General features: G+C 68.6%; 51 protein-coding genes and 1 tRNA gene (1 of these 52 running past the window's edge). 26 read left to right on the plus strand and 26 right to left on the minus strand.

Features of this window, described 5'->3' with window-relative positions:
* Positions 1–421 (plus strand): malate:quinone oxidoreductase (locus ACWELJ_RS09970; RefSeq protein ID WP_452365809.1); only part of this gene is annotated, 421 nt, incomplete at its 5' end.
* A gap of 84 nt (positions 422–505) precedes the next feature.
* On the plus strand, positions 506–1,465 hold the full coding sequence (locus tag ACWELJ_RS09975) for an AraC-like ligand-binding domain-containing protein (protein WP_452365810.1): 960 nt from the start codon (positions 506–508) through the stop codon (positions 1,463–1,465).
* Between the two features lie 262 nt (positions 1,466–1,727).
* On the opposite strand, the gene ACWELJ_RS09980 is transcribed toward ACWELJ_RS09975, so the two are convergent.
* The 7 genes from ACWELJ_RS09980 to ACWELJ_RS10010 all read right to left on the minus strand — a co-directional run bounded on the left by ACWELJ_RS09980 (position 1,728) and on the right by ACWELJ_RS10010 (position 7,939).
* Positions 1,728–1,994, minus strand: coding sequence for a GlsB/YeaQ/YmgE family stress response membrane protein (locus tag ACWELJ_RS09980; protein ID WP_452365811.1), 267 nt, complete (start codon positions 1,992–1,994; stop codon positions 1,728–1,730).
* A 113-nt stretch (positions 1,995–2,107) separates the two neighbouring features.
* Complete coding sequence (locus ACWELJ_RS09985) at positions 2,108–3,295, minus strand: cytochrome P450 family protein (protein ID WP_452365812.1); 1,188 nt, start codon at positions 3,293–3,295, stop codon at positions 2,108–2,110.
* A gap of 35 nt (positions 3,296–3,330) precedes the next feature.
* On the minus strand, positions 3,331–4,593 hold the full coding sequence (locus ACWELJ_RS09990) for a cytochrome P450 (protein ID WP_452365813.1): 1,263 nt from the start codon (positions 4,591–4,593) through the stop codon (positions 3,331–3,333).
* Positions 4,590–5,192 carry a GTP-binding protein gene (locus ACWELJ_RS09995; protein WP_452365814.1) on the minus strand — a complete coding sequence of 201 codons (603 nt, stop codon included), beginning with the start codon at positions 5,190–5,192 and terminating at the stop codon, positions 4,590–4,592. Before ACWELJ_RS09995 ends, ACWELJ_RS09990 begins: the two co-directional genes overlap by 4 nt.
* Entirely contained in the window at positions 5,173–5,526 is a 354-nt protein-coding gene (locus ACWELJ_RS10000; RefSeq protein ID WP_357086153.1) for a DUF742 domain-containing protein, read from the minus strand. The genes ACWELJ_RS09995 and ACWELJ_RS10000 overlap by 20 nt, the downstream gene beginning before the upstream one ends.
* On the minus strand, positions 5,523–5,936 hold the full coding sequence (locus tag ACWELJ_RS10005; RefSeq protein ID WP_452365815.1) for a roadblock/LC7 domain-containing protein: 414 nt from the start codon (positions 5,934–5,936) through the stop codon (positions 5,523–5,525). Before ACWELJ_RS10005 ends, ACWELJ_RS10000 begins: the two co-directional genes overlap by 4 nt.
* Positions 5,933–7,939 carry an ATP-binding protein gene (locus ACWELJ_RS10010; protein WP_452365816.1) on the minus strand — a complete coding sequence of 669 codons (2,007 nt, stop codon included), beginning with the start codon at positions 7,937–7,939 and terminating at the stop codon, positions 5,933–5,935. Before ACWELJ_RS10010 ends, ACWELJ_RS10005 begins: the two co-directional genes overlap by 4 nt.
* A gap of 417 nt (positions 7,940–8,356) precedes the next feature.
* Between ACWELJ_RS10010 and ACWELJ_RS10015 the strand changes: the two genes are divergently transcribed.
* On the plus strand, positions 8,357–9,346 hold the full coding sequence (locus tag ACWELJ_RS10015; protein WP_452365817.1) for a zinc-binding dehydrogenase: 990 nt from the start codon (positions 8,357–8,359) through the stop codon (positions 9,344–9,346).
* An 81-nt stretch (positions 9,347–9,427) separates the two neighbouring features.
* Positions 9,428–10,171, plus strand: a complete 744-nt coding sequence (locus tag ACWELJ_RS10020) for a hypothetical protein (protein WP_452365818.1) — start codon at positions 9,428–9,430, stop codon at positions 10,169–10,171.
* 78 nt (positions 10,172–10,249) lie between these two features.
* Here the strand turns inward: ACWELJ_RS10020 and ACWELJ_RS10025 are convergent, their stop codons facing one another.
* Positions 10,250–10,873, minus strand: a complete 624-nt coding sequence (locus tag ACWELJ_RS10025; protein WP_452365819.1) for a helix-turn-helix domain-containing protein — start codon at positions 10,871–10,873, stop codon at positions 10,250–10,252.
* A 141-nt stretch (positions 10,874–11,014) separates the two neighbouring features.
* Between ACWELJ_RS10025 and ACWELJ_RS10030 the strand changes: the two genes are divergently transcribed.
* Both ACWELJ_RS10030 and ACWELJ_RS10035 read left to right on the plus strand, forming a co-directional pair.
* Positions 11,015–12,121, plus strand: coding sequence for an arylsulfotransferase family protein (locus ACWELJ_RS10030; RefSeq protein ID WP_452365820.1), 1,107 nt, complete (start codon positions 11,015–11,017; stop codon positions 12,119–12,121).
* Complete coding sequence (locus tag ACWELJ_RS10035; RefSeq protein ID WP_452365821.1) at positions 12,118–13,437, plus strand: uracil-xanthine permease family protein; 1,320 nt, start codon at positions 12,118–12,120, stop codon at positions 13,435–13,437. Before ACWELJ_RS10030 ends, ACWELJ_RS10035 begins: the two co-directional genes overlap by 4 nt.
* On the opposite strand, the gene ACWELJ_RS10040 is transcribed toward ACWELJ_RS10035, so the two are convergent.
* Positions 13,403–14,494 (minus strand): family 20 glycosylhydrolase, encoded by a 1,092-nt coding sequence (locus ACWELJ_RS10040; protein WP_452365822.1) that lies wholly within the window; start codon positions 14,492–14,494, stop codon positions 13,403–13,405. The two genes, ACWELJ_RS10035 and ACWELJ_RS10040, sit on opposite strands and share 35 nt — an antisense overlap.
* 98 nt (positions 14,495–14,592) lie before the next feature.
* Here ACWELJ_RS10040 and ACWELJ_RS10045 point away from each other — a divergent pair, with 98 nt between their 5' ends.
* The 8 genes from ACWELJ_RS10045 to ACWELJ_RS10080 all read left to right on the plus strand — a co-directional run bounded on the left by ACWELJ_RS10045 (position 14,593) and on the right by ACWELJ_RS10080 (position 23,597).
* Positions 14,593–15,969, plus strand: a complete 1,377-nt coding sequence (locus tag ACWELJ_RS10045; protein WP_452365823.1) for an MFS transporter — start codon at positions 14,593–14,595, stop codon at positions 15,967–15,969.
* Entirely contained in the window at positions 15,959–16,378 is a 420-nt protein-coding gene (locus ACWELJ_RS10050; RefSeq protein WP_452365824.1) for a MarR family winged helix-turn-helix transcriptional regulator, read from the plus strand. The genes ACWELJ_RS10045 and ACWELJ_RS10050 overlap by 11 nt, the downstream gene beginning before the upstream one ends.
* 36 nt (positions 16,379–16,414) lie before the next feature.
* Complete coding sequence (locus ACWELJ_RS10055) at positions 16,415–17,215, plus strand: N-acetylmuramoyl-L-alanine amidase (RefSeq protein ID WP_452365825.1); 801 nt, start codon at positions 16,415–16,417, stop codon at positions 17,213–17,215.
* Between the two features lie 213 nt (positions 17,216–17,428).
* Positions 17,429–19,294 (plus strand): amino acid transporter, encoded by a 1,866-nt coding sequence (locus tag ACWELJ_RS10060; protein ID WP_452365861.1) that lies wholly within the window; start codon positions 17,429–17,431, stop codon positions 19,292–19,294.
* A gap of 96 nt (positions 19,295–19,390) precedes the next feature.
* Positions 19,391–20,296 (plus strand): metal-dependent hydrolase, encoded by a 906-nt coding sequence (locus ACWELJ_RS10065; protein ID WP_452365826.1) that lies wholly within the window; start codon positions 19,391–19,393, stop codon positions 20,294–20,296.
* Complete coding sequence (locus tag ACWELJ_RS10070) at positions 20,293–21,405, plus strand: PDR/VanB family oxidoreductase (protein ID WP_452365827.1); 1,113 nt, start codon at positions 20,293–20,295, stop codon at positions 21,403–21,405. Before ACWELJ_RS10065 ends, ACWELJ_RS10070 begins: the two co-directional genes overlap by 4 nt.
* A 24-nt stretch (positions 21,406–21,429) precedes the next feature.
* Positions 21,430–23,193: an SDR family oxidoreductase gene (locus ACWELJ_RS10075; RefSeq protein WP_452365828.1), complete on the plus strand. Its 1,764-nt coding sequence runs from the start codon at positions 21,430–21,432 to the stop codon at positions 23,191–23,193.
* Positions 23,194–23,330: 137 nt separating this feature from the next.
* Positions 23,331–23,597: a hypothetical protein gene (locus ACWELJ_RS10080; protein ID WP_452365829.1), complete on the plus strand. Its 267-nt coding sequence runs from the start codon at positions 23,331–23,333 to the stop codon at positions 23,595–23,597.
* On the opposite strand, the gene ACWELJ_RS10085 is transcribed toward ACWELJ_RS10080, so the two are convergent.
* The gene (locus ACWELJ_RS10085) at positions 23,594–24,079 is read right to left on the minus strand and encodes a hypothetical protein (RefSeq protein WP_452365830.1); all 486 of its coding nucleotides are present in this window, start codon (positions 24,077–24,079) and stop codon (positions 23,594–23,596) included. The genes ACWELJ_RS10080 and ACWELJ_RS10085 overlap by 4 nt on opposite strands.
* A gap of 131 nt (positions 24,080–24,210) precedes the next feature.
* Here ACWELJ_RS10085 and ACWELJ_RS10090 point away from each other — a divergent pair, with 131 nt between their 5' ends.
* Positions 24,211–24,513, plus strand: coding sequence for a hypothetical protein (locus ACWELJ_RS10090; RefSeq protein ID WP_452365831.1), 303 nt, complete (start codon positions 24,211–24,213; stop codon positions 24,511–24,513).
* An 85-nt stretch (positions 24,514–24,598) separates the two neighbouring features.
* On the opposite strand, the gene ACWELJ_RS10095 is transcribed toward ACWELJ_RS10090, so the two are convergent.
* Positions 24,599–25,639, minus strand: a complete 1,041-nt coding sequence (locus ACWELJ_RS10095) for a TerC/Alx family metal homeostasis membrane protein (protein ID WP_452365832.1) — start codon at positions 25,637–25,639, stop codon at positions 24,599–24,601.
* Positions 25,640–25,816: 177 nt separating this feature from the next.
* On the minus strand, positions 25,817–26,245 hold the full coding sequence (locus tag ACWELJ_RS10100) for a nitroreductase/quinone reductase family protein (RefSeq protein ID WP_452365833.1): 429 nt from the start codon (positions 26,243–26,245) through the stop codon (positions 25,817–25,819).
* Between the two features lie 295 nt (positions 26,246–26,540).
* Between ACWELJ_RS10100 and tnpB the strand changes: the two genes are divergently transcribed.
* Positions 26,541–28,001: an IS607 family element RNA-guided endonuclease TnpB gene (gene tnpB / locus ACWELJ_RS10105; RefSeq protein ID WP_452365834.1), complete on the plus strand. Its 1,461-nt coding sequence runs from the start codon at positions 26,541–26,543 to the stop codon at positions 27,999–28,001.
* A gap of 494 nt (positions 28,002–28,495) precedes the next feature.
* On the opposite strand, the gene ACWELJ_RS10110 is transcribed toward tnpB, so the two are convergent.
* Positions 28,496–28,726 carry a hypothetical protein gene (locus ACWELJ_RS10110; protein ID WP_452365835.1) on the minus strand — a complete coding sequence of 77 codons (231 nt, stop codon included), beginning with the start codon at positions 28,724–28,726 and terminating at the stop codon, positions 28,496–28,498.
* A gap of 301 nt (positions 28,727–29,027) precedes the next feature.
* On the opposite strand from ACWELJ_RS10110, the gene ACWELJ_RS10115 reads away from it, so the two are divergent.
* The gene (locus tag ACWELJ_RS10115; RefSeq protein ID WP_452365836.1) at positions 29,028–29,873 is read left to right on the plus strand and encodes an abortive infection family protein; all 846 of its coding nucleotides are present in this window, start codon (positions 29,028–29,030) and stop codon (positions 29,871–29,873) included.
* Positions 29,874–30,033: 160 nt separating this feature from the next.
* On the opposite strand, the gene ACWELJ_RS10120 is transcribed toward ACWELJ_RS10115, so the two are convergent.
* Positions 30,034–30,435 carry a hypothetical protein gene (locus ACWELJ_RS10120; RefSeq protein ID WP_452365837.1) on the minus strand — a complete coding sequence of 134 codons (402 nt, stop codon included), beginning with the start codon at positions 30,433–30,435 and terminating at the stop codon, positions 30,034–30,036.
* 143 nt (positions 30,436–30,578) lie between these two features.
* Positions 30,579–31,592, minus strand: coding sequence for a hypothetical protein (locus ACWELJ_RS10125; protein WP_452365838.1), 1,014 nt, complete (start codon positions 31,590–31,592; stop codon positions 30,579–30,581).
* Positions 31,593–32,494: 902 nt separating this feature from the next.
* On the opposite strand from ACWELJ_RS10125, the gene ACWELJ_RS10130 reads away from it, so the two are divergent.
* A tRNA-Ile gene (locus tag ACWELJ_RS10130) sits at positions 32,495–32,568 on the plus strand.
* 271 nt (positions 32,569–32,839) lie between these two features.
* Here the strand turns inward: ACWELJ_RS10130 and ACWELJ_RS10135 are convergent.
* A complete protein-coding gene (locus ACWELJ_RS10135) occupies positions 32,840–35,497 on the minus strand; it encodes a Z1 domain-containing protein (RefSeq protein ID WP_452365839.1) in 2,658 nt (885 codons plus the stop codon).
* 265 nt (positions 35,498–35,762) lie between these two features.
* Between ACWELJ_RS10135 and ACWELJ_RS10140 the strand changes: the two genes are divergently transcribed.
* A complete protein-coding gene (locus tag ACWELJ_RS10140; RefSeq protein WP_452365840.1) occupies positions 35,763–35,981 on the plus strand; it encodes a hypothetical protein in 219 nt (72 codons plus the stop codon).
* A 526-nt stretch (positions 35,982–36,507) separates the two neighbouring features.
* Here the strand turns inward: ACWELJ_RS10140 and ACWELJ_RS10145 are convergent.
* A complete protein-coding gene (locus ACWELJ_RS10145) occupies positions 36,508–37,899 on the minus strand; it encodes an FAD-binding oxidoreductase (protein WP_452365841.1) in 1,392 nt (463 codons plus the stop codon).
* A 174-nt stretch (positions 37,900–38,073) separates the two neighbouring features.
* Here ACWELJ_RS10145 and ACWELJ_RS10150 point away from each other — a divergent pair, with 174 nt between their 5' ends.
* Positions 38,074–39,057 (plus strand): alpha/beta fold hydrolase, encoded by a 984-nt coding sequence (locus tag ACWELJ_RS10150; RefSeq protein ID WP_452365842.1) that lies wholly within the window; start codon positions 38,074–38,076, stop codon positions 39,055–39,057.
* 37 nt (positions 39,058–39,094) lie between these two features.
* Entirely contained in the window at positions 39,095–39,730 is a 636-nt protein-coding gene (locus tag ACWELJ_RS10155; RefSeq protein WP_452365843.1) for a TetR/AcrR family transcriptional regulator, read from the plus strand.
* 61 nt (positions 39,731–39,791) lie between these two features.
* Here the strand turns inward: ACWELJ_RS10155 and ACWELJ_RS10160 are convergent, their stop codons facing one another.
* Positions 39,792–40,571, minus strand: a complete 780-nt coding sequence (locus tag ACWELJ_RS10160; protein ID WP_452365844.1) for an alpha/beta fold hydrolase — start codon at positions 40,569–40,571, stop codon at positions 39,792–39,794.
* 60 nt (positions 40,572–40,631) lie between these two features.
* Here ACWELJ_RS10160 and ACWELJ_RS10165 point away from each other — a divergent pair, with 60 nt between their 5' ends.
* Both ACWELJ_RS10165 and ACWELJ_RS10170 read left to right on the plus strand, forming a co-directional pair.
* Entirely contained in the window at positions 40,632–42,398 is a 1,767-nt protein-coding gene (locus ACWELJ_RS10165; protein ID WP_452365845.1) for a GNAT family N-acetyltransferase, read from the plus strand.
* A gap of 144 nt (positions 42,399–42,542) precedes the next feature.
* On the plus strand, positions 42,543–43,589 hold the full coding sequence (locus tag ACWELJ_RS10170; protein WP_452365846.1) for an MFS transporter: 1,047 nt from the start codon (positions 42,543–42,545) through the stop codon (positions 43,587–43,589).
* On the opposite strand, the gene ACWELJ_RS10175 is transcribed toward ACWELJ_RS10170, so the two are convergent.
* The 5 genes from ACWELJ_RS10175 to ACWELJ_RS10195 all read right to left on the minus strand — a co-directional run bounded on the left by ACWELJ_RS10175 (position 43,538) and on the right by ACWELJ_RS10195 (position 48,474).
* Complete coding sequence (locus ACWELJ_RS10175; RefSeq protein ID WP_452365847.1) at positions 43,538–44,758, minus strand: vWA domain-containing protein; 1,221 nt, start codon at positions 44,756–44,758, stop codon at positions 43,538–43,540. The genes ACWELJ_RS10170 and ACWELJ_RS10175 overlap by 52 nt on opposite strands.
* On the minus strand, positions 44,755–45,978 hold the full coding sequence (locus ACWELJ_RS10180; RefSeq protein ID WP_452365848.1) for an AAA family ATPase: 1,224 nt from the start codon (positions 45,976–45,978) through the stop codon (positions 44,755–44,757). Before ACWELJ_RS10180 ends, ACWELJ_RS10175 begins: the two co-directional genes overlap by 4 nt.
* A 52-nt stretch (positions 45,979–46,030) precedes the next feature.
* Complete coding sequence (locus ACWELJ_RS10185) at positions 46,031–47,254, minus strand: hypothetical protein (protein ID WP_452365849.1); 1,224 nt, start codon at positions 47,252–47,254, stop codon at positions 46,031–46,033.
* 313 nt (positions 47,255–47,567) lie between these two features.
* Complete coding sequence (locus ACWELJ_RS10190) at positions 47,568–48,014, minus strand: hypothetical protein (protein WP_452365850.1); 447 nt, start codon at positions 48,012–48,014, stop codon at positions 47,568–47,570.
* Positions 48,015–48,063: 49 nt separating this feature from the next.
* Complete coding sequence (locus tag ACWELJ_RS10195; RefSeq protein WP_452365851.1) at positions 48,064–48,474, minus strand: PaaI family thioesterase; 411 nt, start codon at positions 48,472–48,474, stop codon at positions 48,064–48,066.
* A 183-nt stretch (positions 48,475–48,657) separates the two neighbouring features.
* On the opposite strand from ACWELJ_RS10195, the gene ACWELJ_RS10200 reads away from it, so the two are divergent.
* Positions 48,658–51,726, plus strand: a complete 3,069-nt coding sequence (locus ACWELJ_RS10200) for a BTAD domain-containing putative transcriptional regulator (RefSeq protein ID WP_452365852.1) — start codon at positions 48,658–48,660, stop codon at positions 51,724–51,726.
* Between the two features lie 200 nt (positions 51,727–51,926).
* On the opposite strand, the gene ACWELJ_RS10205 is transcribed toward ACWELJ_RS10200, so the two are convergent.
* Positions 51,927–53,315, minus strand: coding sequence for a serine hydrolase domain-containing protein (locus ACWELJ_RS10205; RefSeq protein WP_452365853.1), 1,389 nt, complete (start codon positions 53,313–53,315; stop codon positions 51,927–51,929).
* 277 nt (positions 53,316–53,592) lie between these two features.
* On the opposite strand from ACWELJ_RS10205, the gene ACWELJ_RS10210 reads away from it, so the two are divergent.
* Positions 53,593–54,612 (plus strand): alpha/beta hydrolase, encoded by a 1,020-nt coding sequence (locus ACWELJ_RS10210; RefSeq protein ID WP_452365862.1) that lies wholly within the window; start codon positions 53,593–53,595, stop codon positions 54,610–54,612.
* A 167-nt stretch (positions 54,613–54,779) separates the two neighbouring features.
* Positions 54,780–55,751, plus strand: a complete 972-nt coding sequence (locus tag ACWELJ_RS10215; RefSeq protein ID WP_452365854.1) for an alpha/beta hydrolase — start codon at positions 54,780–54,782, stop codon at positions 55,749–55,751.
* 69 nt (positions 55,752–55,820) lie between these two features.
* On the opposite strand, the gene ACWELJ_RS10220 is transcribed toward ACWELJ_RS10215, so the two are convergent.
* A complete protein-coding gene (locus ACWELJ_RS10220) occupies positions 55,821–57,428 on the minus strand; it encodes a flavin-containing monooxygenase (RefSeq protein WP_452365855.1) in 1,608 nt (535 codons plus the stop codon).
* 117 nt (positions 57,429–57,545) lie between these two features.
* Positions 57,546–57,671, minus strand: partial view of an ArsR/SmtB family transcription factor gene (locus ACWELJ_RS10225; RefSeq protein WP_452365856.1) — the 3' end only. The gene runs 237 nt beyond the window's last position; the window shows 126 of its 363 coding nt (coding positions 238–363); the start codon falls outside the window, past its right edge; its stop codon occupies positions 57,546–57,548.

Here is a 57,671-nt window from a genome sequence, read left to right on the forward strand (position 1 = left end):
GTTCGTGGGAGCCGGCGGATACGCGCTGAAGCTGCTGCAGCGGGCCCGCGTCCCCGAGGTGCGCGGCTACGGCGTCTTCCCGGTCGCCGCGCCGGGCGAGATCCATCGCCGCCCGGAACGCGTCCCGCACGCCGATCCCCGTCCGATCCAACGCTGTCCGGACCGGGCCGCGCCACCGCCCGCCCTGCGTACCCTGGGCTCCGACCCCGCGCTGCACCGCACCGAATCCGGCAGGCGGTTGCTGGACCTGCTGGCCGTCGTCCCCGCCGATCCGGCGACCTGGGCCGAGCTGATCTGTGATCTCCCGCCCTATCAGGCCGCCTTCCTCGCCGAATTGGCCGCCGAGCAGGCCGAGAACTGGTCGGCCCTGGCCCGTGCCGCGACCCGGCAAGCGGTGACGGAGGAGACCACCGCGGCATAAGGGTGTGGCGCGCGTCGGGGCCCGAGTCCGGGCCCATGACAAAATGTTGAAGAGCGTGGTGGTGTATCGATCGGAGTAGGTGCGTTGCAGGGGGTCCGGCGAGTCGAGGTCCGCGGCGGCGAGGGGGCCGATTCGGGCCGGCTGTTCGAACAGTGGGAGGCCGGGCTCAGCGAAGCCTATGTGCCGCTGGCGGTATCGCCCGGCGAGCAGGAGAGCTTCCGGGGCTGGATCGTGCACGGCCGCTACAACGAGGTCGAGTTGTCCACCTTGGGCGCGAGCAAGCAGCGGGTCCATCGCACCCGCACCCTGATCGCCCGCACCGATGACGAGTTCCTGCACACCAGCATTCAGATCGCGGGCCACGGCCGGCTGCATCAGGACGGCCGGGTCGCGGAGGTGGGTCCCGGGGAGCTGGTGTTCTACGACAGCACCCGCCCGTATCACTGGGAATTCGAGGGCGAATGGGAGATGTCCGCGGTGCAGGTGCCGCTGAGCCGGTTGCGGCAGCGCGCCGGTATCGCCCCCTCGGAGATCCCGACCGCGACCACGGTGGTGGAGAACAGTCCCGCCGGTCTGGTCACCGGCTTCCTGCGCGAGCTGACCGAATTGCAGAACACCGACCCGGCGCAGGCCGCGGTACTGGCGGGTTCGGCGGTGGATCTGCTGTCCTCCGCGATCGCCCTGACCGCCGGTCGTCCGATCCCGGGCGCGGCGTCGGAGACCCTCACCCGCCGTCAGGTCCTGGATTTCCTCCGCAAGCACTGCCTCGACGCGAGGCTCACCGTGGAGGGGATCGCGGCGGGCTGCGGCGTGTCCCGGCGGACGCTGTACCGGGTGCTGGAGGAGTTCGAGGAGGGCCCGGCGACGCTGCTGCGGCGGATGCGGGTCGAGTACGCGTGCGGATTGCTCACCGCGCGAAGGGATCTCCCGGTGGCCGCGGTCGCGCACAGTTCCGGCTTCACCAACGAACGGCAGTTCTATCGTGCTTTCCGGGTCGAGATGGGCACCACCCCGTCGGCCTATCGCGAGACCGGCGCCCACTGATCGGATCGCGCTTCCGGGCGTGAACCTCGCCGTTGATCGGACCGCGCCCGTCTGCTAGCTTCTACGTATCTACTTAGTAGGTACGTAGAAATGCTTGGGTCGTAGACCACCTGCGACCCGGGGACGCCGTGGGGACGGCGTCGTGGCGGCGGCGGCCTTGTGCGGACCCCCTCATCGCGCACAACGCCGCCGAAACCACAAGGGGCGGGGCCGCGTTCCAGCGGCCCCGCCCCGAGCGGTGGTCTTCGGTCCTACGCCGCGCTCAGACGCGGGCGCGGATCCACTTGTAGATCGCCAGCACCACGACCGCGCCGACGATCGCACCCAGGAAGGCGTGCTTGACCGGCGGATGCACGCTGAACTCGTGCGGCGAGAACAGCAGGCTGCCGAGCGTTCCGCCGACATAACCGCCGACGATGCCGAGCACGCCGGTCCAGATGATGCCGAAGTCCTCCTTGCCGGGGACGATCAGTCGCGCGATCGCGCCCGCGATCAGGCCGATGATGATCATCGTGATGATGCCGCCCATGACATGCTCCTTGCCGTTGGGTTCGGGTGCATCGACCGTAGCAGGGCGAAGGCCCGTGATGAGCGAGCCGAAACACCCCAATTCGCCCGTGGCGGACACGGTCACACGAGCGGTCAGACCAGATGCAGCGGCAGGGCGGCGATGTCGTTCTGCGTCATGACCGGAAGATTCACGATCTCCGAATCCGCCCCGGCCAGCCGCAGCGCCGGGAACCGGTCGAACAGCGCGGGCAGCGCGATGGCCGCCTCCAGCCGCGCCAGCGCCGCGCCCGGGCAGATGTGCGGGCCGTACCCGAAGGAGATATTGCGGTGCGCGGTCGGCCGGGTGATGTCGAATTCGTCGGCGTCGTCGCCGAATACGCCGGTGTCGCGCCCGATCGCGCGATACGACATGACCACGCCCTCACCCTGCTCGATCACGGTGTCACCGACCGTGATGTCCTCGGTGGCGAAACGCATCAGCAGGTGGGTGACGGGCCCGTCGTAGCGCAGCGACTCCTCGATGACCTGCTTCCACTCCACCTCGTCGGACCGCACCCGGGCCAGCTGCTCGGGCCGGTTCAGCAAGGCGCGCACCGTGTTCAGGATCAGGCTGACGGTGGTCTCGTGCCCGGCGGCGACCAGCGCCTTGAGGTTGCCGACCACCTCTTCCTCGGTGAGCGGCTCGCCGCCCTCGTCGGCCAGGATGAGCGCGCTGGTGAGATCGTCGGTGGGGGTGGCGGTCTTGCGGCGGACCATCTCGGTGAAGTAGACGTCCATATCCTCGATGACCCGCAGCCGCTCGTCCTGCGGGGTCATCATGGAGAAGAACTTCTTGTACCAGTCCAGCAGCATGGGGTGGTCCGCGCGCGGCACCCCCATCAGCTCGGAGATCACCCGCATGGGCAGCGGGTAGGCGAAGACCTGCTTGAGGTCGACCACCGCGCCCTCACCGCCCGCCTCGCCGAGGTCATCGAGCAGCTCCTTGGTGAGCCGTTCGATGGTGGGACGCAGCTCTTCCAGCCGGCGCGGGGTCAGCGCCTGGGTGGTCTTGATGCGCAGGCGGCGGTGTTCGGGGCCGTCCACGGTGAACATGGACCGCCCGGCGTCGATCATGCCGATCAGCGGCCACTGCCGGGTGATCACGCCGTCCCGGAACAGCTTCCAGGCGTTGATGTCCTTGACCAGCCGGGTGTCGGTGAGCAGCTGCCGGGCCACGGCGTGATCGGTGACGGTCCAGGCGGGCGCGCCCAGCAGGTCGATGCGGGTGATCGATCCGGCGGCGCGCAGACGGGTGGTCTCACCGGCGAGATCGCCGACCATCGGATCAATGGTGATGGCATGCGGGCAGGGGGAACTCACTGGAAACCTCCGAGAGCGCGAACAGGTGTGAAAACAACGGGCAGAGAAGTCATTCCGCACAGGAACGGGGAGGGCCGGCGCACCAGGCTCGCCGCGGGCACCGCCAGGTCGATGTCGGGCAGCCGGTCCAGCAGCACCTCGATGCCGGTACGCGCCACCGTCTCCGCGATCTGCTGCGCCGGGAACGGGCACCGGTACTCGCCGTGACTGAACGCGAAGTGGGCGTTGTTGCCGGTGTGGATGCCGTCGCCGACCGATTGGCGCACATGCGGATCGGTATTCGCCGCGGCCAGTCCGAGCAGCACCAGATCACCGGCGCGAATCTGGATGTCCGCCAGCCGGGTGTCGCGGGCGGCCCAGCGCCCGGCCAGGATCGAGTTGGGGGAGTCCTCCCACAGCACCTCGTTCATGGCCTGGTCCACGCTGCGCCGGCCACCGCCCAGCGCGGCCGCGAACCGGTCGTCGGTGAGCATCAGCCGCACCGAGTTGATCAGCCAGTCCGCGGTGGGCAGATGCCCAGCGGCGGTGACCGCCATCAGGTCGTTGACGTACTCCTCGTCGGTGAACTGCCCGGGCTGCGCGAGCATGCGCGAGACCAGGTCGGCGCCGGGCGCGGCCTTCTTCATGGCCAGCAGGTGCTGCATGTACTGCATGAACTGCAGGTGCGCGGTCTGGGCGTCGGCGCCGCCGTCGGCCATCACCTTCATGGCGCGCGCCAGGCCGGGGCCCTCGACCTCCGGGAAACCCAGCAGCGCGGCCAGCGCCAGCACGGGCAGCGGCTCGGCGAATTCGGCGACCAGGTCCGCGGAGCCGCGCCCGCAGAAGGCGTCGATCAGCTGATCGGCCAAACTCTCGGCGACCCTGCGCAATTCGAAGTTGTCCACCGATTCCAGCGCCGGTTCCACCATGGCCAGGTGGCGGCGGTGCTCGGCGCCCGCGGTGAAGTAGATCGACGGCATCGGCGTGCCGACCATGGGCAGCAGCGGCCAGTCCGGGGGAATGTTGGGCCACTGGTTCCACAGGCCGACATCGCGCGGAAACAGTTCGGGCGAGCTGGTGACCTGATGCATCTCCCGGTAGCCCAGCACCAGCCAGGCCGGGATCCCGCCGATCAGCTCGACGGCGGCGACCGGGCCGTGGTCGCGGCGGATCTCGCGGTAGAGGGAATTGCGGTCGGTGTGGAAGCGGGGGCCGCTCAGCGGCACGGTCGCCGAGCGGCCGTGCGGCACCGGGCAGCCGCCCTGCGCGGGCGAGGTCATGAGACGGTCTCCGGGTGGTAGAGGTACTCGACCAGGGTGATCAGGACGTTCTTGCAGGAATCGCGCACGCGGGCATCGCATTCGACCAGCGGGATGCGCGGACCCAGATCCAGGGCCTCCCGCACCTCCGCCAGGGACGGACCGGGCCCGAAACTGTTGCAGGCCACGATGAACGGCGTGCCCTGATGCTCGAGCCGGTCGATGGCGTACCAGGAGTCGGCGATCCGGCGCTGATCCACCAGCACGATCGCGCCCAGCGCGCCCGCGAACAGCCGGTCCCACAGGAACCAGAAGCGTTCCTGGCCGGGCGCGCCGAACAGGTAGAGCACGTGCTCGTCATCGATGGTGATGCGGCCGAAGTCGAAAGCCACCGTGGTGGTGGACTTTCCGGGCACGCCGGCCGGGTCGTCGACGCCCTGACCCACCTGGGTCATGGTGGCCTCGGTGTCGAGCGGGCGGATCTCGCTGATCGAGCGCACCATGGTGGTCTTGCCGACCCCGAAGCCGCCCACGATGACGATCTTCAGGCCCTGACGGGCGTCGGCGGGCAGCGGAGCCTCGGCCCGGGAGGGGCGGGGGTCAGAGTTTGCGGAGTCCAACGAGCACCTTTTCCAGCGTGTCGGTAGTGGGCAGCCAATTCCATTGCCGCGACGCGTGATCCGGATGACGCACCGTGATCTTGCCCGCGTGCAGCAGGTCCGACAGGAGGATGACGGTGATGCCCACCGGCAGGCGCAGCTCGGCCGCGATCTCCACCACCGCGGTCGGCGCGCGGCACATATCGAGGATGGCGGCGTGCTCGGACTGCATGCCGCGCACCGGAGCGCTCTCGCTGACCACCAGGGTGACCAGGTCGAAGGCGTCCGAATCCGGTTGGCTGCGACCGCCGGTCAGCGTGTACAGCCGATCCGGATCCTCGTCTGGCCTGGTCACGGCACGCTCGCCCCCGGTACTCGCGGGGCGGCGGCCAGATGCTCGCCGAGCTGCTCGACCAGTTCGCGCATATTGTGGCCGACCAGTCCGGCGTCGGCGTCCTCCGCGGCCACCACCGCGATGTGCGCGCCGACCCCGGCTTCCACGATGAACAGGATGCCGCCGTAGAACTCGGTCATCGACTGCCGCACGCCGCCGCGCCCGTCCCCGAACTCCACCGACGCCCCGTGCGACAGGCTCTGGATCCCGGCCGCGATCGCCGCCAGCTGATCGGCGCTGTCATTGCCCAGCCCCGGCGTATGACAGATCTTCAAACCGTCCCCCGACAGCAGCAACGCGTGCCGCGCGCGCGGCGTACGCACCAGCAACTGCTCCAGCAACCAGCCCAGATGTGTGGCGGAGGTGGTCATCGATCGGTCTCCCAGGGGTTCGCGGGGGCAGGGTGAGCGCCGGTGCCGGATTCGCCGTCCGGGACCCCGGTGGGCGGGACCCCGGCGTCGGGCTGCGCACCAGCCGGCGTGACAGGCGATGGCGCGCGGTAACGCGGTGCCGCAGTGGGCTTCTGGTGGATGTCGATCCCGCGTCGCACCGCGTCCACCAGTGAGGTCGGCAGCAGAGATGTCGCACCCTCCCCGCCCGCGGCGGCGGAGAGGGGAGCCTCGCCACGGCCACCCGCCTGGGCGTGCCGGCCGGCTGCGGTGGGCATCGACAGCGCGGGCGTCGCATCCGGCTGGCCCGTTTCGTGATTCTGGAATCCGAGGTTCGTGAGCTGGGAAGACGCTGGGCCGGTGGGAGTTTCACGGCCGTTCACCGCGCGCTGGAAGGCGGCCATGGACGACGGTGCGGCGGGCGGACGAGGCGGGGGCGGGGTTGCCGGGCGGGCCAGGCCCTCGGGGTGCACAGCGGCGAGGGTGCTGCCGCGCTGCCGCTTCGGCAGGCCGCTGGGAGTGGCCGCGTGCCCGGCGGATTCGTCGCGCACGGGGAATTCCGCGCCGTCCACCGTGGCACCGGCCCCGGGGTTCGCGGCCTGGGCGGTGGGGCCGGCAGCGGCGGGATCCATGGCGGTCGGCGCGAGCGGCTCGGCTCCAGCTCGGGGCGCGGTGGAATCCGTGCGAACCGGTGTGAGGGGCCCAGCTCCGCGCGTCTGTGTCTGGGACTCGCCGGTGGCGGCCGCGGTCAGGGGTTCGAAATCACGTGTCCGATCCGGAGCGGCCGAACCCGCGTGAGCGGATTCGGCAAGCCGGTCGGTCGATCGTGTTGGGGTGCGCGAGATTTCGGGATCAGCGGCTCGAGCGGTGACGGCCGTGGTCACCGGGGTGATGCGGCTGAGGGTGCCTTGGCGTTCCAGACGGGTGGTCAGTTCGCGGGGGATGACCACCACGACGGCGGTGCCGCCGATGGCGGAGGGGCGGTAGCTGACGGTGAGGTCGTGTTTGCGGGCCAGGTGCCCGACCACGGCCAGGCCCAGGCGGGTGCCGGAGAGGGAGGAGAGGTCGGCGTCGGCGCGCGGTCCCGCCACGGCGGATTCGGCTCTGCGGAGCGCGGATTCGCTCATGACGAGGCCGCTGTCCTCGATGGTGATCACCACGCCGGCCGGGACCTCGGCCGCGTAGACGTGCACCTCGGTGGTGGGCGGGGAGAAGTTGCAGGCGTTGTCGAGCAGCTCGGCCAGCGCGTGCATGACCCCCTCGGCGGCGTGGCCCGCGACGGCGATCTCGGTGACCGCGCGCAACCGCACCCGCTGGTATCCGGCGACCCGGCCCATGGCGCCGCGCAGGATGGACTCCATGGCAATGGGTTTCGCCCATCGGCGGCCGGAGCGGGCGCCGCTGAGCACGGCGACGCTGTCGGCCAGTCGTCCCGCCTGGGCGGTGCGGTGGTCGAGTTCGAGCAGGTCGGCCAGCACCTTCGGGTCGGCGTGGCGGTGTTCCATCTCGCGCAGCTCGGCCAGCATGGAGGTGCTCATGGCCTGCATGCGGCCCGCCGCCCCGGCGAACGCGGCCAGGGCCGCGGCCCGGCGGTGCTCGTTGTCCTTGGCGGCGCGAGCCTGTTCGGCGGCGTGCTCACGGATTTCGTGGACCCGGGCCTCGGACTCGGCGATGCGCGCCTGGGCGGCCGACATGGTCGCGGCCACCTGGGCATCGGCCCGCGCGGTGTAGGCCAGGGCCTCGCGCCGCACCGTGCGCACGCGGTCCCGGTAGTAGGCGGCCGCGGTGAGCGCGCCGGTCAGCAACAACGCCGCCACACTCGCCCCGATGGCCAGTGGTATCCGGAATCCGTTGGGGGACAGCAGGACCAAGACCGCGACCACGATCGTGGTGGCTATCAGTGAGACGGCCGTCGTGAGATACGGCGGGCGCTGACTCCGAACGGTGTGCTGTTCCCCGTTCGGCGGATTGACTGATTCCGACACGCTCCGCACTTCCGAACTACGTCCACCAGGGCGTACGCCCCGATGCCCCCGACCGCGCCCGCCTCGCGAATTACCGTGCCAAATGCCCGGACCGCCAAGCGGATTCGGTTCTGCCGGACGCAGCATAAGCGCACCGGGGCGGCGGCGCTACCCGAGCGCGTACCCACGGGCAAACATCCGTCCCACCCGCCGGGACGTCGCGTCGATGACGCAGGTCAGGCGCCGGAGTCGGCGGATTCCCGTGGGCGCGGCCGGGCGCCGGGTGATGAGCGACCGCGGGGCGATCGCGGCCGGGGAGGTGTTCGCCGGCGGCGAACGCCCGCCGCTCGCCCTTGACCTCAACATATGTCGAGGTTCGATGCTGGGATGCGGACGGCCGATCGAAGCGGGCGTCGAGAGCGACAGGGAGGCAACGAGATGCGTGCGGTGCAGGTCGAAGAGTTCGGCGGACCCGAGGTGCTGAAGGTCGGCGAGGTGCCCGACCCCGTCGCCGGGCCCGGCGAAGTGGTGGTGCGGGTCGCGGCCGCCGACGTCATGTTCCTGGACACGATGCTGCGCAGCGGCGGAGCGCGTGACTACTTCCCGGCCGAACCGCCGTTCATCCCCGGCGGCGCGGTCACCGGCACCGTCGAATCCGTCGGCCCCGAGGTCGACGCCGCGTGGATCGGCCGGCGGGTGTCCACCCCGACCGCCGCCAGTGGCATCGGCGGTGGCCTGCCCATCGGCGGCTACGCCGAACTCGCCCTGGCCAAGGCCGACACCCTCGTCGACATCCCCGCGGAGCTGAGTTTCGAGCAGGCCGCCGCCCTGGTCCACGACGGCCGCACCGTGCTCGCCATCGCCGACCGGGCCGCCATCCGGCCGGGGCAGTGGGTGCTGGTCACCGCCGCCGCGGGCGGATTGGGCACGCTGCTGGTCCAATTGGCGCGAACCGCCGGAGCGCGGGTGATCGCCGCCGCGCGCGGCGAGGCGAAACTCGCGCTGGCACAACGGCTCGGCGCGCACGAGGTGATCGACTACTCCGAGCCCGGCTGGGCCGAGCGGGTGCGCGAACGCACCGGCGGCGTCGCGGTCGTTCTCGACGGCGCGGGCGGCGAGATCGGCCGCGCGGCACTGGCCGCCGTCGCGTCGGGCGGTCTGCTCATCGCCTACGGCAACGCCGCCGGCGGCTTCGCCTCGGTGGACGCGGAATCCGCTGCGGCCCAGGACATCACCGTCGTGACCCTGTTCGACCTGACCACGCCGGACACCGACTGGCTCGCCCTGCACCGGCGCGCGCACGCCGAAGCCGCCGCCGGACGCCTGGAAGTCGTGATCGGCCAGACCTTCCCGCTCGACCAGGCCGCCGCGGCGCACACCACCATCGGATCGCGCGCCGCGCTGGGCCGCACCCTGCTCACGGTCTGACCGTCATCGGCGTGTCGTGAACATCCGCTCAGCTCCGCGGAGCAAGGTGGCTGCGGGTGCAACGCGACTCGGAGGTGGGCGATGGGCAGGCGGGCAGGTGTGGTCGCGACCGTGGCGACCGGAGTCGGACTGGCACTGGGCGTCTGCGCCGCCGGGGCCGCGAGCGCGCAACCCGCGCTCGACCCCGGCGCCTTCGACCCGTCCCGCATCCCGCCCCGCACCTCGCTCTCGGTGCGCACCCTGGTGCCGGGCGCGGGCTGGGGCACCGCCAACCAGCACGAGGAGCGCGCGGCCCTGTCCCTCGCCAAGCTCTACCTCGGCGACTACGCCCTCCGGCACGGCGACGGCTCCGCGCAGGACCGCGACCTCAGCGAACGCATGATCCGCAAATCCGACGACGGCGCGGCCGACCGGATCGAAGCGAAATACCCCTACGCCATCGACGCCGAGGCCGCCGAATACTACCTGCGCTCCACCCACGGCCAGGGCGACTGGGAATTCTCGACCACCAGCACCGCCGACGTGGCCGACTTCCTCGCCGCCAAGATCCGCGACGAGCCCGACAGCCCCATCCTGGCGTGGATGGAACAGCCCGCCGACCGCGCCGTCGACGGCACCCGCCAGGACTGGGGCACCGCGCGCCTGCCGCAGGTGTACGGAACCAAATGGGGCTGGGCCGATGTCGGCGACCCGGAGGTGTCGTCGGTGTCCTTCGGTCCCGGCTTCACCGTCGCCGCCCACACCTACGGCACCCCCGAACAACAGACCGAGGACGTGCTCGCGGCCTGGTCGGCCCTGCTGCCCGAGGCGAATCCCAAACGCTGACCAGGGGACTCGGCGCTCCCGCCCGCGTACCGCCGATGCGGCCGGCTTCCTGGCGGCCGAGCCGCGAGGCGAGCCCGCTCAGCCGCGCGGCTGATGTGGGCGGCGGCGGACGGTGAGGCGGTCGGGCACGGTGACCACGAACGTGGTGGTGTCGTCGGTATGGGACCACCAGCGGTGTCGGGTGCCCGCTGCGCAGTAGTAGGTGTCGCCGTCGGAGAGGGTGAACTCCTCGCCCGCCGCCACCACGGTGATCGTTCCGTGCAGCACATGGATCAATTCGTCGTTGGCGTGGGTGAATTCGCGATCGGCGCGGGTTCGGCCGCCGGTGAAGCGGAGGGCGCGCAGATCGCGTTCACCGTGCACCAGGGATCGCACCGACCCGTCGCCCGGATCGGACTGGGCCAGGGCCGTGTCCTCGTCGGCGCGCACGATCGCGGAGCGTGGCGCGGAATCGGCGGCGGCCAGCAGCTCCGTCGCGGTGGTGTCCAACGCGTCGGCAATGCGTTGCAGGGAACGCAGACTCGTATTGGTGCGCCCGTTCTCGAACTGGCTCAGGAACGACGACGACAGTGCGGTCTGCTCCGCGAGCTGGGCCAGCGTCAGCCCCGCGACCAGCCTGCGGGCGTGCACCACCGGGCCGAGTTGATGCCAGCGGTCGTCGTCGGTGCGCTGCTCGCCGGTCACTGTCCGCCTTTCGCCCACCGCGTCATCCTTTCGCCCACCGCGCCATTGTCGGCCCTCATCGGCCGGGGACCAGCATTTGCCTCGCGGTGATCGCAACCCTTCTGCTCAGCCGCTCGCCACTGAATATTCAGTGTCACTGAAAGTTTATCGGAGGGTGAAGTGGAGCAGAACACACTGAAGCGGCGCGGCACCGGGTTGATCGGCGTCGATCCGGAGCTGGCGTTTCCGGGGTACACGCTGTACGCGCCATTGACCGGGAACGGGGTCGTCGACCTGGTGGGGCTGGACGGGGAACGAGTGCACCGTTGGCGGCTCCCGCGCCGGCCAGGACGTCACGCCCGGCTGCTGGAGGGCGGCGAACTCGCCTACAACGGGGCCACGCTCGGCGCCGGCGTGCTGTTCCCCATGTGGCGCAAGTACAGCGGCGGCTCGATGGGCGTCTACGCGCCGGACGGGACGCTGCGCCGCGAGCACATCGACCATCACCAGCATCACGACGCGCACCACTATGACGACGGCCGCATCCTCTACACCGCGGTCGAACCGCTCGAAGGCGCCGCGGCCCAGCGTATTCGCGGCGGCGTGCCGGGAACCGAGGCCGACGGCGTGGTGTGGGCCGACGTGATCCGCGAGGTCGCGCCCGACGGCACCCCGTTGTGGGAGTGGCGTGCCGCCGAACACCTCGACCCGGAAGACGCGGTGCTGCAACCGCACTACTGGCGTGAGCACTGGCCGCTCATCAACAGCGTGCACCCGCTGGACGCGAACACGGTGGTGGCCAGCCTGCGCAGCGTGTCCGCGGTCATCGTGATCGACCGGGCGAGCGGCGCCTACCGGTTGATCGCGGACCGCGCGACGCTGGCGCAGCAGCACCACGCCACGCCCGTCGGCGACGGCCGGATCCTGGTCTTCGACAACGGCACCTTCCGGACCGGCGAATCCGTCACCTACAGTCGCGTCGTCGAAATCGACACGGCCACCGGTGAACTCGGCTGGGTCTACCAGGATTCACCGCGCGAGGCCTTCTTCACCCCGTACATGGGTGGCGCGCAACGCCTGCCGAACGGGAACACCCTGATCACCGAGGCCGCGTTCGGGCGCGTCTTCGAAGTGACCGCCGACGGTCGCATCTGCTGGGAGTACGTGGTGCCCACGTTCACCGAGTACCCCGATCCCGGTACGGCACAGGTGTTTCCGGGTGTCTCCAACGCCATCTTCCGGGCCTATCGATACGCCGCCACCGAGATCCCGTGGCTGGACCGATGAGCGTGACCGCGCGGCCGGTGCATCCGGTCGACGAAATGCTGCCGCCCGCACGGGCTTTCCCGGCGGCCCTGCAGCACCTGGTGGTCATGCTGGCCACCCCCATCGCCTCGGTGCTGCTCATCGCCAACGTCCTGCACCTGGCCGACACCACCGCGCGTGCCCTGCTCAGCGCGGTGCTGCTGTGCTGTGGCATCGGCACCCTCATGCAGTCGACCGGACGCTTCGGGCTCGGCGCGCGACTGCCGTTCGTCATGCTGCCCGGCGGCGCGGCGGTGGTGCTGTTCATTCAGATCGCGCAGGAGTCGACGCCCGCCACCGCGACCGGTGCGGTGATCCTGACGGCGATCGTCGGAATCCTGCTGGTGCCCTTGGCCAGACGCCTCGTCACCAGGCTGCCCGCGGTGGTGATGGCCGCCATGGTCGTGGTCATCGGCGTGAACCTGGTGAAGGTGGCCGGGAACCTGATCGTCGCACCCGGTCAGAAGGCGTCCATGTCCGCGATCGGGCTGGCGGCGGCGACCATCGCGGCCACCGTACTGGCCCACCGGCTGCTGCCCGACGGCTGGCGGCGACTGTCGGTGCTGCTCGGCATGATCGTGGGCAGTCTCGTCGCCGCCGCCATCGGTCAGTTCCATTGGAAGCCCGCGACGGGCCTGGTGCAGACTCCCGAGCTGTTCCCCTTCGGCACACCGCATTTCGATGTGATCGCGGCGATTCCGCTGCTGGTCTTCAGTATCGGGTCGATGGCCGAAGCCACCGGTCAGACGGTCCTCAATGCCAAGGTGGTCGGCAAGGACATCGACACCGCCGCCACGGTCGGCCGCACCATTCGCGGTGATGCCGCCGCCTCCCTGCTCTCCGGTGTGCTCGGCGGACCGACCATGGTGACCAGCGGCGAGAATATCGGCCTGGTCCAGCTCACCGGCGTCCGCAGCCGCCACGTCACCGCCCTCGCGGGCCTGCTGCTGGCCGTGGCCGCCTTCTTCGCACCCGTCGGTCGCCTGGTGAACTCGCTGCCCGGCCCGGTGGTCGGCGGCACCGCGGCCATCGCCTTCGCCATGATCATCGTCGCGGGCATCGGCATGTTCGACACCGTGGATCCGCAGGCCGACGGCACCGTGATCACCGCCACGGCCGCGCTCACCGCGGGCCTGCTGCCGATTCTGACTCCCACTCTCTACCAAGCCTTCCCGGCGGACGCGCGGCTGCTGCTGGGCAGCGGCGTGACCATGGCGGCCCTGGTCGGCGTGACGGTCCACCTGCTGTTCGCGGCGCGATTCGTCAGCCGTGTCCGGGGGCGAGGTGGGCGGCCATGATCGTCAGGCGTTCCGACAGCGGGGAGGTGATGTCGTCCGGGGCCATCGCGGTGGGGTCGTCGCACCACACGAAGACACCGGAGCCGATCAGGGCCGGGCGGGTGGCGGCGGGGAGGGCGCTGCCGTCGACGAAAGTGGCCGGGTTCCACAGCTTCAGTAGGGCCGGAGGGGTGTTGAGGTGGGCGGCGGGTCCGCCGGTGACGAAATAGGTGGGGGTGAATCCGGCGTTGACGAGGCGGTTGCCGTTCCCGGCGAGTTCGGCGGGGCCGCGGCCGGTGCGGATCCACGGCGCGGTGCCCGCCGACCAGTAGTCGATGATGATCGACGGGTCGAGGCCGAGCTCGCCCGGCCAGTTCAGCCCGTCGTTCCACACGATCGGCGTCTTGCCCGACTCGGCCAGCAGGCCTGACGCCCAGGTGATGTAGTCGCGCACCGCGTACGGACTCAACCGCGGGTACCGGTCGAAATCGCTGACGTACTCGTCCGCGCCGAGATGCCAGTACGGGCCGGGGAACAGCGGCAGGAACTCGCGCAGCAGATCGCCCATGAGCTGATAGGACGCGGGATCGGACAGGTCGATCTTGGTCTCCGGCCCGCCCAGCAGCGAATCCTGTTGCGCCTCGGCCGGTGTGGTGTGCGCCGGGACCAACCGCAACTCGGGATGGTGGGTGAGGATCTGCCCCATGTGGCTGGGCATGTCGATCTCCGGTACCACCGTGATGCCGTAACCCCGCGCATAGGACACCAGGGCGCGGATCTCGTCCTTCGAATAGGTCTGCGCGGAGTTCACCTCCGGATGGGTGTCGCTGCGCAGCCGGAAGCCCTGGTTGTCGGACAGATGCAGATGCAGCGTGTTCATCCCCAGCGCCGACAGCTCTCGCACCCGCGCCTCGAGCCAGTCGATCGGGAAATACTCCCGCCCGGTGTCGACCATGAGCTGCCGCCACGGGTACTCCGCCGTCGAGTCGGGTGCGGGCTGGGCCCCGGCCGGCGTCGCGGTGACCAATCCGGCGGTGAGTATCGCGGCGATGACCAGTCGCTTCACGTTTCCCGTCATGGGTGTCGAGTGTCCTCTCGGTGCAGGGGATCGGGGTGTGATCGGGGCCACCGGGCGAGACCTTGCGTCCGGAACAGTTGTGCGCACACAATTGTTGTGTGCTTACAACCGTTGAGGGGCTCGACGCGCGGCGTAAGAAGATCATCCTGGTCACCTGTTGTCTGAGCCTGCTGATCTCGTCCATGGACGCGACGATCGTGAACGTCGCCATCCCCACGATTCGCGGCGATCTCGGCGCGCCGCTGTCGCGGCTGCAGTGGATCGTCGACGTCTACACGCTGACGCTGGCCAGCCTGCTCATGCTCTCGGGCGCGGCCGCGGACCGGTTCGGGCGCAAGCGGGTGTTCCGGATCGGGCTGCTCACCTTCGCGGCCGGATCGCTGCTGTGCAGTCTGGCGCCGAGCATCGAGATCCTCATCGGCGCGCGGTTCGTGCAGGCGGTCGGCGGGTCCATGCTGAATCCCGTTGCCATGTCGATCATTACGACCACCTTCACCGGGCGGATGGAGCGGGCGCGGGCGGTCGGGGTGTGGGGCGCGGTGGTCGGCATCTCGACCGCGCTCGGGCCCATGGTCGGCGGCGTGCTCATCGACAGCCTGGGCTGGCAGTCGGTGTTCTGGATCAATCTGCCGATCGTGGCGGTGGCGTTCGTGCTGACCACCGTCTTCGTGCCGGAATCCAAGTCGGAGAATCCGCGCGGCATGGATCCGATCGGGCAGGTGCTGGCCATCGCGGTGCTGTTCACCCTGGTGTTCGGGCTGATCGAGGGCAAGCCCGCGGTCTTCGTGGTCGCGGCGGCGGCGCTGGCCGGGTTCGTCTGGCACGAGTCGCGGCACCGGTCGCCGTTCATCGATCTGCGCTTCTTCCGCAGCTTCCCGTTCTCCTCGGCCACGGTGATCGCGGTCTGCTCGTTCGCCTCGCTGGGCGCCTTCCTGTTCAGCATGTCGATGTATCTGCAAGGGACGCGGCACTTCTCGGCCGTACACACCGGGCTGCTGTATCTGCCTATGGCGCTGGGCATGCTGGTCTGCGCGCCGCTGTCGGGACGGCTGGTGGGCCGCTACGGGACCCGGCCGTCACTGCTGGCCGCCGGGTCGCTGATGGGGGTGGCCGCGGTGCTGCTGACCCTGCTGCGGCCCGACACCGCGATCTGGCAGCTCGTCATCACCTTCGCGCTGTTCGGCATCGGCTTCGGCATGGTCAACCCGCCCATCACCACCACCGCGGTCAGCGGTATGCCGCTCGACCGCGCGGGGGCCGCCGCGGCCGTGGCCTCCACCAGTCGCCAGGTCGGCGTGAGTCTCGGTGTGGCACTGTGTGGTGCGCTCACCGGTGCGGGATTGTGGTGGACCATCAGCGCTTTCGCCGTGGCCGTCACCGCGCTCGGCGTCGCCGCCAATACCGACTGGGCGTACCGTTCGCGAGACCGGATCGCGCCCCTGCTGGAACAGAAGGTCCCCGTTCATGCCGGATGACACGCCCACCACCGACCAGGTCTGGCGGCAGCTCACCCACCTGGTGATGGACACCCGCGACGGCTGGAAACGCGCGGTGACCGAGCGAACCGGCATGCCGTTCAGCCGGATCCGGGTGCTGCGGCGGCTGCGACCCGGACCGCTCAGCGCCAAGGAGCTGGCCCGGGCCGCCGCCATGGACGCGCCCGCCACCACGGTCGTGGTCAACGATCTCGAGGAGCGCGGACTGGTGACCCGCGAGATCGATCCCACCAACCGGCGCAGCAAGCTGATCTCGCTCACCGCCGCCGGCGAGCGCGTGGTGGCCGACGCGCTCGCCACACCCGACCCCGCGCCCGCCGAATTGGCCGGCCTCACCCCGGCCGACCTGCGCACTCTCCATGAGATCCTGCGCAAACTCGAACACTGACTTACCTCTTCGTGATTCAACCGTTATCGTCGAGGCGTGCGACACCGACACTGGAAGTCCATGGCGGCACTCTGCGGCGCGCTGCTGCTCGCGGGCTGCGTGCAGAGCCAAGCCGTCCCGGTCTCGCAGTCGCGCCCGGCGCAGGACGCCCCCGCGAAAGCGGATCCGCCTGCCCTCCCGGTCATTCCGATCGCGAATCGGACCGTGGTGATCGACCCCGGCCACAATGGCGGCGGCGCGGCCCACGCCGACGAGATCAACGCCACCGTGCCCGACGGGCGCGGCGGCATGAAGCCGTGCAACACCACCGGCACCAGCGGTGCTGACGGCTACACCGAGCACGAATTCAATTGGGCGGTGGCCCAGCTGGTGCGCGATCAGCTCGCCGCCCGCGGCTTCCAGGTGATCATGAGCCGCGACAGCGACACCGGCGTCGGCCCGTGCGTGAACGACCGCGGCACCCTCGGCAATCGGGTCGGGGCGGCGGCGGTGGTCTCCATCCACGCCGACGGCGCACCGGCCGGGGCGCACGGCTTCCACGTCGCCTACTCCTCGCCCGCGCTCAACGACGCCCAGGCCGGGCCGTCGGTGCAGCTGGCCACCCGGCTGCGCGACACCCTGTCCGGGGCGGGCTTCACGCCCTCGACCTACGTCGGCTCCGACGGCTTGAACCCGCGGCCCGACCTGGCCGGGCTGAACTTCTCCGAGCGGCCGACGGCCCTGGTCGAATGCGGCAATATGCGAGATCCCGGCGACGCCGCCCTCATCGAATCACCGGACGGCCGAGCCCGATTCGCGCGGGCCATCGCCGACGCCGTCGCGGCCTACCTCGGCTAGCACACTCCGCTGATCGACTCACGGCGCGGGCTCTGACACTGCCCGGTTCGCCGTGAGTACATTCATCACGTCATTTACGGGATATTTCGGGAAACCGGACCGCAGAGTTCCGGGGAGGACTCCTTGACCACGACCGACGCACGGCCGCGCTCGCGCTTCGCGAACTGGCTATTGGAAGACGCGGGAGAGGACTACTCGCAGATTCCGGGCCCGATGGCCAAGAAGCCGCCCAAGGAGCATCAGCATTCCTGGTGGAAGGTGATGTGCCTGACCGGTGTCGACTACTTCTCGACACTTGGTTACCAGCCGGGCATCGCCGCGTTGGCCGCGGGCGTGCTGTCCCCGCTGGCGACGATCGTGCTGGTGGCGCTCACCCTGCTGGGTGCGCTGCCGGTCTATCGGCGGGTGGCCAGGGAGAGTTTCGACGGCGGCGGTTCGATCGCCATGTTCGCCAAGTTCCTGCCCAACTGGTGGGGCAAGGTCTTCATCCTGGTGCTGCTGGGCTTCGCGGCCACCGACTTCACCATCACCATGACCCTCTCGGCCGCCGACGGCGCGGCCCACATCGTCGAGAACCCGCTGGTGCCGGGATTCCTGCACGACCAGAACATGGTCATCACCCTGGTCCTGCTGGCGCTGCTGGCGGCGGTGTTCCTCAAGGGGTTCAGTGAGGCCATCGGCATCGCGGTCGGGCTGGTCGGCGCGTATCTCGCGCTGAACCTGGTGGTGGCCGTCGTCGGTATCGTCAAGGTGCTGCAGGCTCCGCATCTGGTCACCGACTGGACGCATCTGCTGACGGCCAAGCACGGCAATATCTTCGCCATGATCGGCGTCGCCCTGCTGGTCTTCCCGAAGCTCGCGCTCGGTCTGTCGGGGTTCGAGACCGGTGTCGCGGTCATGCCGCAGATCAAGGGCAATCCGGCCGACTCCAAGGAATACCCGCGTACCCGGATCATCGGCACGCGCAAGCTGCTGACCACGGCCGCGCTCATCATGAGCGGGTTCCTCATCGTGACCAGCTTCATCACCACGATCCTGATTCCGGAGCAGGAGTTCGAGGAGGGCGGTCAGGCCAACGGGCGCGCACTGGCGTACCTGGCGCACGAGTACTTGGGCAATGCGTTCGGCACCGTCTACGACATCAGCACCATCGCCATCCTGTGGTTCGCCGGCGCGTCGGCCATGGCGGGTCTGCTGAACCTGGTGCCGCGCTATCTGCCGCGCTTCGGCATGGCCCCCGAGTGGGCCCGGCAGATCCGGCCGCTGACCCTGGTGTTCGCGCTCATCGCGTTCGCGATCACCTGGTATTTCGACGCGAACGTGGACGCGCAGGGCGCGGCCTACGCGACCGGTGTGTTGGTGCTGATCACCTCGGCGGCCGTGGCGGTGACGATTTCGGCCTGGCGCGAGCGGCAGTATTCGCGGGTGCTGGGCTTCGGCGTGGTGTCGCTGATCTTCGTCTACACCACCATCGACAACATCATCGAGAAGCCGGCCGGTCTGCACCTGGCCATCCTGTTCGTGTTGGCCACACTGGTGGTGTCGTTCGCCTCGCGCATCCGCCGCGCCTTCGAGCTGCGGGCCGTCGAGGTGATCTTCGACGAGAAGGCCTGCGCCATGATCGACCAGCTGGCCGAGCGCGGCGAGATCCGCATCGTCACCCACGACATCACCGATGGCCGCTCGCCGGAGGAGTACCGGGAGAAGGAGGCCGACCAGCGCCGGGAGAGCCACATTCCCGAGAGCGAGCCCATCCTCTTCCTCGAAGTCATCGTGAAGGACCCCTCGGAGTTCAGCACCACGCTGCACGTGACCGAGGTGGATGTGGAGAACTACCACATCCTGACCGTCGAGGCCGCGGCCGTGCCGAACTGCATCGCGTCCATCCTGATCGCCATCCGGGACCGGACCGGGGAGTGCCCGCACGTCTACTTCGAATGGACCGAGGGCAATCCGCTGGTCAATCTGGTGCGGTTCATGTTCTTCGGTGAGGGCGAGGTCGCGCCGGTGACCCGGGAGATCCTGCGCCGGGCCATTCCGCGGCGTTCACAGCGCCCGCATGTGCACGTCGATAGCTGATCGGGACCGAAAAATCTAGCTGTAACTCCTGGTTTCATACATAGGTAGAATGTTGCTACGCTCACGCAGCAAATCGCTACGAGACCAGGAGTACCGATGAAGCTACTTCCGAAGCTGGGCCGCCGAGAGGTGACCGAACCCGGAGAGGTAGCCCTGCATGCCCGCAATGTCCGGTTCGATTGGTCGCGGACCGAACCGGTCTGGATGAAGCAGGAACCGATCGCCTCGCACGTCCTCAACGCCCTGAGCATGCTGCTCCCCGAGGGCGAGCGCATGTTCCTGGTGACCTTCGGGGAAGCCCTCGAACTGGTCAAGGACGAGAAGCTGCGCGAGGCCATGATCGGGTTCATCGGCCAGGAGTCCATGCACGCCGAGAGCCACCACGGGGCGCTCGAGGAGGTGCTGGCCGCGCACGGCATCGATGTCGAGCCGTACGTGCGCCAGGCCGAGTTCCTGTTCCGCAAGACGCTGGGCCCGCGCCAGCTGGGCACCACCGCCGCCCAGCAGCAACAGCTCGTCGAGCGGCTCGGCGTGATCGCCGCGCTCGAGCACTTCTTCGCCTTCCTCGGCGACTGGGTGATCAACGCCGACCTCGAGCGGTTCGACGCCGACCCGCAGATGCTGGATCTGTTCCGCTGGCACGGCGCCGAAGAGGTCGAGCACCGCATGGTCGCCCACGACGTGGCCGAATACTTCGAGATCGGCTACGTGCGCCGCGGCGCGCTCATGCTCATCGTGTTCCCGATCTTCATCGCGCTGCTGCTGCGCGGCACCAAGTTCCTGGTGCACGCCGACCCCACGCTGCCCAACCACCGCTACCCGATGCTGGTCGCCCGGATCTTCGCGGGCATGTGGCGCGGCTCGGTGCCCGGCATCCCGTCGCTGCTGATCAGCGCGCTGTCCACCTTCAAGCCCGGCTACAGCCCCGAGGGTGTCGGCTCCACCGCGCAGGCCGTTGCCTACCTGGCGCAGTCCCCGGCCGCGCGCGTGATGGCTTCGTGAGCGCCGCGATCCGCCCGGTTCCCGTCACGCCGCCGCCGGACCTGTTCGGCAAGGGGCGTGCCGACCGGACCACCCGGGTCCTGGACTTCATCGCCGAGAGTCGTTTGCGCTGGGCTACTTTCGTCAACCGGTACGAACCCGAGGTGCGGGTCGACGCGTGGCGGATTCCGCTGGTGGTCGTCGAACGCCGGGTCGAGGCGCATGACACCGATGTGATCAGCCTGCTGATGACCGCGCCCGACGGGCGGGAACTGCCCGCCTGGCGGCCCGGCGCGCATCTGGACCTGGAACTGCCCTCGGGCAAGGTGCGGCAGTACTCGCTGTGCGGTGACCCGGCCGACCGTCGCTCGTATCGCGTTGCGGTGCGGCGCATTCCGGACGGCAACGGAGGCTCGCTCGAGGTGCACGACGAGGTGCGAGTCGGCACCACGATCACCGTGCGCGGCCCGCGCAACGCCTTCCCGTTCGTGCTGCCCGGCTACGGATCCGCCGCCGCGCGAGTGCATTTCGTGGCCGGCGGCATCGGGATCACGCCGATTCTGCCGATGATCCGGATGGCCGACCGGCTCGGCATCGACTGGACCATGGTGTACGCGGGGCGCTCCCGCGACACCATTCCGTTCCTGTCGGAGGTGGAGTCGTTCGGGTCGCGGGTGACCGTGCGCACCGACGACGAGCACGGCATCCCCACCGCCGCGGACCTGCTGCCCGGCGTCGGACCCGACACCTCCGTCTACTGCTGCGGGCCGGTCGTCATGACCCAGGTCATCGCCGACACCGTGCGCGAGATGCGTGGCGTGGAACTGTATTCCGAACGCTTCTCGCCGCCGCCGGTGGTCGACGGCACCGCCTTCCAGGTGGAGCTGGCCCGCACCGGCGAGGTGCTCGACGTGCCCGCCGACAAGTCGGTGCTCGAGGAAGTGCTCAAAGCCCGGCCGGACAGCTCGTATTCGTGCCGTCAGGGCTTCTGCCGCACCTGCGTGGTGCGGGTGCGCTCCGGCGAGGTCGACCACCGCGACACCGTGCTCACCGACGCCGAGCGCGCGGCCGGCGACATGCTCATCTGTGTATCCCGTTGCGGCGGGGACCGTTTGGTGCTGGACCTCTAGCACCGTCTCAACGAGGAGAAGATCGTGACCGAAGCCACCGTCATCCCCGCCGCCGAGCGCCTGGTGCGCTCGGGCGAATTCGAGATCGCCGTCTACGAATACGGTGAGCCGTCCGCGGAAACCGTTGTGCTGGTGCATGGTTGGCCCGACGACAACCACCTGTGGGACCGGGTCGTGCCACTGTTCGCCGACCGCTTCCACGTCGTCACCTACGACACCCGCGGCCACGGCCGCTCCACCCGCACCGACCGCACCGAGGACTTCCGGCTCGAGCACTTCGCCGCCGACTTCTTCGCCGTCGCCGATGCGGTGAGTCCCGATGCGCCCGTGCACATCCTGGCCCACGACTGGGGTTCGGTGCAGATGTGGGAGGCGGTGTGCGAGCCGCAAGCCGTCGGCCGGGTCGCGTCCTTCACCTCGGTGTCCGGCCCCAACCTCGACCACCTGGGCGCGTGGGTGCGCTCGCGGATGTCGCAGGGCAAGGCGTGGGGGCCGTTCACCCAGCTGCTGTCCTCGCTCTACACCGGTCTGTTCATGACGCCGGGCGTGCCGCGGGTGGTGCTCAAGCCGCTGGGCACCGAGAAGATGTGGTCGCGGTTCGTCGGCCTGATGAACGAGACCTCGCCGGAGAACATCAAGCTGGGACCGGAATTCCGGCGCGACTTCTTCGACGGCATGCGCATCTACCGCGCCAATATCCTGCAGCGCCTGGGCGATCCGCGCGAACGCCGCACCGAGGTGCCGGTGCAGCTGGTCATCGCGCGCCGCGATGTGGCGGTGCGGCCCGCGGGCTACGCCGACACCAAGGAATACGCGCCGAACCTGTACCGGCGTGAGGTCGGCGGCGGGCACTGGCTGCCGTTCTCGCACCCCGAACTGCTGGCCACCTCGACCATCGAGCTGATCGACTCGCTGCGCACCGGCGACACGCCCCGCACCCTGCGCCGGGCCGAAGTCGGTTCGGAACAGCGGCCTTTCGACCACCAGCTGCTGGTGATCACCGGCGGCGGCAGCGGCATCGGCCGCGAGACCGCCCTCGCCTTCGCGCGCAAGGGCGCCGAGGTCGTGCTCTCCGATATCAACCTGGACTCGGCCAAGGAGACCGCGGACCTCATCGCCGGGATCGGCGGTGTCGCGCACGCCTACCAGCTCGACGTGTCCGACGCCGAAGCCGTCACCGAGCACGCGAACGCGGTCATCGCCGCCCACGGCGTGCCCGACATCCTGATCAACAACGCCGGCATCGGCGCGGCGGGCGACTTCTTCGACACCTCCGCCGCCGAATTCAACCGGGTTCTCGATATCAACCTGCACGGAGTCATCAACGGCTGCCGCGCCTTCGGCAAGGCCATGGCCGACCGCGGCCTCGGCGGCAATATCGTCAACCTCTCGTCGATGGCCGCCTACACCCCGCAGCGTGGCTTCGCCGCCTACTCCACCTCCAAGTCCGCGGTCTTCATGTTCTCCGACTGCCTGCGCGCCGAACTGGCGGGTCACGGCATCGGCGTGCAGACCATCTGCCCGGGCATCGTCCACACCAATATCGTTGCCAACACCCGGTTCTCGGGTGTGTCCGCCGAGGAAGAGGCTGCCAAGCAGCAGCGCTACGACAAGCTGTACGCGGCCCGCCGCTACGGCCCGGAGAAGGTCGCCGAGCAGATCGTCAAGGCCGTCGAGAACGGGCGCGACGTAGTGCCGGTGACGCCGGAAGCCTGGCTGCAGTACCGCTTCAACCGATTCGCCCCCGCGGTGGCCCGCTTCTTCGCGGCGCGGGTCAAGCTGACGTAGGGAGTACCCACTGCCGAAGGGGCCCACACCGACGATGGGTCCCTCGGTAAAAGCGCTTGTCGGACCGGATTTCCCCGCGTAGCTTTCGGCTCAGCCTCGCAGCCACAGGGGCTGCGGGACGGGGGAGGAGGCCGACGATGGTCGCTATCGGATTCATTGTCGTCATCATCGTGTTCACGCTGGTCGCCGTGTCGGTGGTCACCAAACTGGGCGAACGCGATCGATCGCGCGTACGACGCGGCAGGGGCTGGGACTCCGGCTCCAGCGGCGGCTACTGGGGCGGCGACTCCGGCGACAGCGGGGGCGGAAGCCACGGCCACCACGGTTGCGGGGGCGGGCACAGCGGTTGCGGCGGTGGCAGCAGCTGCGGTGGCGGCGGGTGCGGCGGAGGCGGCGGCAACTAGCCCGCCCGCAGCGCCGCCTCGATCGAGTGGACCCGCTCGGTGGGGATACCCCACGGATGGTCCACTCCCACAACGCTGTCCAGGTCCCACAGCACGCATTCCTCGCCCGGCCGCGCTACGAACGACCAGGCGACCACGGTGCGCCCCAACTGCTCCGCCATCGGGTCCCCGGAGCCGGTGCCCTCCCCGTCCGGGAAATGGTGCAGGAACCGCCCGTACGCGTCATCACAAAGCCGCGCATACCGTTTCGTGCACAGAATGAGCCCGTGCCAGGCCTCATCCACCGCGTGCGACGGCATCCCGATCACCCGATCGTCGCGCATCGCCGCGCCGCAACACCGCAACCACTGCCGCAAACCGGTCTCCACCAGCTCCCGCGGCTGCCACGGGCAGGTCTTGAACACCGCCTCCGGAAGCTCCAGCGCGTCGACCACCCGATTGACCTGCTCGATGCTCGGACGCCGAGAACGGTTCAGCAACATGGCTACACGTTACGTCCAATCCCGCGCCTGGGCAGGGCCCGATAAATAGGTTGGTCGAAGCGGTTCCCGGAGCGTACTTTCGGCCGTATCTCGCGGTCACGGCTGCCACGAGACGGGGGAGGAGGCCGGCGATGATCGGCACGATAATTTCCGTGATCCTGTGCATCGGGTTCGTCAGCGTGCTGATTTACGGGGTGGCATCGGGCATCCGCGCCGATATCGAGGCCAAGCGCCGAACGGAGCGGTGGCGGGCAGGCGGCGGCCGGTTCCGTGGCGCGATCTACGGTTCCGGTGGCGTGATCAATGGCGGAGCGAGCGGCGACGGCGGCTCCGCCGGGTGCGGCGGCGGGCACAGCGGGTGCGGTGGTGGCGGCTGCGGCGGCGGAGGGGGGTGCGGTGGCGGCGGCGGAGGGTGCGGCGGTGGCGGCGGTTAGTCCGGCGACGTCCACCGCTCGATCGATCCTATCGAGCGGTGGACGCCGGAATCGGTTCAGCAGCATCGGTTTACGCCGCGCCGGCTCACTGCACGTCGGCTACGGCTGCCTGCTCGTCGTCGCCGCGGGTGGCGTAGATGCTGGTGAGGGTGACGGTCGCCAGCACCACCACGATCACCGCCAGGGAGGCGGCGGTCGGGATGGTGGGAACGCCACTCCAGATGCCGTGGGCCCAGTGCAGGACCAGCTTCACGCCGATGAAGGCGAGGATGGCGGCCAAGCCGTAGGCCAGGTGCACGAGGCGGGACAGGGCGGCGTGCAGGACGAAATACAGTGCGCGCAAGCCGAGTAGCGCGAAGGCGTTGGTGGCGAAGACCAGGAACGGGTCGCCGGTGACGCCGTACACCGCGGGGACCGAGTCGACCGCGAAGACGATATCGGTGGCCATGACCGCGGCCACCACCAGGGCGAGCGGGGTGAGGGCGCGGCGGAGCGTGCCGGGCCGGTCCGGGTCGGCTTCCTTCACGACCATCTTGGTGCCGCGGTAATCGTCGGTGACCGGCCAGATGCGGCGCAGCAGCCGCACCGACTTCATGCTGGATACGTCCAGCTCCTGCTCGTGTCCGCCGGCCGCGTCGGCCAGCAGCTTCAGCGCGGTGACCAGCAGGATCAGGCCGAACAGCAGGAACGCCCAGTCCAGGGTGGCCAGGGCGGCCGCGCCGAGGGCGATGAAGATGCCGCGCAGCACCAGCGCGCCCGCGATGCCGTACAGCAGCACCCGCTGGGCCAGCGCCGCCGGGACCGCGAACGCCGACAGCAGCAGCATGAAGATGAACAGGTTGTCCACCGACAGCGACTTCTCCAGCAGGTAGCCGGTGAAGAACTCCATCGCCGGGGCGCCGCCGTTGTTGAACCACAGGAACACGCCGAACGCCACCGGCAGGGCGATGTAGAAGGCCGTCCAGCCGAGGGCCTCCCACATGGATACCTCGTGCGGGCGGCGGGTGAGCGTGAAATCGAGAACCAGCAGCGCCAGCACCGCGGCGATCGTCCCACCCCACAACCAGGGCGTTCCGATGCTGTCGATGACGGGGGTAGCGGCTAGAAGAGTGGGGGTAGCACTCATGGGACCTCCTCGGACATGGCAAACCAGCCGAGGTCTCCTTCACCCGCGGATACCGTGGGCAACCACCCGGGGGACGCGACGGCGCGGCCCGTACTGACCGGAATGGTTCGTGGGAAGTACTCCCCTCTGCCCAGCAGGGTAGCCGACCCTTAGCGGCCCGGTCCAGCTGCCCGCGTGTCAGCGCGGTGTGAGCACCACCACCGCGATCGGCCGCGACGTCATGGTCTGATACTGCGTATAGCGGCCCTTGTTCACCTTGTCGGCCAGCTGGAACCGGCGCGCGTAGTCCGGATTATTCGGATAGATGGCGGTGGCCGTGACCGGAATCCGCTCGGTCCCGATCTGGATCACACACTCCGGCCGCGCCTTCACATTCGCCAGCCACCCCGGCGGCCGCGGCGACCCGCCATTGGAAGCGGTCACCAGATAGCTCCGGCCGTCCTTGGCATAGGTCAGCGCGTTCGTGCGCTCCTGACCGGTCTTCCGCCCAACGGTCCGCAGCAACAGCGTCGGATTCCCGAACAACAACTTGTGCCCGATCGCCCCATGGCTGTTCTCGTAGATCCACTGATGCGCCTTCAGCACGTTCCCGAACAGACTCGACATCCTGTGCCTCCCTGCCGTTGGTGGTCACCTCAGATTAACGCTTCGCGACCAGGTCACGATCTGGTGGATACGTTCCTGGAGCCGGTTCCGTCCGGAACTCGAAAACCACTCGACAACAATATGATTCACCCCACCGCCACCCCGAAGCCCCCGTCGCCGGCCCCCTCCTAGAGTTCGTCTTCGGCATCCTCTACTACCAGCTCGAACTCAACAAGATCGCCGACGGCCCTGCCTGAGCCGCTGCCGGTCCTGCCTTGCGGCCGCGAGGCGGGGCTACTTGTCGGACCTTGCTGTCATGATCGGCGTCATGGTTCACCAGGACGGCTGGATCGCTCGGGCATATCGCTATGCCCTCGATCCGACGTCCGCCCAAGTCGAGGCTTTGGAATCTCACTGCGGTGCCGCCCGATTCGTTTACAACCACATGCTGACCTGGGTAACAGCCGTGATGGATCAGCGCAACGCGGAACGGTCCTACGGAATATCCAGCGAAGCGCTGACTCCGGGAGTGAGTTGGTCCCTTCCCTCCCTTCGCAAGATTTGGAATCAGCGGAAGAACGACGCAGCCCCGTGGTGGCCGGAAAACAGCAAGGAGGCATACAACTCCGGGCTCGCCGCATTGGCGGACGGCCTAGACATCTGGTCGAAGTCACGCCAAGGTGAGCGTGCCGGGAGCGCCGGGTTCCCTCGTTTCAAATCCAAACACCGTGCGGCCCGGTCCGTTCGATTCACAACCGGTGCGATCAGAGTCGAACCTGATCGTCACCATGTGACCTTGCCCAGACTGGGAAGGATCCGTACCCACGAATCGACACGGAAACTCGGTCGCAGGCTCGAACAGGGATCGGCGAGGATCCTGTCGGCCACCGTGCGCTGTGACGGCGGCCGCTGGTTCTGCTCGTTTCATGCCCTCGTCAGGCCCAAACCGTCTGTGGCCAAGGCACGGTCCCGTGACCCGGTCATCGGTATCGACGTAGGTGTCCGCGATCTGCTGGTGATGGCCACACCCGATGGAGCGGAGGTCGGTCGTGTCACCGCGCCCCGACCGCTCCGCGCTGCGCAGGCCAGGCTGTGCCGACTGCAACGTCGCGCAGCTCGCCGCCGAGGTCCGTGGGACAGTCGCGCGGCGGCACCACGGACGCCCTCCCGGCGTTGGCGGCAAGCTCAGCGGACGATCGCGAAAACTCATGCGCGCGTGGCCAATCTTCGCCGAAACGCCATTCACCAAGCGACAACGGAACTCGTCCGCAAGCACGACGTCCTCGTGGTGGAGCATCTGAACCTGGCCGGTATGAACCGTCGGGGCGGGAGTCGCAAACGTGGACTGAACCGGGCAATCGGCGACGCAGCTTTGGGACGGGTCCGTTCAATCCTCGAGTACAAGGCCAATTGGTCCGGCCGCACGGTCCTGGCCGCGGACCGCCACTATCCGTCGACCCAACTGTGTTCCGGTTGCGGAGCGAGAACCAAGCTCCCGCTCTCCGAACGCACCTACCGCTGCCATCCCTGCGGTCTGGTCATCGACAGGGACCTCAACGCGGCGATCAACCTCGCCCGCCTCGGCGTCATGCCCCATCGGGGTTCGAGGACCGGTACCGGGAGCAGCCCGGCCGCCAGCGTTCCGGCTGGAAAAGGACGTGGAGCCGTCCACAAGACCTTCGCCGCCCGAACGGCGGCGAAGGCAGGAGGCTACGAAGCGTCTACCCGACCCGATGTCGTCTCCGGACGCCATGGGACCGGGACTGCCGCCTCGTAAGGGGCGGCCATCGGTGCTGAATATTTGTAGAACCTCAGCATCGGTGGCGGCGGTAGCTCAGTCGGTTGCCGGGCTGAAGCCGTAGCGCAGCAGGGATTCAAGTAGGCGGTCGTTTGACACGCGCGGCGGTCCACGCGGGGCCGCGTCGCCACGCCACCCGCGCCAGCACCCTCGGAGCCCGCGCTGGTCATCGCCGCCCCGGCTCGGGGCCGCGATCTGGCCCATCGGCCTGTTGCCGCGATCACCGTGGACTTCGACCTACCGAATTACAAGGTGCAGCGGCTGGCCAGAACCTACGGGGAAGACCGCGACCGGAGAGCCCACCAGGACCAGTCGATCTTGTTCGACTGAACGCTCAAGACACAACCGAATAGTAATCGAGCGGAGTCCGTGCCTGTCATTACCAGGCACGGGCTCCGCCCCATTTTCTACCAGGCCCGGCGGCCATGCCCCTGCCGGGCCACGACGCCCACTGCGCTCGGTCGCGGATTCGGTCAAGCGAGCTTGCGGAGGCCGGCGTCCGATGGTGAGCCCGGGACCACCCTGTAGGTGAAAAGTACCTGGTCAGGTTTGTTGATGATGTCGAGTCGTTCGCTGTGGAGCACGATTTCGCCGACCAGCGCGCCGCACCGCTCGTCCGGCTTCCAGACGGTGTGTTCAGAGATCGGGTGCGGACATCGGTCACAGACCACGGGTTGAGTCCACTGCCGGCCGAGCTCGCTCATGACCAGCAACCATTGACGATCAACCGCGCTGCACCTCGGATCCGACCCCGGCGCGTTCTGCTGGCCTGCCCGGCTGGAACGTGCAGGTCGCGGCGTGGGCAAATGCGCGTCGGGTCGTTGCGAACAGCCAAGAAGCCGTCGGTGACCAGGAGCATTGTGCCATAGCAGCGAAACGGGGTCTCGACCAGTGAGATAAGTTGCCGGACATGATGATCCGATGGTGGCAGGTATGACCCAGCCAGCACGTGACTTGGTGAACCTACGCGCCCGAGAAGCTGTGCGGGATGTGACGAGCGGGACTGTGCTGCGCGACATCGACGACATGTGGCAAGACGAGCTCTTCGCTCCGCCCGCCGAGGACCCCGAGCCCGTGGGCGGTCAGCGCGTGACCCGGTTCCAGGGCTACCTCGACCAGGTCGATTGGACCGATCCCGGGCACGTCGCTCGGGCGATACGGGTCTTCGAAGTCGCGATCCGGCATCTGTTCTTCCACCCGGACACCCCCGAATGGGATCCCTCCGACCTCATCGAACGGCTTCGCCGGCTCTTCGCCCGCGACGGCTACACGATCGACGAGTCAGGCCGGTTCTTGGGGGGACGTTCGATCGTGCTCCAGTCCGCGGACCTGGCAGATCTGCGCGACACGACTGTGATCTTCGAGCATCTCGAGCGGATCGAGCACGCTGTCGTTCGCGCTGACCCGGCACTGGCGATCGGCTCAGCGAAAGAGCTCGTCGAAAGCACGGCCAAACTGGTTCTGCGTGAGCGCGACCAGGAGTTTGACAGTGGGTACGACCTGCCGAAACTGGTGAAAATAGCCGAAGAGTCCTTGCACCTCCATCCCGCCCAGAACCGTCAGGACCCTGACGGGACGCAGACGATCCGCAAGGTCCTCGGAGCAGCGCTGACAATCACCAGCGGGATCGCCGAGCTACGCAACGACTACGGCACCGGCCACGGGCGAGACACCGCCCCGGCCGGGCTGGGCCCACGCCATGCCCGGCTCGCCGTCAACGCGGCCCGATTGTGGTGCCAGTTCATGCTCGACACCCTCGGTGATCCGAAGGCGCCGTGGCAGAAGACCGCGACAAACCCCGCACCCGGTCAGGAGCGACGAACACCTGGGAGTGCCGACGTCAAGCTGTAGGTTCCGGCACGAGGCAGCCGACAGCTTGTACATGTTCGGGCCTGAGTGGGACCGACATCGCGGATGACCTTCGCCAACGGGCAGACGCGATGGAGAGGCACTGGCCAGCTGGCGGAGGTTGGCTGGTTCGAACAGGCTTGTAAGCGGTATGAGCGGATGTTCATCCGAGGCTTTCACGTTCTGCAAGGAATCGATCGAGCAGGTCGAACAACACCTCGAGGATCCGGAGTTCCTCCTCGGGACTGAGATCTGTGTCAGAGTCCCGTTCGGGCAAGGCGATCTGCTTGATCACGCCCGGCCAGGTGAAGTTGCTCTCGCGTCGGAGGTGGTTGGCGAGAAGCCAGTCGCGAAAGCCGTGCAGCCCCTGGCCACCCGACCGTCGCACGGCGTAGTCGTAACCGTCGAGGAAGCACGTCACACCTCGAACGGTTGTGAAGCCGATGTATATGCCTGGGCGCGAGGCAAATTGCAGTAGGTATTCGCGTTCGGTGACGTTGTTCGGGTCCAACGGCTTCCATTCCTCGCCACGCCTCCACCTGGTGGCGTGTGCATCGAGGTCCACGGGTTTCTCCATTCCGCTACTTCATCACGCCTACGGCGATCGTGGATGCACATGTTCGCCTGTGCCGGCCCCACCCGAGTCGAAGCGCACCAAACTCGGCGTGAGCGGACATGCTCCGGCGCAGCCTGGTGGTCGACTGGTGACTAGTCGTGGTCTCCGGATTTTCCTTTGCCGCTGGTGGTTTGGCCGAAGAAGAACCCCAAGATCAGCAAGACCATGCTCGTAAGGACCTCCGGCACAACGGTGTGGAGGAACATCGCGACAACGAGAACGACGCTAAACCCGAGCAGCAAGATTCCACCGACCAAGACTGCGACTGGTTCGCGCTGGAGGAGACTCCACCACATCTCCCACTTCTTTCTCTGCGCTTCGATCTTGCGCATCTCTAGAAGTCCGTCGTCAATCGGCGTGTGAAGCTTGGCGTCGAGATCATCAAGGCGCTTCGTCATTGTCGCTGCAAGCTCTGACACCAGGTGCTGTGTCTTAGGGTCTGCAACCGAGGCTTTGACGGCGTCCTCGAACTCATCAACTGCTTCGTGTCTAGCCAGCGTGGAGATTCGGGCTGTCACGTCCATCCTACGTTCGCGGACCCGGCGCAAGAATGGAGACCAAGAACCGAAAGTTCCGTCAGGCATTTGATACTCGGTCCCCGCGCGAGATTTTGCCGTCTCACCGATGGTCTTCAATCTGTCGAGAACGTCATTCAGCTCCGCAAGCGTAAGGTTGCTGAGGTCGCGGGGAATCCCCGCTAGTTCTAGCAAGGCATTTGCCTGCTCTCTTGAGACAACGGTAGGTGTCTTCACGTAGTAGACGGCACCGTCTGCACCGATCAGTGGTGTGCCTTGGATCGGTTCATGATCGCTTGCCACGGTGCGGTTCTCCCTGACTCTGAGTCGATTGCGTCGGTGCGAGGCTGCGGCCGTTCGCCTCGGATTTGCGGGACTGTGGAAAGGCGGGCCGGTCCCTTTCGGTGAATCCAGCGGGGGGGTGGCCTGTCGCTCACATACAGTCCGCGTCCACAAAGTGTGGTCGGACTTGCCTTTGTCGCTGCCGGTTTGGCCGATGAAGAACCCCAAGATCAACAGGAACGCGCTCGACACGATCTCCGGCACTGGGGTATAGGTGTCGAGCGAGGTCTCCAGTTCGTCGATGGACATGTTCTTGACATCTTCGCGGAATCCAGCTGCTCTGAGTAGCCGACTGAGCCGGTCTTGCTGGTGACGAATCTTCTACCTCGACGAAGAGCCGTGGTGTACTTCCGTCACCGTGCAAAACCCAATCCATCTTGGGCATGCTCAGCTGTTCCTCCCCTATCCGACAGGCGTCAGTCGCGGACGTCACGAGGCTACGGGAACGCGCTCATGACGACGTGGAGTCGATGCTTGTTGGCAGCACCCAACGTCGGACTGTTCTGTCGCTCTTGCCAAGCCGGCGGGCGCCTTAACGGTAGGAGGCAGTCTCGGCAAGGAGATCTCGGGTGCGAGGCGCATAGGTCGGCCTCATCGTCCGGTGGTGGGTAGTGGCTCGGGGTGCCGCGAGGGTGCGGAGTCTGCGGCAAGGAGATGCGGCGCGGTTACGGCGAGGGCCGCAGGCTGCCAGACGGGGAGTTCGTCGGTGGCGGGTTTATATGCGGTGGGCGCTGGGGGCCGCATGGGCGACGACAGCGTTCTTTTCGTCGTCCGAACTCAGTCAGAAGCGCGATCGAGTGTCACATGAGGGACGCTGTCTCTCAGTGTTTACGACTGTCATGCGCTACTTGATCATCGGCATTACAGTGCCTTCCACTCACCCCTCAGCGAGCCAGACTGCCTGTACGTGACCTCAGCTGCTGGGTATCAGCGGGCTAGCTGGCTGCCTACTGTCGACTCCTAGCCAGGCTGGTCAACGGTTCGCGGCCGATGAGGCGTTTCGTGGGCGGAGCGGTGTGATCAGGACGTGCACGTGTCCGTATGGTCGGCTGGCCGAGCTGCTCCGGCGGACTGGGTTGGTCGAGCGTCGGTGCCAAGCCCCAGGTTTGGTTTGTCGGACGACCACTGTCTTGCTAGGGTGCCCAAGGCACGCCCCTGTAGCTCAATAGGTTAGAGCCGACGACTCATAATCGTCTGGTTGCCGGTTCGAGCCCGGCCGGGGGCACGTCGAGACCCCGCCTCGCTCGAGACGAGGCTGGAGGCGGGGGACTCGAAGACCAGTGAATTTTGTCGTTTTGGTCGGCTTCGAGCGGGGTTTTCCCAGCTCAGTGCAGTCGCATGCTCGATTGACCTCCTAATCCACTGATCGCGCTCTAGTGGCGACTAGTGGAAGCCCGGCCGACGCGATCCTAGGATCACGGATGCGCAACCGAGCTTTCTTGCCGATAACCGTCGGCAATCCCTGTCGTCGGGACCGAACGTACAGCTGACGGTGATCAGGTGGCGGTCGGGTGAGAGGTCAACGACTGCCGCAGTGACACATGCCGGGCGAGTAACTGCGGAACCTTGTCAGGGGTCAGCGGCTGTCCGCCGTACAGGGTCGTCGACTCGTGGGCCAGTTCGGCACGCAGCGCCTCTTCGTCCTCGCACATTGACTCGAACGTCCGGTAAAGATCGCCCCCTCGGGTGCCCGGTGTGTCCTCGCGGCTGATGTAGAGCCGCACGAGGTCTCGGTAGCCGCGGCGGAAGCCGAACCATCGGCCCATCTGGCTCATCGCGGAGGCGGCAGGGGCGCGGTGGCGGACATACGAGACTGTCAGGCCCTCAATAGTGAAGCTTCGTGTCAGCTTGGGGCCGGCGAGAAGGATTTTCCAGACGGTGCGGCGGTCGAAATCAATGTCGCCGGTGTTGATATCGCTGCCGCTATCGACGATGACGATCGGCTTCTGGTCGGCGCCGACGCGGGCCACGGCGGGGCCGATGTAGGGCATCAATTCGTCGAATGACACGGGCACGGCGTAACCCTCGGCGCGCACTGCCGACACCGGCGCGATATCGGCGTCGAACAGATCACGTAGTCGTTCGTGGCCTCGTGAGCTGGAATAGCCTGCCTGCCACCACAATTTGGCGATTCGTCCGAGGAGTTCGCGGTGGTCCTCGATCCGGTGGGATTCGTGGACGAGCATCGTGTGATGACGAAAGTGGCCCTCGCCCAGTCCATCTCGGTCTTCTCGAAACAGCTTCATGGCGCCGGTCAGCACGAAGGTATCCAGAGCCCGCTCCAGCTGCTGGGTGTCGTCGTCGCGGTCGACATCCACGTCGCGGACATACGCCAGCTCATTGGAATTCGCGACTGTGCGCTCGTGTTGCGAACCGGCAGTTCCAAAGTCGTGGAAGTCACTGGCACCCATGTATCCCTCGGGGCGCGGTAGCGACAGGATGAAGTCTTTGGGAAAGGTCTCTGCGTTGGCCTGCGGATCGATGAAGACCTTCGCGAACGGTGTCGCGGTGTACCCCACGTACTGAGCGCGCGGCAGGATCTCCAGCAGCTGTCCGATCAGGTTGCTGATGGTGCCGGGCTCGGAATCCGAGGCGAGCCGGGCGGTGTCGATCGTGGCTCCATCGGATTCGTCATCGATGATCAGGGCCGGGATCTCGTGGAGGGTCTGGAGGTGGCGCAGGTCGTGTACCAGTTTGGTCAGGATGGTTTTGTTCTTCTTGATCACCATCAGCCGCGCCGCGGAGCGATGCAGATTGCGGTCGTCATAGAGGGGCAGTTCCGGTTGCTGCTTGTCGAACTCGAGGGCGCTGCTTCCTGGTGGCAGTGAGTTGTAGTCACTGTGGCGGGTGGTGAGGCGAACGATGTCGAAGCCGCCGAGAGTCGAGGGCATGCCGCCGAATTCGATGAATTGACCGTGCAACCACGAGGGGTCGTCGCAGTAGTCGGATTCGTATTCGCTCACCCCGCGCAGGATGTTCTCGCGGCCGACGAGATCTTGGTCGAGCCGGCGTTGGGTTTGTTCCCGCAGCAGGTTCCACGCCCCTTCGAGAACGATCACCAGGCGGTACCCGGCGTCCATGGCCTTAGCGATGACACCGGTGAACTGTGAGGTCTTCCCGGACTGGACGTAGCCGACCACCAAGCCCTTGGACTGGTAGGCATGCGGACGCGTCGGATCAGCCAAGCGCTCGACGATGGCGTCAGTGGCCAGATCGAGCCTGTGCACGGCCGTGGTTGGCCAGCCCTTGTTGGCCAGCAGCTCTCGATATCGCGGCCAATACCATGCCCGCTGCAGCTGTGAATGCGGGGTGTACCAGGGCTCGAAGACCGTGTCGATGAGCACTGAACCCAGCGCTTCGGCGATCGGGCAGGCCTCGTTGAACCTCTTGCGCGTTTCCGGGCTCAGCGCCAGCCGATCGTAGAGGTCGGCTCGCCGCTGCTGGGTACGTGGTTCGGACTGCGACCAGGAGGGGTTGTCGCTGAGGTCCCACGTCGCGAGCTGCTTGCGCCAGGCTGCGATCAACGGATCGTCCGGACTGGCCGACTGGAGGAACCATTGCAGATCATTTTCCGTGGCGTATTGCCAGGCTCCGGCGATATCCTCGGCGTGGTAGTCCATTGCGCGTTCCAGGCGTTTGGGCTTGGTCACTGCCATATCGGCAAGTAGCGTGTGGTGCAGTGTCATTCGTATCTGGGTCGCTGTCGCGATCACGAGGTCGCGATGGTCTGCCCGCTCGTTGTGCGGAAGTGGCAGCGCGGATCGTGCCGTCGACGACTTGCTGGGCTCGTGGCGTTGCAGAGCGAGAGACAAGGGATCCGTCGGCTGGTCGCCAACCGCCCATTTCCATGCTTCGCTGCTGGTCACACGAAACCGCTCTGTCAAGTCAATCCGGTCGCCGGATGCGGTGTCGGGCAGCAACAACCCGTTGGGCGACACCTCCAGAGCCAGCGCCAGTGCGACCAGGTCGTCGACATCGACTCGGCGCTGTCCCTTCTCCAGCTTCCCCAGCGTCGACAAGTCGATCGGCCTGCCCAGTTCACCCATCCGTCGTGCGAGCGTGGCGAGTGTGAGTCCTCGCGCCACCCGGAGGTCCTGGACGCGTTGGCTCAACCGAATCCCCGTGGGACCGAGTGCTCCGACCTGCTTCGCCATACACCCACGGTACAGCCTCATCGGCTGGATTCGCCAATTGGCGAAAAGCGCCGTTTCTGGCACTTGACGGTGGCGTGTGCACCGGGAAGGCTGTGTTGGACGGGAACGACCCAGCCGGAGCCCATATGGCAACGGCCCCCGCGGCAACGGGGGCCGTTCTCGTCACTACCAGTGATTGATCGGAAGGACGAGTATGTCAAGGGTAACGGGCCGCGCGCAGCGGTCAAGCGGCAGTTCCGCGAACCACACTCACTCGGCGGGGCCGTTGGTTTCGTCACGCGCACTGGGCATCCTGGTGCCGTCGATGCTGATCGGACTGTGTGCTGGGGTGGGCACCGCCGCAACGGCCGGAATGCCGATTGCCGCACACTACGGGGTGGTCCCCGGGCTGATCGCGGGGTTGGGCTCCGGTGCGGCCAGCGCCGCGCTGGTGAGCCTCGCCGTCGCCCGGCACTTGCATTCACTCGTCGCCGCGGCCGTGTGATCAGAGTGTCGCGAAGCTGAGCCTCAGCGGTCACGCTAGCGCTGGTGTGACCGCTGAGGCTCAGCTATGAGGCTCGAGCTCAGCCGGGGAGGCACGTTGGTATCCCGCCTGCTGTGGACACGGCCGCGTGCCGGAGATCTGAAGACCAACGAATTTTGTCGTTCTGGTTGGCCGCCAGCGGGTTTTTGCCAGGTCAGCACAGCGGCAAGCCTGATTGATCTCATAATCCATTGGTCGCGATCCATTGGTCGCGGGTTCGAGCCCCGCCCGCCCCACGTACCCCCTATGAGCAGGGGGTTTCACTGGTTCTGGAGATCCTGCCCGAGCGGCGCGCCGGTGGGCGCACCAGGTTTGTCAGTAGTCATGAACGCGCGTTGATCCTGACGCATCAACGGTATTCAGGTCATGAAGTAGGTCGGAGCTCGGCCATTTCGATGGATATTCCGACATGATGGTGATCGTCTGCCTCGGCTCGGAACGTGATCGGGATGGTGAGCCGGCCACTGAGGAGACTGGGTCGGCGTACTTACCGGAAGATCTTGCCGGGGTTGAGAATCCCGTCGGGGTCCAGCGCGGTCTTGACCGCGCGGTGCATGTCGAGGACCGCGGGGGACAGCTCCTGCCGGAGGCCGGACATCTTCAACAGTCCAACGCCGTGCTCGCCGGTGACCGTGCCGCCGAATTCCAGCCCCGCCGTGATGATGTCGTCGAACGCGGCCTGCGCGCGGATGCGCTGCGCGTCGTCGCCGGGTGGGACGATCAGCAGCGGGTGCAGGTTGCCGTCGCCGGCATGCGCTATGTTCGCGATGACCACGTCATGCGTGTCGCCGATCTGTTCGATCCGCGCCAGCATGTCCGGAACGTGCTTCTTCGGTACGCAGATGTCCTCGGTCAGCACCGGGCCGAGGCGCTCCATCGCCGGGTAGGCGAGGCGTCGCGCTGCGAACAACGTGTCGGCCTCGGTCTGATCGGTGGACGCCGCCGCCCACGTCGCGCCGCCGTCGGTGAAGGACCGCACCATCCGTTCGGCTTCGTCGTCACCGACGGCGCCGGGGGTGTCGATGCGGCCGAGCAGCACCACGTTCGCCTCGGCCGAGATGCCCATGTGCTTCCAGTCATCGACGGCCTGCAGGCACCTTCTGTCGACGAGCTCCAGCGCGGACGGCGTCAATCCCGCGTCGGCGACGGCCCGGATGGCCTTTCCAGCATCGACCAGGGAGTCGAAGTAGCCGACGATCGTCCGCTGCTGTTCCGGTAGCGGACGCAGCTTCACGGTGATCTCCGTGATGATGCCGAGCGTGCCCTCGGATCCGACCATCAGCCCGGCGAGGTCATATCCGGCAACGCCTTTCGCGGTCTGCCGACCCAACCGAACCAGCTCGCCGGTACCGGTGACGACCTCGACACCGAGGACATAGTCGCGGGTGACGCCGTATTTGACGCAGCAGATGCCGCCGGCGTTGGTCGCGACGTTGCCGCCGATGGTCGACCACGGCGAACTGGCCGGATCCGGCGGATACCAGAGCCCCTCGGTAGCGCACTCCGCCCGCAGGTCGTCGTTGACGACGCCCGGCTCGACGACCGCGATCCGCTCGAGCCGGTCGATCCGCTTGACCGCCGTCATCTGCTCCAGCGATACGATCACGCATCCCGGCACGGCGTTGGCGCCGCCCGAGAGTCCGGTTCCCGCGCCACGCGGTACGACGGGAATGCCGTGCAGCCGGCAGTACCGGACCAGCGCCTGGACCTCGGTCGCCGATCGAGCGCGCAGCACCGCGAGGGCATCGTGGTAGGGCGCCCACGCCGCCTCGTCGTGCTGGTATCGGTCGACGATGTCGGGGTCGGTGACGAAGCGATCCTCGGGGATCTCGTCGCCCAGCGCGGCGATCAGATCCGGCCCATCGACGGGTGCGCTCATGCCAGCACCCTAAGCCGCGCAGGACACCCGGTCGGGGCGTCGAGTCGAAGTTCATCCGTTGAGTGGGACGGTCGCTTCCGGCCGTCACTTCTCGATCGAATGATCAAGAAGCTGAGTTGAACCGTCAAATCGTAGGTTTCCCACGTGGCCTCGAATCTGCAAAGGCGATTGCGAATGTCTGACGTATTCCTCCCGGAACCGCGGTTCGTCGACACCGACGGGGCCTGCCTCGCGGTTTTCGAGGCGGTGCCGGAGAAGATCACCCGCGACGTGTGTGTCGTTCTCTGCCATGGCTTTCCGGAGCTGGCGGCCTCGTGGCGGCACCAGCTGCAACCCATCGCGGACGCCGGGTTCCACGTCCTGGCACCCGATATGCGTGGGTATGGTCAGTCGACCGGGCCGGAGGATCCCCGCGAGTACAGCATCGCCGAAACCACGGCGGATGTGGCGGCGCTGATCAAGGACGCCGGTTATGAGAAGGCCGTCGTGGTCGGTCACGACTTCGGCGGCATGGTGTCGTGGTCGATGCCGTACCTGCGGCCCGATTCGGTCGCCGGCGTGATCACGCTGAACACCCCGTTCGGGTTCTCCGAGCACAATCCGATCGAGCTCTACGAGCAGGTGTACGGACCGCGAAACTACGTGGCGTACTTCCAGACACAGGAGTGCGAGGATCTGCTCGACAAGGACCCCGCGGCCACGTTCCGGTTCTTCATGCGCCGCGACACCGGCGACGGCACCAACCTGTCGCGCTCCGGACAGCACGACCCGGAGTCGATGTCCTACATCCACTGGCTGCACGATGACGAGTCGACGTGGCCGGGCGAGGTCGTCATGAGCCCGGAGGAGCTGCAATACTACGCGAATGCGTACGCGCGCAGCGGTTTCCGCGGCGGCCTGAACTGGTACCGGAGCATCCTCCGGAACTGGGAAGTGCATACCGAGCGTTTCCCGGACGGCGTGCCGCAGGTGGACGTGCCCGCGCTGATGATCGCGGCACGTCGCGACCCGATCTGCCACCCGATGCTCAGCAACAACCTGCTGCAGTACTTCGAGACGTTCGAGCGCCGGATCATCGACACCGGCCACTGGACGCAGCTGGAGGATCCGGACACCACGACCGCGATGATCGTCGAATGGCTCGACCGCCATTTCTGAGCGGGCCCGTCCGATCGGGGCGGGTAGCCTGGCCGGCATGAATCGCGTGCTGCCGAACCGGCAGGGTGATGCCACCCGGGCGCGCCTGATCCGCACCGCGGAAAAGCTCTTCGCCGACAACGGCGTCGACGCCGTGTCGGTCCGCGCGATCAATGCCGCCGCCGGACAGGGCGCTGCTGCGGTGAACTACCACTTCGGCACCAAGGAAGACCTGCTGTCCGCGGTGCTGCTGGACCTGGGTTCCGCAGTGATGGAGTCGATTTCGCAGCGGATCGATCGCCTCGAGGCCGGCCCCGCGCCCGACCTCGAGGCGGTCGTGCGGGCGCTGACCGATCCGTACCTGGAATTGCTACTCGCACATCGGGTTCGGGGTATCCGCTGGACCAAGATCGTCGTGCACGTGTCCCGCGACTACACCCGGCCGGCGATCGCCGACACCCCGCAGGACGAGCTTGCCCAGCGGCTGCGAGCCCAGCTCGGCCGCGCGCTGCCCGATACGCCCGGCGAACGGATCGCGCAGCGCTGGCCGATCGCGGTGATGAGTTTTCTGCAGTCGCTCAGCCGCGTGGATCTGTGGTCCAGCAGCCCGAAGATGAGCGATGTGGAGCTCATCGACTTCTACGAGGACCTGGTCTCCTTTCTCATCGGCGGTGCCGAACGCATGCTTCGCTGACCGGCCGATCGGCGATTGTGCGTGTCCGATCGTTCGATGGGCGCGGACCGGGGCGTGGTGCCTATCCGTGTCGTGCTACGTCCTCGCACAGGATGCTCGGCCAGCGTGCGAGATCGGCCGGTGTGTGCGCCACTGCCAGGGTGGCCTTCGGCAGCAGGTCCACCAGCGCCTCGGCGGTCGACACCGGATGGGCGGGGTCGTCGATCCAGGCCAACACCGTGGTCGGCACGTCGATCGCGGCGATCGCCTCGGGGGCGGGCAGGTCGCTCATCGCTGCCCCGCGGAACAGTGCGGGCAGGAGGTGCTCGAGGACATCCGGCACGGTTTCCGGCGTTCCGACGGTGGCCGGCGGGCGAGGCGCGGCGAGATCGGCGCCGAGGAAGGCGTCGAGTCCCTGCTCCTCGATCAGGCGGGCGTTCTTCCGGTAGATCTCGGCCTTCGCGGCGCGGGTGCGCCAGGCGGTCGCGGGCACCAGCAGGGTGAGGCCGGCGAATCGGCCGGGATCGCGGACAGCGGCATGGAGCAGTGTCCCGGTGCCCATCGAAGGACCGACGCCGTGCACCTGTTCGCCGGGGAACCAGTGGTCGAGCAGGTTCAGCAGGTCTTCGGCCAGAACCGGCCACCGATAGTCCTCGGGGACGGCGCGACCCGTCGAGTGGCCGTGGCCGCGCGCGTCGTACCGCAGCAGTCGGGTTCCGCTGAGTCCGCGGCCGAGATCGAGGTCCATCAGGCGGTCGCGGTGGCGGCTGGAGGTGAGACCGTGGAGTTGGACGACGGGGTGGCCGCCCTCGTCGCTCAGTTCCACGTCGAGGTCGGCGCCGGGAACGTGGAAGGTCGGCACGGAGGCTCCAGGGTGCTGGTGAGACGGCGATCGCTCGGGAAGGAAGCCTAGGATACCGTCATGCGGCTGACCAACGTCGCGCACTTGCGCCTGCCGTTCGGCCGCCTGCTGGGCTTCGATGTGACCGCGGGGCGGGTGGGCCGGTCACTTCCCGTGTCCTTCGACCAGCGCCGCCACGTCGGCGCCGGCGACCGGGCGGGATCCTGGATGGCGTTGTCCTTCAGGCTCTCCGCGCCGGTACCGCTCGACGAGCTCGCGACCGCCTGGCTGGCGGTGATCGAGCGGCACGGCACGCTGCGGTCGGTCTTCGTGCCGGGCGAGGACGGCGATCCTCGGCTGCACGAGGTCGATATCCGCCCCGGCGGCTGGGTCGAGCATGTGATCGCTCCGGGCCAGGCGGTCAACGATGCGCTTCGTGCCGTGCTCGACCATGCTTGTTCACCGTACAGTCGTCCGTCGTACCGGCTCTGCGTGCTCGAGACCGCGGTGGGGCCGACGGTGGTGCTCGCCGCCGACCACGCGCACGTCGACATGTGGTCGATGCTGGTGATCGTGCGGGACCTGCTCACCGCGCTGGCCGCGGTGCAGCAGGGTCGGGCACCGTCGTTGCCGCCCGCCCCCGCCTTCGCGGAGCACACCCGCGTGCTGCGGGACCGCCCGCCGGCACCCGACGAGGTGCACCGCCGCTGGGCTGAGGTGCTGGCGGGCAGCGGCGATGTGATGCCACGGTTCCCGCTGCCGCTGGGTGAGGCGACGTTGCAGGAGGAGCGCGTGGAGGTGCGCGATGTCCTCGACGTCGACGACAGCGCCGCGTTCTCGGCGCAGGCCCGCGACGACGGCGTCTCGACCTTGGCGCTGGTGGTGGGGGCGATGACCGAGGTGACCCACGAGTTGGCGGGCACCGCACTGCGGGCGGTGTTTCCGGTGCACAGTCGGTACGACACCATCTGGCACGACTCGGTGGGGTGGTTCATCACCAACTCGGTGCTCGAGTCGGCCGACCCCGATCCCCGTGCCAGCGCGGAGGCGGTGAAGGAGGCCGTCCGGATGGGGTCCTGGCCACTGGAGGACATCCTGCGTCCGTGGGGCGGGATGCCGGAGGCGCCGGGGATGTTCGCGATTTCGTGGCTGGACCTGCGTCGGCTGCCGGTGCGCGTCGACGCGACCGGATTGGAGGCGCAGTACGTCGGCGCGACGATTCGGACCGACGGCGTGATGCTCTGGTTCATCCTCGACGAGGCGGGTCTGCATCTGCGCTGCCGATATCCGGACACTCTCGAAGCCCGGCGGCACGTCGGCGCCTGGCTGGACACACTGATCGCCCGACTGCGGTCACGGGCACGGGCTTCGGTCGGTGGCCGGCTCCGACTCGGCGACCGGATCTATCGTGTGCAGCGGGCGGAGCGTGCCGATGTGCCGGAGCTGGTCGCGCTGCTCTCAGACGACGAGATCGGCCGTGCCCGTGAAGGTTTCGACGTCGCCCGCTACGAGGAGGCGTACGACGCCGTCACCGGGGACCCGTCGCACTATCTGGCCGTGGTCCGGGACGAGGGCGACCGGATCGTCGGCACCATGCAGCTCACCATCATTCCGGGGCTGTCCCGCGGCGGCGCCACCCGCCTGCAGATCGAGGGAGTCCGGGTCGCCGCCTCGGAACGCTCACGCGGCATCGGAACCGCGATGCTCGAGTGGGCACACGACCACGGCAGGCACCGAGGCGCGACCCTCGCGCAGGTCACCACGGACCGGGCGCGCGAGCGGGCTCATGCCTTTTATGCGCGGCTCGGGTACGACAACAGTCACGTCGGGCTGAAGCGGGCGCTCTGACCGACTCTCGCGGCGTTCCGGATCGACGCCGTGCCGTGGACGGCGAGGTCGCAACCCGCTTCATCTGACTTGATCGAAAGATAGTCAGCCCCTACGGTATCTAACTATGGTTGAATCAAGTCAGGCAGTGTCTACTGCCCCCGGTTGCCGGCGGAGCGGCGCGCGGGGGCGGTGAAGATCTGGGCCACGTCGACCTCTCTGGCCGCCGCGATCGGGCCGGTGATCGGGGGTGCGCTGGTGAAGGTGGCGTGGCAGTGGGTGTTTCTGGTCAATGTGCCGGTCGGTGTGATCGCGGTGGCCGGTGCGGTGGCGCTGTTGCCGGAGACCAAAGGCGAGACGGCGGAGCGGATTCCGGATCTGCTCGGGGCGCTCATCCTCGCGGTCGGGCTCGGCGCGCTGGCGTTGGCGCTGGTGAAGGGGCAGGAGTGGGGTTGGGCGGGGAGTCCCACGCTCATCGCGTTCGCGGCCGCCGCGGTCGCCGCGGCGCTGGTGATCGGCCGGGTACTCACCCATGCCTCGCCCATCGTCGATCCCGCGCTGTTGCGGGTTCGAACGTTCTTCTGGGCCAATGTGACCGCGCTGTTGTTCTGTGTCGCCTTCGGTGCGGTGCTGCCCAGCGTCGTGCTGCGGCTCGAGACCGGCGCCGGTTACAGTGCCCTGGCCACCGGGCTGGCGGTGGCGCCCGGTCCACTGATGGTGCCCGTGTTCGCCGCGGTCGGGCAGCGCTTGGCCAAGCGTGGCTGGGCGGCCGGTCGTATTGTGGCCCTGGGTAACTCGATGGTCTTCCTGGGTGCGGTGGTCTTGGCTCTCGGCGCCCGGACCGAGGTGGACTACCTCACCCAGGTGCTGCCCGGCTGGCTGATCGTCGGTGTGGGCGTGGGCTTCTCGCTGCCCAGCCTGTTGGCGTCCGCCACGGTGGATCTGCCACCCGCTCGCGTCTCCACCGGCAGCGGCATCGTGAACACCAGCCGGCAGCTCGGCTATGTCCTCGGTGTCGCGATGCTGGTGGCATTGCTCGGCACGCTCACCGCCTCCGGGGACGACGCGTTGAACGGGTTCCGGCACTCGTGGTGGACGATCGCGGCGGTGGCGCTGCTGAGCGTCTTCACCGCGCTCGGGATCACGGGCCGAGCGCAGCCTCAGCCGATTTCGACGACACGGGCCCAGGATGGGGGCGGATCCGGGACGTAGCCCGAATCGTCATCGGTCGGGGTGGAGGGCCGGCGAAAGAGGCCGATCACGGTTCGGGCGGAGGGGCGGTGTTTGGGCCAGGGGGTTTGGCCGTCGGTGAGGACCACCACGACGTCCGGGCGGGGTTGGGCGCGTAGGGCTTTGGTGAAACCGGCGCAGAGGTCGGTGCCTCCGCCGCCGATCAGGGGGATGCTCTCGGCTTGGCAGAAGGGGCCGGCGATGTGGGCCGCGGCGTCGCAGGAGATGACGGTGAGGAGGTCTTTGCGGCCGGCGAGGGCTCGAGCTATGGCGGCGGTTTCGACGAGGGCCGTGCCCAGTTCGGTGTCGCTCACCGACCCCGAGGTGTCGATGATGACGGTGACGTGGGGCGGGGTGCGGCGGAGGGTCGGGAGGATGGTGCGGGGGAGGGCGGTGGCGCGGCGGGACGGCCGCGAATAGGTGTGGGTTTCGCCGAGGCCCGGGGTGGACGCCGCGGAGCGCAGAGCCGCGCCGAGCAGATCTCGCCAGGGTTGCGGCGGGTGGAGGGCTTGGTCGGCCCAGCGGCGCCAGCCGTCCGGAGCGTTGCCGGGCCGGCCGACGATGCCTTGGGCCACCAGGAATGTGACGGCGTCGCGCTGCTGGTCGGTGAGGGTGTCGGCGCCGTCGGGGCCCAGATCCCAGTCGCGGTCGAGGCCGTCGGCGCCGCTGCCGCAGTCGAGCCAGGCCAGGTGCTGGGTGGTGACGGTGAGGCGGAATTGGTGGAGGTAGTCCTCCATGAGTTCGCCCGAGGCGAGGCCGAGGGTGGCGGGGGTGACCGCGTCCTCGGGGTGGATCAGGCCGTCGCCGAAGGCGTCGTCGTTGATCTCGGCGTCGGCGGCGATGTTCATGCGGAGGCGTTCGGCGGGGCCGGACAGGTTGTGGGCCTGGGCGAAACGTTCGCTGCGACCGTGGTGGTCGCGGAGCAGGTGGGAAACCTCGTGCACGAGAATCGAAGCCAGGTTCTCGACGGGGGTGTGGTCGACGAACGCGGGGGAGACGTAGCAGCGCCAATAGCGGTCGACGGCCATGGTGGGGACGCGCCGGGATTCGACGATGTTCAGGGCGTAGAGGGCGGTGGCCAGGTAGGGGCGGGCGCGGACGGCCAGCAGGCGTGCGGCGAAGAGCTTCTCGGAGTCCAGGATCGGGGTCATCGGCCCACCTGCGCGGTGATGCGGGCGGCGGCGCGGTCCGCGCCCTGGGCGACCGAGACGAGGCCGGTGAGCCGCTCGATCGACGCTGGGACGTCCCAGGTTTCGTGGCGCAAGGTCGCGAGGGTGGTGGCGGGGACGACGACCAGGTCGGGCGCCCCGGTTTCGGCGGCCTTCGCCAGCAGCGCCCAGGCGGCGTCCCAGCGGGCCTTGGTGCGGCGGTTGCGCACGGCCGCCACCACGGCGTCGAGCGCCGCCTGACGCAGGTCGCCGCGGGTGGGCAGGTCGGCGGCGCCGGGATCGGCGAGCAGCAGCTCGGGGTCGGGGAGATCCATGCGGTCGATGCTGGTGAGCAGTTCGAAGCCGGGGCCGTCGCCGACCGCGCCGCGGATCAGCAGGGACAGCACGTCGCGGCTCGCGCCCGCCGCGGTGGCGAAGGCGATGAGCCGCACCGTCATCTCCCAGCTGCGCGGGGACGGCCAGGCGCCGCCGCGGCGGGCCTCGCTGCTGGGCAGCTGATGCACCAGCTTCGGGCGGCCCGCGAGCAGGCCGCACACCGCGTTCCGGGCGAAATCCACTGCCTCCGGCAATCTTTCGGGATCGAGAGTGGGCAGCGTCGCGTGCGGCCAGGTGCCGCCGAGACCCCGCACCACCACCTCGTGATCGTGCACCCAGTTCAGGTGCACGAAACGGTTGGCCAGCGGCGGGCTCAACTCCCAGCCGTCGGCCGCCGAGGAACGCGGGTTGGCGGCGGCCACGATGCGGACATCCGGCGGCAGTCGCAGCGTGCCGATCCGGCGTTCCAGCACCAGGCGGAGCAGGGCCGCCTGCACGGCGGGCGGCGCGGTGGACAGCTCGTCGAGGAACAGCAGGCCGCGCCCGGCGCGCACCAGGCGGACGGCCCACTCCGGCGGGGCCATCGGGACACCGTGGGTCGCGGGATCGTCGCCGATGATCGGCAGCCCGGAGAAGTCCGACGGCTCGTGCACGCTGGCGATCACCGTGGTGAGCGGCAGGTCCAGGGCCTGCGAGAGTTGGGTCAGGGCAGCGGTTTTGCCGATGCCCGGCTCACCCCACAGCAGCACCGGCAGGTCGGCGGCCACGGCCAGGGTGAGGGCTTCGAGCTGGAGATTGGGCCGGGGTTCGGTGGCGACATCGCCCAGCAGGGTCAGCAGGTCGCCCGCGATGGCGAGCTGGGAGTCGGAGTGGGTTTCGGAAGACATGGGTGCATCACCTCGGGAGTTCGGAGGAATGGGGAGCGCGACGGTCGCGGGATCAGCGGGACGTCGCGTTGCGCGGATGGGCCCGGTGCTTCGGCCGGGGAATGCAAGGGAAGGGCTTGGTCAGCCCGGATCGGAACAGGCCGTAGGTGATCCGCTGCCGTGCGGCCGCCTCCAGCTCGTCGCGCAGTGCGCCGTCGCGCAGCGACGCGCCGGGACCGAGGGCACGCTCGACAACGGTGAGCGCACCGGCGGTATCGCCGTGCATCAACCGTTCCCGGACGTCGGACAGCCAGTCCGGTCGCCGGTGGGCCCGGTCGATCGCCTGGAGGCAGGGCAGCGGGGTACCGGTCAGAGCGACCAGCAGTTCTTCGCGCCGGATCTCCGCGGCATCGTGATCCAGGGCAGCCAATTGCCCGTCCACCAGGGCGATCCGATGCACCTCGCCACGGCACTGAACGAGCTGGGATCGCCCGTCCTGGACTGTGCCAGAGGAGGTTTCGGCCTTCGAATAGCCCGGATCCAGTGCCGAGGCGACCAGCGGATGCAGCCGATCGGCGGTGATCGCGCCCGCGCGCATCAACTCCAGATCGGGCAGCACCCAGGTCGCGGCGTCCGGCAGCACCGGTAGTCCGGACATCTCGCCACGCGGATATCGCTCGGCGATCCGGGGTGGATCGCCTGGGTGTGAGGACAATTCGAGGACGATCCGCCGCCGCACCCCGGCCCGAACGAGAACCCGACCGGCCGCGTGCCCTTCGGCGCGCAGCAGGATCCTCGCCTCGTCGGCCCACCGGCCCACCGCGGCACCTGGCGGGGCCGCGTCGGCCGGCTGGGCCCCCACGTCGCCGACGGAATCGAATCGCGTTGCTCCGGAACGTATTCGAAGCTCATCGGCGCGACGTGAATCCCACAGGTGGCGATGCAGATCCAGCCGATACCGCCGGTCGGGCCGGGGATGCGGATGCAATGTGCCGACATCCCTGTCGCCGGAACCGTCCCACAACGCGAGGCTCACCCGCTGACCGGAATCCGCCCACACGGGAGCGGTCCGCACCACGAGATGAACCGAACCGGCGCTGCCGCAATCGCTTCCGTGCTCGGCGTCGTGGTACCGGGCCAGCGACACGGTCAGCCCGGGCCGCAGCAATCCGTCCGGAGCGACTCGCGGCAGATGCCACCGCAGCAGATCCGGTGCCAGACTTCGCAGATCGTCTCGAACCCGCGCGGCCAGCTCCCGCCCGTGCACGCGGGCCACCGCTCGCGGATCGATATCCACATCGAAACCCGCTGCGGCACAAGCCCCAGCCCAATCCCCGGCACGACGCCGAGCGGTAGCGGTCTCGATCATGGAGGGCGGCACGGCGAATTCCCGCACGCGCAGCCAGAATGAATGTCGGGAAGCTATCCCGTTCGCGGTCGATGGGTGCATCAGCACTCACCAGAAGCGAACGAGACCCCCAATCCTTGCTCAGAATGAGTAGTCATCGTGCCGATCATAACGCCCCGCCCCGATCCGGGCCACCCGGGACGGAGGCGCGGCTTCAGCGGCCGCGCTGGTCATGGTCGCGGCCGCCGGGTCGAGGGCCGGGCTAGCCGGAGATGCTGGGCAGCGGGCAGCCGAAGCTGCCGGTGGTGGTGGCCGGGCCGACCTGGACGGTCACCGGGTCGAGGGTGAACGTCTGTGCGGTGTCGAAACCCGCTGTGGCGGTGAGGGTGTGCGAGCCGGGAGTGGCCGGGGTCCAGGAAACCTTGGCGGGGTTACCGACCAGCACGGTGGTCCCGACCCGGGCGGTGCCGATCAGGACGCCGTTGTCGTAGAACGTGACCGGCATGCTGTTGAAGGCACTGCTGCCGCCGCCGACCATGTCGCCGCTGGTGACCTTGTAGGAGCAGCCCGCCGAGAGTTTCGTGCCCTCGACGGTGACCGGGCCGAGGCCCGCGGCCGCGGCGTCGGGGGCCATGGTCAGGAGGAGTGCGCCGGTTCCGGCCGCCACCGTCGCGGCGGCACGAGCGGCCCGCGTCCAAGGGGAAGTCATGTAGTGAAATTAACATGCTTCAGATTGGTGGGACTTTGGTTCGACCCGATCACAGCACCGCCTGGGTCTGGGTCACCTTGGCGACGAGAGTGCCCGCGTCATCACGGATCTCGGTCTCCACGACGATGAAGCTGCGCCCGGTGTGCAGCGGCGTCGCGGTGGCGGTGGCGTGACCCGACCGCAGCGCGCGCACGAAGTTCGTCTTCGACTCCACCGTGGTCGTACCCTGTTTGCCCGCCGGGAGATTCAGATACGCGCACACCGCCGCGGTGGCGTCGGCCAGCGCCATCAGCGCGCCGCCGTGCAGGGAACCACCCAGCGTGCACAGGTTCTCGCGCCAGGCCAGCCGGCTGCGGACCAGCTCCGGGCCGCAGTCGAGAACCTGCACGCCGAGGCCCTCGGTGAACGGCATGGTGGCGAACAACTGGGGGCCGATCGGGTCGGCGGAGATATCGGTCATGCCATCGACTGTGCCCGGCGCGGAGCCCGGAGTCGATTACCTCGGGGGTAATCGACTGTGCTCCGCCGCAATCGGTGACGGGTGCCGGGCCGGTGTGTCTGGAAGACTCGCCGGGTGCAGGTGAGTGTGCTCGGACCGGTTCGGGTCCATGCGGAGGACGGGACCCGGGTCGAGATTCCCGGCGTGCGAGTGCGAATGCTGGTGGCGCGGCTGGCGTTGGAGGCGGGACGCGACGTGCCCGTGCCCGCTCTCGTCGACGGACTGTGGGGTGAGGAACCGCCCGCCGACGCGCCGGGCGCGTTGCAGGCGCTGGTATCGCGGCTACGCAAGGCGTTGCGCGACGTCGGCGCCGTCGAATTCGGGCCCGGCGGCTACCGGCTGCCCGGGGTGAGCGTGGACGCCGCCCGATTCGAGGAACTGGTGCGGCGCGGCCGGCGGGAATTGGCCGCGGACCGCGCCGAACCCGCCGCCCGCCTGCTGCGCGAGGCCCTCGAGCTGTGGCGCGGGCCCGCCCTCGGCGACGTCCTCGACGCCCCCTACGCCCAGACCGCCGCGACCCGGCTCGACGATCTGCGGGCCACCGCCCTCGAGGACCGGTTCGAGGCCGAACTGCGGCTCGGCCGCCACCTCGAGGCGCTCACCGACCTCGAGGTCGCGGCCGCCGAGAACCCGCTCGGCGAACGCCTGGCCGCGCTGCGCATGCGGGCCCTGGCCGCGGCCGGACGGCAGTCCGACGCGCTGGCCGCCTATGCGGAGACCAGGGCCCGGCTGGAGGAGGAACTGGGCATCGACCCGTCGGCGATCCTGCGCGACACCCACCTGGCATTGCTGCGCGGCGAGCTCGAAAGCCCCTCGCCGCGAAGGGAACCCGCGGTCCGGAACCTCCCCGCCCGCCGGACCGGATTCGTGGGCCGCGAACCGGAACTCGCGGAAGTGACCGGGCTGCTGGCGGATTCGCGACTGGTCACCATCGTGGGACCCGGCGGCGCGGGCAAGACCCGCCTCGCGCTCGAGGCCATGGACCGGCACCACACCGGCGCGGTGTTCTTCGTCCCGCTGGCCGAACCGGGCGCGCCCGACCAGCTCTCCGACGCCGTCGCGGGCGCGCTCGCCGACACCGCCGAACGCCCCGGCAAGACCGCCCGGCTGATCGAACTTCTCGACGTCGGCCCCGCCGTGCTGGTGCTCGACAATTGCGAACACCTCGTCGCGGCCGCCGCCGGGCTCGCGGACACCCTGCTGGAGCGGCTGCCGCAGCTGCGGGTGCTCGCGACCAGCCGCGAGCCCCTGGCCATCACCGGCGAGGCGCTGTGCCACCTGGGCCCGCTCGAACTACCCGCCGAGACGGCGGATGCCGCTGCGGCCCAACGCTCTTCAGCGGTGCGACTGTTCGCTGAACGCGCCGCCGCTATCCGTCCCGGATTCGTGGTCGACGACGACACCGTCGCACCGGTGGTGCGGATCTGCCGCCGGCTCGACGGGCTCCCGCTCGCCCTGGAACTGGCCGCCGCGAAACTGCGCGCCATGAGCGTCGACCAGGTGGCGCGGCGGCTCGGCGACCGCTTCCGGCTGCTCGCCTCCGGCAGCCGCACCGCCCTGCCGCGGCAGCGGACCCTGCTCGCGCTGGTCGAATGGAGCTGGGACCTGCTCGACGAACCCGAGCGGATCCTGGCCCGCAGGCTTTCCGCGTTCCCCGGCGGCGCGACCACGGAAGCCGTCGAGATCATCTGCGGCGACGAGGAACTCGCGGCCGACGATCTGCCCTATCTCCTGGACGCCCTGGTCGAGAAGTCCCTCGTCACCGTGAGCTCCGACGATCCGCCGCGCTACCGCATGCTCGAGACCATCCGCGCCTATGCCGCCGACCGGCTCGCGTCCGCACCCGACCACCTCACCGAGCCGTTCACCGACTACTACCTGACCCTCGCCGAACACGCCGAACCGCACCTGCGCGGCACCGAACAGCTCGCCGCCATCGCCCTTTTCGACGCCGAACACGCCAACCTGGCCGCCGCGCTGCGCACCGCGCTCGCCGAACCGGCCCCGGAAACCGCGTCACGGCTCGTCCGGGCCATGTTCTGGTACTGGGGGATTCGGGGGATGAGCACGCAGTTCGAGAGCTCCCTGACGGGGATCCTGGCCTTCGAGGCCGACCTGCCCGACTCGGCGCGCGCCGCGTTCCGGGTCATCGCCCTGATGGCCGGGGCCCCGCCCGCCGGAAGCTCACTGTCGACGCTGATCGAGGAGTGCGTGGCCGCCGGGGGACTGGAATTCCATCCGGCCGTGCCGCTGTGGACCGCCCTGCTGGCCGCGGGGGCGGAAGACGCGCGGCTCGTCGACACCCGGCTGCGGCAGGCGTTGACCTGGCCGGACCCGTGGGTGCGGGCCAGTGCCCAGCTGGCCCGCGATATCGCGTTGAGCGGGGAGGGGCGGCTGCTCGAGGGGGCCGACGCGCGGCGGGAAGCCCTGCGGGGATTCGAGATCGTGGGGGACCGCTGGGGACTCGGCATGGCGCTCCTCGCGCACGGCCGCGCCGAATCGCTGCGCGGCGACCACGATCGGGCGCTCACCGCGTTCGCCCACGCGGTCACCCTGGCCTCCGAACTCGGCACCGAGGACGATATCGCGGCCGCCCGGACCGCCCTGGCCGAAGAGCGCATGCGCACCGGCGAGCTCGCCGAGGCGGCGCGCGACATCGACGCCGCGCAACGCCTGGCGGTCGAGCGGGGCCTGGCTCGACTGTCCGCGGTCGCGCTGTTCACCAGAGCCGAATTGCACCGCCGCACCGGTGATCTCGCCGGATCCGAGCACGATCTGACGGAGGCGGCGCGGCGGATCCGCCAGCTGCCGTACCCGGAAGCGATGGCCGCACACCAGATCGCGGTCGCCCGCCTGCGCAACGAGCTCACCGCGAAGCGCGCCGTGCCCGCCCGTGCGCTGCTGGGATCGGTCGTCGATGGCTCGTTCCACTTCGGTGACGCTGCCGGGACGGCCCACGGCCAAGCGCAGACCGCCGAACTCCTCGCGAAACTCCGGCTCCTGGAAGGTGATCCGGTCGCGGCGGCCCGTGCGCTCGGCCTCAGCGAAGTCATCCGCGGCACCTTCGATCACGGCGAACCCGAACTCGCCGCACTGATCGCCGATCTCACCGCTCGCCTCGGCGCGGCCGCATACCGGGACAGTTACCGCCGCGGGGCCGACCTCTCACGAACCGCCGCCCTGGATCAGCTCGCGAAGGAAGCGGCCGGCTGACATCCCCTCAGCCGAACCGGCATTCGGCCACGCGAACGGTCCACGCCCGCGTTCGGCGCTTCGTGCCCCTGAACTCGGACCGGCCGCCCGATCAGCCGACCGCGCAGGATGGTTCGGGCACAACGACAGCGCTGCCCCGGCTGGGACAGCGCTGTCGGTGCGCGATCGAACGGAAGCCTGGCCGCGGCGGACGACGCCGGTCAGGACACTCGGGCGAAGAGCCGACCGGCCAGGTCGACACCGGTGATCTCGCCGTCGGCGTCGCGGCTGAAGAACCCGCGCTGGCCGGCGAAAGACCCTGCGGTGATCACGTATTCGTCCCCGTCGCCCGGCAGGAGGCCGAACGGGAACGGCGGGTGATCCTGCGGGATCTCCGCGCCACCGGCCGCCCGGATCTCCGGCTTGACCTTGCAGTCCAGGTACAGCTGGTCGCCCTCGGCGTAGCAGGTCATGGTCATGGCGTCGATGTCGTACACGCCGGACAGCTCCGGGACGCGGGTGGCGTCGAACGGCACCGGCTCCGGGTCCCGGTCGATCACACCGAGGTAGTGCTCTAGTGCCCAGCGGACGATGGCCTGATTGGCCGGAATGCCGTCGGGGCTGGCATTGGAGAGCACGACGATCGCGAAATCGCGCTCCGGCACCAGCTGGAAGTCCGCGAACTGGCCGAAGCCGGAACCGCCGTGCCCGGCCAGGCGCACCCCGTCCACGTCGCGCAGCATCCAGCACAGGCCGAACGTGTCGGCGAGCGTGCTGTTGCGCAGCGTGACGGTCGGCTCCCGCATACGGCGCAGCAGGCCGGTGGGCAGCACCGTCTCACCGTGCGCGCCGCGGCCGTCGCCGAGGTGGAATCGGCCCCAGCGCAACAGATCCGACACTGTGGCGCCGAGACCGCCGCCGGGGTTGTTGGCGCGGGTGCCCTTCCAGACCCGCGCCACCTCGAGGTTCCCGTCCGCCTGGCGTTCGTGCCCGGCCGCGAAACGGCGGGTCATGATGTCGCCCTGGAAGTAGCGGCTCTCGGTCAGCCCGACCGGCGCGAGAACCGTGTCGGCGACGACCTTTTCGAACGGTTCCCCGGTCACGTTCTCGATGACGCGGCCGAGCAGGTTGAATCCGGCCTGACTGTAGGACGCGCGCTCGCCGGGCGCGGCGAGCAGCGGCAGCTCGGCCAGTGACGCCACGAACGCGGCCAGTCCGTCCTCGCCCTCGCCGGTGTTGTTGATGAGATTCCACTCGAGCCCGGCGGTGTGGTTGAGCAGCTGGGCGACGGTGATGGTGGCGGCGGAGCGCTCGTCGAGCAGTTCGAGCTCGGGAACGTAGGTGCGCACGGGGGCGTCCAAGTCGACCCGGCCGTCGGCCACCAGGCGCAGCAGGGCGGTGGCGGTGAAGGTCTTGGAGGTCGAGCCGATCGCGAACACGGTGTGCGCGGTCACCGGAAGCGGGTTCTCGGTGCTGGTCACGCCGACCGTGGCATGGATCTCACGGCCGCCCACCCAGATCCCGACGGCGATGCCCGGCATGTCGTATTGCGCGGCCGTGGCCTCGACGAAAGCGGTGAGAGCGGCGTCGGTGGTGGTGTTCTCGGTCATGTCGGAGCCTTTCGGTGGAGTGCGTCTCGCGGTGTGTCCACGACGATGCCGACCCGCGCTGACAGCCCACCGACAGCGCACCGACAACCTCTGACAGTGCGCCGACAACCACCGACAGCGCGCCGACGATGCCCCTGACCCCCGTCTGATCGGGGTTCTCAGCGGCCACTCAGTTTCGAGCCAGCAATTACTTAGAGCGGATCGGCAAGGTGAGTCGCTGAGTCGTAACGAGCTGGAAAACACTGCCGAAGGAGAAAGCGTGCGTTCAACGAAGATCTTGGGCAGTGCGGTACTGGCCTTGGCCGCAATCGTTCTGCTACCGGTAGCCGCGGGTACCGCTTCGGCCGACCCCGGCGTCTCGCCGCACCGCGCCGGAATCTCCGCTGACGGCTCCCGCATCGCTTCCAGCAAGGCGGCCGACGCGCGGAACCTGACCTTGCAGGTCTATTCGGCCGCCATGGGCAAGAACATCCAGGTCGATGTGCAACGGGCCGCCGACACCTCGCAGCCCACCCCGGTGCTGTATCTGCTCAATGGCGCCGGCGGCGGCACCGATTCCGCGACCTGGCGCAAGCGGACCGACGTCCTGAACTTCCTGGCCGACAAGAACGTCAATGTGGTGCAGCCGGTCGGTGGCGGGTTCAGCTACTACACCGACTGGCGCGAGCCGGATCCCACACTGGGCGTGAACAAGTGGAAGACGTTCCTCACCGAGGAGCTGCCCCCGCTCATCGACGCGGCCCTGAACGCCAACGGGCGCAACGCGATCGCGGGCCTGTCCATGGCGGGCACCTCGGTGCTGCAGCTGCCCATCGCCGCGCCCGGCCTGTACAAGTCGGTGGCCGCCTACAGCGGTTGCGCCCAGATCAGCGACCCGCTCGGCTACAACTTCGCCAATACGGTGGTCGCGGCGGGCGGCGGTGACAGCACGAACATGTATGGCCCGCAAGGCGATCCGGAATGGGCGGCCAATGATCCCTTCCTGCACGCGGAGCAGCTGCGCGGCCTGGACCTGTTCATCTCCAGCGGATCCGGCCTGCCGGGCGAATGGGACACCCTCGACGGCCCGCACACCCTGCCCGGCGCGAGCGGCCTGATCAACCAGCTCGCCCTCGGCGGCGGACTCGAGGCCGCAGCCAACTACTGCACCCACAACCTGAAGGCCGAGCTCGACGGCCTCGGCATCCCGGCCACCTATGACTTCACGCCCACCGGCACCCACTCCTGGGGGTACTGGGAGGACGCGCTGAAGCGGTCGTGGCCGGTCCTGGCATCCGGTCTGGGCCTGCCCGCCTGATCGGAGACGACGAAACCGGCGCGCCTCCAGGGGAAGCGAGCCGGTTTCGTCGTGTCCGGGGGTGGTCGCGGGACGGCCACAGTGCGGTCACCGGCGGCGGAATCCGGCCCTGATCGGCGGCGCGGAATCGTACCCTCAGGCATAGTTCCATCGCCGAAGGAGACACCGTGCGATCGACAAATGCCCTGGTCAGTGCGCTATCCGCCGTAGCGGCAAGCCTCCTGCTCACCGCCGCCGCGGCCGCCGCGCCAGGCCCCGGCGACACGCGCCTCGAGACGCTGTGGGTCCACTCGGACGCCATGGGTCGCGACATCCAGGTCGAAGTGCGGCGCGCCGCCGACACCTCGCAACCCGTCCCGGTGCTCTACCTGCTCGGTGGCGCGGGCGGCGGCGCCGGCGCGGTCAACTGGCAGACCGCGACCGACGCGATGGACTTCGTGGCCGGAAAGAACGTCACCGTGGTGGCGCCGATCGGCGGCGACTACACCTATTACACCGACTGGCGCGAACCCGATCCTGTTCTGGGCGTGAGCAAATGGCGGACCTTCCTCACCCAGGAGCTGCCGCCGGTCGTGGACCGGGAGCTGAACGGCAACGGGCGTAACGCGATCGCGGGCCTGTCCATGGCGGGCACCTCGGTGCTGCAACTGGCGATCGCCGCACCCGGGCTGTATCGGTCGGTCGCGTCCTACAGCGGCTGCGCCCAGATCAGCGACCCGCTGGGCCACTACTTCGTGAGCACGGTGGTGCGGAAGGGCGGCGGCGACCCGGACAACATGTACGGCCCCGCGGGCGATCCGGAGTGGGTCGCCAATGATCCCTTCCTGCACGCCGATCAGCTGCGCGGTGTGAACCTGTTCATCTCCAGCGGATCCGGGCTGCCGGGTCAATGGGATCTTCCGGGCGGCCCGCACACCCTGCCCGGCATGGACGGCTGGATCAACCAGCTGACCCTCGGGGGCACCATCGAGGCGGCCACCGACTACTGCAGTCACCAACTCGCGGCCCGGCTCGCATGGCTCGGCATCCCCGCCACCTACGACTTCACGATCACCGGCACGCACTCGTGGGGCTACTGGCAGGAAGCGGTGAAGCAGTCGTGGCCGGTGCTGGCGGCGGGATTGGGACTGCCCGCCTGAAAGACACGGCGCCGAATACGAAGAAACCGGCTCGCCCCTGAGGGAAGCGAGCCGGTCTCCGCGGCCGACCTACGCGGTCAGCTCGAAGTTCGGGTAGCCGTTGTCGCGCTCGTCGTCACAGTAGCGGCGGTAGTTGCCGAAACCGCCGATGTAGGGCATGAACACGCGCTTCTTGCCCTCCACGTTCGCGCCCATGTACCAGGAGTTGGCCTTCACGAACAGCGTGCCCTCGGCGACCTCCAGCAGGTGATCGGTCCACTTGACCGCCGCCTCCGACCGCGCCTCGGCGGTGCGGATGCCGTTGGCGCGGCAGTGCTGCACCAGCGCCAGCACCCAATCCAGCTGCTGCTCGGAGTGCAGCACCATGTTCGCCATCACCGACGGGGTGCCGACACTGTTGATGCTGAACATGTTCGGGAAGCCGGGGATGCCGAAGCCCAGGTAGGTGACCGGGCCATCGGCCCACAGGTCGCCCAGGCGGGCATCGCCCGCGCCGTGCAGGTCGATGCGCAGCAGCGCGCCGGTCATGGCGTCGAAACCGGTGGCGTACACCAGGGTGTCGAGCTCGATGAACTGATCGGCGGTGCGGATACCGGTCGGGGTGACCTCCTCGATCGCCTCGCGGCGCAGGTTCACCAGCGACACATTGGGGCGGTTGAACATCTCGTAGTAGCCCGAGTCGGTGCAGATGCGCTTGGTGCCGATCGGGTGGTCGTTGGGGATCAGGTCGTCGGCGACGGCCTGATCGTCGACCTTGGCGCGGATCTTGGCGACCGCGAACTCGCGCACCAGCTCATTGGCGCGGATATCGCTGTTCTGGTCCGGGAAGACCTTGTTGAACAGCACGCCGCCGCCGTTCCAGCGGTCCTCCATGGCCGTGGCCCGATCCTCGGCGCTCATGTCCAGCGCCTTGGTCTCCAGCGAGGCGTGCGGGGTGGCCGCGCCCGCGTAGTAGGACTTCTCGCGGCGCTGCCGGTAGGTGGAGCGGATATCGGCCTGCTCCTGCTCGGTCCACGGCCGGTTCGGGACCGGGACGCTGAAGTTGGCCGTCCGCTGGAACACGGTGAGCGCCTGCGCCTCCCGAGCGATGATCGGCGACACCTGGATGCCCGAGGAACCGGTGCCGATCACGCCGACCCGCTTGCCCTCGAAGGACACGCCCTGCTCGGGCCACTGCGCGGTGAACAGCTCCTCGCCCGCGAAGGATTCGATGCCGGGGATGTTCGGCTTGATCGGCGCCGACAGGCAGCCAGTCGCGAAAATCACGAACTGCGAACGGAATTCGTCGCCGCGCTCGGTGCGCACCGTCCAGATGGCGGCGGCGTCGTCGAAGCTCGCGCCGACCACCCGCTGGCCGAAACGGTAGTGGCGCTTGAGCTCGAAGCGGTCGGCCACATGATTGATGTAGTCGAGGATCTCCGGCTGCGCGGCGAACCGTTCGGTCCAGGTCCAGCTCTGCTGCAGGTCCTCGTCGAAGGAGTACGAGTAGTCGACGCTCTCCACGTCACAGCGCGCGCCCGGGTAGCGGTTCCAGAACCAGGTGCCGCCCACGCCCTCGCCGGCCTCCAGGCCGAGCACGTTCAATCCGGCCTTCGCCGCCTGGTGGACGCCGTACAGTCCGGCGAATCCGGCCCCGATGATGATGACATCGAATGGGCTGCCCTGCTCGGGATGCATGCGCGCGACCTCTCACTATTCGTCCGGCGATATTTCGAATAGGCATATCGTCGCGGCGAATGCGGGTACACGGCGATACCACGTCCCACTGACCAGGAGCGCAGGTCCGGGGGATGGTTACTCGTGGGAGGGTTCGCCGGTCACGACGTGATCGGCATGGTTGAGGCCCTCACGAACCAGGCGGGCCAGGTGGCCGTCGCGAATCCGGTAGATGATGCGGCGGCCCTCGCGGCGGGTCTCGAC

The sequence above is a fragment of the Nocardia sp. NPDC004582 genome, from assembly GCF_053602115.1.

Bases quoted from the DNA above. Each gene is read 5' to 3' on its own strand.
- ACWELJ_RS09980 (WP_452365811.1), bottom strand. From the start codon at position 1,994: ATGGGCGGCATCATCACGATGATCATCATCGGCCTGATCGCGGGCGCG.
- ACWELJ_RS09985 (WP_452365812.1), bottom strand. From the start codon at position 3,295: ATGGTCGGCGATCTCGCCGGTGAGACCACCCGTCTGCGCGCCGCCGGA.
- ACWELJ_RS09990 (WP_452365813.1), bottom strand. From the start codon at position 4,593: ATGACCTCGCCCGCGCAGGGCGGCTGCCCGGTGCCGCACGGCCGCTCG.
- ACWELJ_RS10005 (WP_452365815.1), bottom strand. From the start codon at position 5,936: ATGACCACCTCCGCCACACATCTGGGCTGGTTGCTGGAGCAGTTGCTG.
- ACWELJ_RS10015 (WP_452365817.1), top strand. From the start codon at position 8,357: ATGCGTGCGGTGCAGGTCGAAGAGTTCGGCGGACCCGAGGTGCTGAAG.
- ACWELJ_RS10020 (WP_452365818.1), top strand. From the start codon at position 9,428: ATGGGCAGGCGGGCAGGTGTGGTCGCGACCGTGGCGACCGGAGTCGGA.
- ACWELJ_RS10035 (WP_452365821.1), top strand. From the start codon at position 12,118: ATGAGCGTGACCGCGCGGCCGGTGCATCCGGTCGACGAAATGCTGCCG.
- ACWELJ_RS10040 (WP_452365822.1), bottom strand. From the start codon at position 14,494: ATGACGGGAAACGTGAAGCGACTGGTCATCGCCGCGATACTCACCGCC.
- ACWELJ_RS10050 (WP_452365824.1), top strand. From the start codon at position 15,959: ATGCCGGATGACACGCCCACCACCGACCAGGTCTGGCGGCAGCTCACC.
- ACWELJ_RS10060 (WP_452365861.1), top strand. From the start codon at position 17,429: ATGGCCAAGAAGCCGCCCAAGGAGCATCAGCATTCCTGGTGGAAGGTG.
- ACWELJ_RS10065 (WP_452365826.1), top strand. From the start codon at position 19,391: ATGAAGCTACTTCCGAAGCTGGGCCGCCGAGAGGTGACCGAACCCGGA.
- ACWELJ_RS10080 (WP_452365829.1), top strand. From the start codon at position 23,331: ATGGTCGCTATCGGATTCATTGTCGTCATCATCGTGTTCACGCTGGTC.
- ACWELJ_RS10085 (WP_452365830.1), bottom strand. From the start codon at position 24,079: ATGTTGCTGAACCGTTCTCGGCGTCCGAGCATCGAGCAGGTCAATCGG.
- ACWELJ_RS10090 (WP_452365831.1), top strand. From the start codon at position 24,211: ATGATCGGCACGATAATTTCCGTGATCCTGTGCATCGGGTTCGTCAGC.
- ACWELJ_RS10095 (WP_452365832.1), bottom strand. From the start codon at position 25,639: ATGAGTGCTACCCCCACTCTTCTAGCCGCTACCCCCGTCATCGACAGC.
- ACWELJ_RS10100 (WP_452365833.1), bottom strand. From the start codon at position 26,245: ATGTCGAGTCTGTTCGGGAACGTGCTGAAGGCGCATCAGTGGATCTAC.
- tnpB (WP_452365834.1), top strand. From the start codon at position 26,541: ATGATCGGCGTCATGGTTCACCAGGACGGCTGGATCGCTCGGGCATAT.
- ACWELJ_RS10110 (WP_452365835.1), bottom strand. From the start codon at position 28,726: ATGAGCGAGCTCGGCCGGCAGTGGACTCAACCCGTGGTCTGTGACCGA.
- ACWELJ_RS10125 (WP_452365838.1), bottom strand. From the start codon at position 31,592: ATGTCCATCGACGAACTGGAGACCTCGCTCGACACCTATACCCCAGTG.
- ACWELJ_RS10135 (WP_452365839.1), bottom strand. From the start codon at position 35,497: ATGGCGAAGCAGGTCGGAGCACTCGGTCCCACGGGGATTCGGTTGAGC.
- ACWELJ_RS10145 (WP_452365841.1), bottom strand. From the start codon at position 37,899: ATGAGCGCACCCGTCGATGGGCCGGATCTGATCGCCGCGCTGGGCGAC.
- ACWELJ_RS10150 (WP_452365842.1), top strand. From the start codon at position 38,074: ATGTCTGACGTATTCCTCCCGGAACCGCGGTTCGTCGACACCGACGGG.
- ACWELJ_RS10155 (WP_452365843.1), top strand. From the start codon at position 39,095: ATGAATCGCGTGCTGCCGAACCGGCAGGGTGATGCCACCCGGGCGCGC.
- ACWELJ_RS10165 (WP_452365845.1), top strand. From the start codon at position 40,632: ATGCGGCTGACCAACGTCGCGCACTTGCGCCTGCCGTTCGGCCGCCTG.
- ACWELJ_RS10175 (WP_452365847.1), bottom strand. From the start codon at position 44,758: ATGACCCCGATCCTGGACTCCGAGAAGCTCTTCGCCGCACGCCTGCTG.
- ACWELJ_RS10180 (WP_452365848.1), bottom strand. From the start codon at position 45,978: ATGTCTTCCGAAACCCACTCCGACTCCCAGCTCGCCATCGCGGGCGAC.
- ACWELJ_RS10190 (WP_452365850.1), bottom strand. From the start codon at position 48,014: ATGACTTCCCCTTGGACGCGGGCCGCTCGTGCCGCCGCGACGGTGGCG.
- ACWELJ_RS10195 (WP_452365851.1), bottom strand. From the start codon at position 48,474: ATGACCGATATCTCCGCCGACCCGATCGGCCCCCAGTTGTTCGCCACC.
- ACWELJ_RS10205 (WP_452365853.1), bottom strand. From the start codon at position 53,315: ATGACCGAGAACACCACCACCGACGCCGCTCTCACCGCTTTCGTCGAG.
- ACWELJ_RS10220 (WP_452365855.1), bottom strand. From the start codon at position 57,428: ATGCATCCCGAGCAGGGCAGCCCATTCGATGTCATCATCATCGGGGCC.